The following is a 57,671-nucleotide window of genomic DNA, read 5'->3' on the forward strand; positions in this document are numbered from 1 at the left end:
AAGCTGGCCCGGCCGTGGGTGCCGGGTTCGGACCCGACGGCCTGGCCGTCGCTGGTGGTGCGGGAGAGCGTGCTCGGCGCGGGGATCGACGCGGTGGCGCCGTACGCGAACATGCGGGACGTGTACCCGTGGCAGGAACAGCGCTTCGCGGAGTACCGGAACACGGGCCGGGGCGCGGCGGTCACGGTGCCGGAGAACCGACCGCTGCTGACCGCCGCGCAGGCGGCGACGGCGACCCGGGCGGCGTACCTCGGCGACTGGGATCCGGCCGCCGAGGTGTGTCGCTGAGCTGTAGCGCTGTGCCGCTGAGCCTCTGTGCCGCTGGGCCCGGGGGCTCAGACGAGGAGGTCCACGCAGTCGAGGGCGGTGCCCGCGCTCAGGAAGCCTGTTCCGGTGGAACCGCTGACGACGTTCAGCCGGAGCACGTTGTACTGGGACGGGTCCGCCCTCCACGCGCTCGCGGGGACGCTGTAGGTGAAGGTGTGGTTGTTGCCCCGGTACGAGCCGTTGGTGAGGGAGCGGGTCGACGGCTGGGTGGGCGGTGACGGGATCGCGGAGACCCAGGTGTCGTTGACGGTGACCTGCGGGCGCCCGTTGAGGAAGGCGGTGGTGACGCCGATGCGCAGGGTGTGCGCGGCGGCGGCCTGGGCGGCGGTGAGCCGGAAGTAGACGAGGAAGCCGTCGTTGACGTCCTTCCAGAGGTAGCAGGGGACGGCGGCGGAGGGGTCCGTGCCGTCGACGACGACGTTCCCTGTCCAGGGGGCGGCCCGGACGTCGGCGGGGTGGGCGTACGTCATGAGCTGCGCGTTCTTGAAGCCGGCGGGGGTGCCGTCCCAGTCGCCGAGGCGCCAGACGGCGGGCGCGGTGCTCGGGTCGCCGGTGATCGTGAGCGTGTGCAGGGCGGTGGCGGTACCGGCGGTGACGGTCACCGTGCTGGTGTGGACGGCGAGTTCGCCCTTGAAGACCGTGAGCGTGTACGTGCCGGGGAGCATGTTGCGGCAGGAGTACGCGCCCGTGCCGGCGGCGGCCCGGGTCCAGTACTGGGCGTCGGCGTTGGCGAAGCCGATCGTGTAGGGGTGGGCCGGGTCCATGTTCTTGAGGCCGACGCCGGCGACCCGGCCGCGCCCGGCGGCGCCGACCCAGCCGGGGATGCCGAGGGCGTCGACCCAGCCGGTGTCGTGCTGCGCGGCGGAGAGCGCCGGGTCGGGGGCGCCGCCGTCGGTGAAGGCGAGCAGGTACGGCCCCTGGAGGCCGAAGCGCATGGCCTCGGTCTGGGACTGGTTGTAGTGGAGGATCTCGTAGAGGCCGACGCCCAGTTCGTTGGAGTGGCGGAGCAGCGACCGGTAGAAGGGGCCGCCGGACGCCTTCTCGTGGTTGGAGCGGATCATCCAGAGGCCGACGGTGCCGGTGGTGTAGCCGATGTGGTCGTAGTCCATGACGCGGACGCCGGAGTAGTGCTTGGAGCGGGTGTGCCCGTCGGCGCGCCGCCAGACGTCGCCCGCCTCGATGACGGTGTCGGCGCCCTCGACCCAGGAGTCCGGGCCCGCGTTCGGGAAAATGCCGGGCTTGAGGCGGGCGATGAAGCGGGTGGCGGTGAAGGACGTGTCGGCCTTGTCGGTCCACAGGTAGACGTTGTTGTGGCCGGAGCGGGCCGCGTAGTAGTGGCGCAGGGTGCCGTGGACGACGGTGATCAGGACGGTGGCGCCGGTCTGGGCGAGGGTGACGGTGGAGGCGCCGAGGCCCGACTCGACGTGCGAGTGCTTGCCGCCGTAGCTCTCGTACTCCTTGCCCTTGTAGAGGAGGGAGGTGAGGTCGCCGTTGCCCTTGGAGACCTTGAAGACGAGCCCGGCGCCCGTGTCGACGACGTAGTTCGCCCCGTCGTCGCTCCAGCCGAAGGCGGCTGCGGCGGCGGGCGTGGTGGTGACGGCCAGGGCGCTGGTCGCGGTGGCGGCGACGGCCGCACCGAGGAGGGTGCGGCGGCGGAGGGGGTGGTGCTGCATGGTGCGGCTCCTTCGGTGACGGTGGGGGGTAGCCGTAGGTCGCCGCAGGAAGGGAAAGGGTTGCCCTGTTTCTTCGAAACGTTTCAAGTCCTGCGACGCGCCGTCAGCCGAAGGCGCCCCGGAGGGTGGTGCGGCCGCCGTCCCGGCCGGTGAGGACGACGGTGTACGTGTCGGCCGAGGCGTCCCGCGTGCCCTCGGCGTGGTTGTACTGGGCGGCGAAGGTGTGCGGGCCCGCCGGGACCGCGCGCCCCGCCTTGAGCGTCCAGCGGTAGACGAGGGCGCCGGACTCCTCCGTGACCGTCACGCGGAAGTCGTCGGCGGAGCGGGTCTGCCAGTGCCCGGTGGAGACGATCCCACCCGTGAGGGCGACGCGGACCTCGATGCCGAGGCCGGTGACCTCGGCGTCCGTGGTGACCGCCAGGTCGCTCTGCGCCCACCAGCGGTTGCTGCCGGGGTCGATGGTGCCGGCCGCGCGGGCGACCGGGCCGGGCGCGATACCACCGGCCGGGGGCGCGGGCGGCCGGTCCTGAAGGGTCGTCACGGCCAGGCCGCCGAGGCCGACGACGCCCACGACGGTCGCCGCGACGGCCAGGGTGGCCGTCCACCGGCGGCCGGCCCAGGGCGTGCGGAGGGGCGTCCGCTCCCGGCGGGGCGGCGGCGCGGCCATGCCGCGCTCGACGCGGGCCAGCATCCGGGCCCGGTCCGGGCGGTGCGCGCCCGCCGCCTCCCGCAACTCGCCGCGCAGGCGTGTCTCGTCCATCAGCGCCTCCCCGAGGCGAGTTCGGTGGCGGCCCGTCCGCCGAGCAGCTTCTGGAGCTCGGCCATGCCCTTGGCCGTCTGGCTCTTGACCGTGCCCACCGAGACTCCCAGGGCCAGGGCGGTGTCCCGCTCGGAGAGGTCGAAGGCGTGGCGGAGGACGACGCAGGCCCGCTTGCGGAAGGGCAGGGCACGAAGCGCGGTCCGCACGTCGACGACGGCCGGCACGTCCGGGTCCTCGGTGTGCTCGGGGCGCCGGTCCCAGAAGGCGGCGATCCGGCGGCGCTCGCGGACGGTGCCGCGGATGCGGGTGCGCACGAGGTTGGCGACGACGCCCCGGGCGTAGGCGGCGGGGTGGTCGGCGGCGCGGACCCGGTCCCAGCGGTGCCAGAGGGCGAGCATGGCGTCGGCGGCGAGGTCGTCGGCGGCGTCGGTCTCGCCGGTGAGGAGGTGGGCGAGGCGGGCCAGTTCGGCGTAGTGGCGGTCGAAGAAGTCCCGGAACTCGGCCGCGCTGTCCCGCTCCTCCCCCGGGTCAGTCCCGGCCACGGCCGTCCCCCGGGGCGGTGGGCGCCGGGCCGGTGCTGGCGCGGACGGTGAGGCGCGGGGCGAGGAGTCCGGTGCCGTGGTCGGCGGCGCCGCGCAGCCGGGCGACGAGCCGCTCGACGGCGATCCGCCCCATGTCCTGGGCGGGCACGGCGACGGCGGTGAGCGGTACGGAGGCGTGCGCGGCGACCTGGTCGGGGCAGAGCGCGGCGACGGAGACGTCCTCGGGGACGGCCCGGCCCTGGTGGCGCAGGACGGCGAGGAGCGGCTCGACGGCGGCCTCGTTCTGCACGAGGAGGGCGGTGGTGCCGGGGCGTTCCTCGAAGATCCGGCCGACGGCGGCGGCGACGGCCGCGTAGGTGCCGTCCACGGGCCGGTGGAGCAGGTCGACACCGTGCTCCGCGGCGGCGGCGCGGACGCCCGCGAGGGTGCGCTCGGCGTAGCCCGTACCGCGCGCGTACACGGCGGGGGGTTCGCCGAGGACGGCCAGGCGGCGGTGGCCGAGGCCGGCGAGGTGGTCGACGCAGCGGGCGCCGGCGGCGGCGAAGTCGAGGTCGACGCAGTCGAACCCGGTCGCGTCGGCGGGCAGGCCGATGAGGACGGAGGGCCGCTCGGCCTCCTGGAGGCAGGGCAGGCGGGGGTCGTCGAGCTCGACGTCCATGACGATCATGCCGTCGGCGATGGCGCTGCCCTCGACGCGGCGGACGGCCTCGGGGCCCTCCTCTCCGGTGAGCAGCAGCACGTCGTAGCCGTGGGCGCGGGCCGTGGTGGTGACGGCCATGGCGATCTCCATCATGACCGGCATGTAGAGGCCGGTGCGCAGCGGCATCATCAGGGCGAGGATGCTGGTCTGGCTGCTGGCGAGGGCGCGGGCCCCGGCGTGCGGGCGGTAGCCGAGCTCGTCGATGGAGTGCTGAATGCGCTCGCGGGTGGCGGCGGAGATGGAGCGCTTGCCGCTCAGGACGTAGCTGACGGTGCTGGCCGACACACCGGCGTGACGGGCGACGTCGGCGAGGGTGACCACGTGCGCGCTCCTCGGCTGGTCCGGGGTGGGAGGGGGGTGCCCGTCGACGACAGGGAACCCGACCCTAAGCGGCCGCTCGTCGGACTGTCCAGGCGGGGCGCGAAGAGTCCAAGGGCCGGGGGTCCGTGCGGGGTTGTGCGGGGGCGTGCGGCGCGATGGGATGGAACCCGTCGCGCAAGCGCTTTCTGGCGGGTGAGGGATCCCCGCGTCCCCTCCACTCGGCTCACCGCTGTCTACTCCACTTTTCCCTCCACTCTTCTCGCCTCCGACGGGAGCACCATGACCGATCTGCCCTGGTACACCTCCTTCGCCCCCGAGTGGGGCACGCTGCCGCCGCGTGCCTGGACGGGGGACTCCGACGCCGCGCGTCTGCCGCTGGGCGGGGACTGGGCGTTCCGCCTCTCCCCCGCCGCCGACGCGGCGGACACCGCCTTCGCCGAGCCCGGTTTCGACGCCGGTGCCTGGCGGACCGTCTCCGTGCCGGGGCACTGGGTGCTCCAGGGCAAGGACGGGGAGTTCGGCGGGCCCGCGTACACCAATGTCGTCTACCCCTTCCCGGTCGATCCTCCGCACGTGCCCGACGAGAACCCGACCGGGGACCATCTGCGCCGGTTCGACCTGCCGGACGGCTGGCCCGCGGAGGGCGGGGCGGTGCTCCGCTTCGACGGGGTCGAGTCCTGTGCCCGGGTGTGGCTGAACGGCACGGAGCTGGGCTGGTTCAAGGGCTCCCGGCTCGCCCACGAGTTCGCGGTCGGGCCGCTGCTGCGGGAGCGGGACAACGTGCTCGCGGTCCGCGTCCACCAGTGGTCCTCGGGGTCGTACCTGGAGGACCAGGACCAGTGGTGGCTGCCCGGCATCTTCCGGGAGGTGACGCTGCTGCACCGCCCGGAGGGCGCCCCGGGCGACTTCTTCGTGCACGCCTCGTACGACCACACGGCCGGGACGGGCGAGCTGCGGGTCGACTGCGACGTGCCCGCCCGGGTCCGGGTGCCGGAGCTGGGACTCGACCTGGCAACCGGGGAGTCGGTCACCGTCCCGGTGGAGCCGTGGAGCGCCGAGGTGCCACGGCTGTACGAGGGGGAGCTGACGGCCGGCGGGGAGCGGATCGGGCTGCGGATCGGCTTCCGTTCGGTGTACGTCGAGGACGGCGTCCTCAAGGCGAACGGGCGGCGGATCCTCTTCCGGGGCGTGAACCGGCACGAGTTCCACCCGGAGTCGGGGCGCGCGGTGGACCTGGACACGATGCGCGCGGACGTCGAGCTGATGAAGCGGCACCACATCAACGCCGTCCGGACCTCGCACTACCCGCCGCACCCGGCCTTCCTCGACCTGTGCGACTCCTACGGCCTGTGGGTGATCGACGAGGGCGACCTGGAGACCCACGGCTTCGAGGAGCTGGGCTGGCGCGGCAATCCGGTGGACGACGAGCGGTGGACTCCCGCGCTGCTCGACCGGGCGGCCCGGCTGGTGGAGCGGGACAAGAACCACCCGTCGGTGGTGCTGTGGTCGCTGGGCAACGAGTGCGGGACGGGGGCCGGGCTGAGCGCCATGTCCCGCTGGATCCACGACCGGGACCCGTCGCGGCCGGTGCACTACGAGGGCGACCGATCCTGCCCCGACGTGGACGTCTACTCCCGGATGTACCCGCCGCACGCCGAGGTCGAGGAGATCGGCCGGCGCGAGGACGAGGGCCCGGAGCACCGCCGCACGCTCCCCTTCATCCTCTGCGAGTACGCGCACGCGATGGGCAACGGCCCGGGCGGACTGAGCGAGTACCAGCGCCTCTTCGAGACGTACGAGCGCTGCCAGGGCGGCTTCGTGTGGGAGTGGATCGACCACGGCCTGGTCCACCCGGTCCACGGGTACGGCTACGGCGGCGACTTCGGCGAGGAGTTGCACGACGGGAACTTCGTCTGCGACGGGCTGCTCTTCCCGGACCGCACGCCCTCGCCGGGCCTGATCGAGTACAAGAAGGTGATCGAGCCGGTGCGGATCGCGCCCGGCGAGCGGCCCGGCACGGTCGCGGTCACCAACCTGCACGACGTGGCCGACCTGTCCGCGTACGCCTTCACCTGGGCCTTCCAGGCGGACGGGCGGGTGCTCGCGGAGGGCCCCCTGGAGGTACCGCCCCTCGCGGCCGGGGAGCGGGCCGAGGTGGCACTGCCGGAGCCGCCGGACCATCCGGCGGGTGCGGAGACTATGTGGACGGTGCGGGCGGTGCTCGCCGCCGCCACCCCGTGGGCGGAGGCCGGCCACGAGATGGCCTGGGGCCAGCTGCCGGTCACCGGGCCGCGCCCCCTCGCGCACCCGTCCCCGGCCCGACGCCCCGTCACGGAGGACGGCCTGGTCGTCCTCGGCCCGGCCGCGCTCGACGCGCGCACGGGTGCGCTCGTCTCCCTCGGCGGCCTGGCGGTCTCCGGGTTCGGCCTGGACGTGTGGCGGGCGCCGACGGACAACGACGAGGGCGCGCCCTGGCAGCCCGACCTGCGCTACGGCACGCTCTGGCGGCAGTTGGGCCTGCACCGCATGCGGCACCGCACCGACGGGGTGTCCGTGGACGCGGACGGCGTGACCGTCCGTACCCGGGTGGCACCCGCCGCCCGTGACTTCGGGCTCGCCGTCACGTACCGCTGGACCGCGAGCGGCACGACGGCACGGCTGGACGTGGACGTCGTGCCCGAGGGCGAGTGGACGGTGCCGCTCCCCCGGCTCGGGGTCCGCCTCGGCCTGCCGGCCGCGCTCGACCGGGCGGTCTGGTACGGCGGGGGCCCCGGCGAGGCGTACCCGGACACCCGCGCGGCGGCCCGCCTCGGCCTCTGGGAGTCCACGGTGTCCGGCCTCCAGACCCCCTACATACGCCCCCAGGAGAACGGCGCCCGGATCGACACCCGTTGGCTGGAACTGACGGGCGAGCGTGTGGGCGAGCGTGTGGGCGTGGGTACGGGCGTCGGCGGGTGTGCGGGCGTACGCGTCGAGGGCGAGCCGTCGTTCTGGTTCACCGCCCGGCGCTGGACGCACGCCGAGCTGGACGCCGCCGCGCACCTCCCCGACCTGGTCCCGGGCGACACGCTCTGGCTGAACCTGGACCACGCCCTGCACGGCATCGGCTCCCAGTCCTGCGGCCCCGGCGTGCTGCCCGCCCACCGCCTGGACGCGGCCCCGTCGTCCTTCGCCCTCTCGTTCACGCCGGTCACGCCGGTCACACCGGTCACGGGCTGACCCCGGTCGCTCACGCACGGGGAGCCACCAGCCCGAACTCGTAGGCCAGGATGACCAGGTGGATGCGGTCGCGGGCGGTGAGCCTGGTGAGCAGCCGGGCCACATGGGCCTTGGCGGTGGCCGGGCTGATGAAGAGCTCTCCGGCGATCTCCTGGTTGGACAGGCCACGCCCCACGAGGGTGAGGACCTCCCGCTCGCGGTCGGTGACGGCCGGCGGCAGCGGGCGGGGCGCGGCCGCCTGCGGGGCCGGGTGGGGCCGCTCGGCGAAGGCGGCGATCAGACGTCCTGTCACGGCGGGAGCTATCAGGGCGTCTCCGGAGGCGACCACCCGGACCGCGCCCAGGATGTCGTCGAGGTCCATGTCCTTGACGAGGAAGCCGCTGGCTCCGGCGCGCAGGGCTCCGAAGACGTTCTCGTCGTCGTCGAAGGTGGTGAGGACGAGGACGCGGGCGCCGCTGGGGCCCCCGGTGATGAGCCGGGTCGCCTCGATGCCGTCCATGCCGGGCATCCGTACGTCCATGAGGACGACGTCGGGCCGGGTCTCCTCGGCCAGGGCGACGGCCTGCGCGCCGTCCGCCGCCTCCCCGACGACGTGCAGGTCGGGGGTCTCAGCCGCCAGGAGGCGCAGCGCGGTCCTGATCAGGGGCTGGTCGTCGACGAGGAGCAGCCGGATGGGGGTGGGGTTCATGGTGTCCCTTCCGGGAGGGGCAGGCGGGCGGCGACCCGGAAGCCGCCTTCGGGCCGGGGTCCGGCGGTGAACTGGCCGCGCAACAGGGTGGCCCGCTCCCGCATGCCGGTGATGCCGTATCCGGCGCCGCCGGCCCGGGCGCGGGCTGCGGGGCCGTGGCCCTCGTCGAGAATCTCGACGCTGAGGGCGTCGGGCCGCAGGTCCACGACGACCTGGCAGCGGTCGGTCCCGGCGTGTCGTACCACGTTCGTCAGTCCTTCCTGCACGATCCGGTAGGCCGCGAGCTCGACGTCCAGCGGCAGGGGGCGCGTGTCGCCGCGCCGCTCCAGGCCGACGCGGACGCCCGCGTCGGCGGTGGTGGTCACGAGCCGGTCGAGGTCCGCGAGCCCGGGGGCGGGGTCGCGGGGCGCCGACTCGGGGTCGTCCGCCCGCAGGGCGACGAGCATCCGGCGCAGTCCGGCGAGGGTCTCCTTCCCGCTGCTCTCTATGGCGCCGAGCGCGCGGACCGCCTCGTCGGGGCGGGTGCCGGCGACCCGGCGGCCGACGCCCGCCTGGATGGCGATGACGCCGATGCTGTGGGCGACCATGTCGTGCAGTTCGCGGGCGATGCGGAGCCGTTCGGCGGTGACGGCCTCGGCGGCCGCCCGGGTCCGCAGTTCCTCGGCGTGCTCGCGCCGCTCGCGCAGGAGGTGACCACCGGTGCATGCGAGCGCGATCATCAGCGCGAGGACGACGAGGTTCGATACGTAACCGTCCGAGCCCGTATGGCTGTAGGCGAGGGCCGTGGCCTGGCCGGCGAGGGCCGCGGCGGCGCAGACGAGTGCCGTGCGGAGTCTGCGGGTGGCGGCCACGTACCCGACGGCGAGGTCGGTGACGACGGCCTGGACCTGTCCGAGCTGCCAGCCGGTGTCCGTGCCGGGGCCGTACAGGGCCGCGAGCCGGGAGGCCGCGGTCACCGCCGCCGGGAACGAGCCCGCCAGCAGCACCGCGAGCGCCACCACCGGTCTGCGCAGGAGCAGCGGCAGCAGGAGCACGGAGAGCAGCGCCGGCAGCACGAGCCGACGGCCGCTGGGTTCGGCGGTGTTGAGCACCGCGACGTACAGCAGGACAGGGTGGGCGAGCGCGGCGGCCCAGGTCAGGGCGCCGGACACGGCCGGGTGGACGGTCATGCGGCGATCCTAGGAAGCTCCGGGCCCGCCGCGCATCGGCCCGCGGGCTTACACCCAGGGGTGACATCGCGGGGCCGGGAATTCGCCCGCGGGCCGATGCGGGGCACGTGGCCGGGGCGGCAGCGTGGAAGCGTGATCGAAGCGAACGAACTCACGAAACGCTACGGACCCGTCACCGCGGTCGACCGGCTGAGCTTCACCGTCCGGCCGGGCCGGGTGACCGGATTCCTCGGCCCGAACGGGGCCGGGAAGTCCACGACGCTGCGGATGGTGCTCGGCCTGACGACCCCGACCGCCGGGGTGGTCACGGTCGGCGGGCGCCCGTTCCGCGACCGGCCCCGGGGGCTGCGCCACGTCGGCGCGCTCCTCGACGCCCACGAGGTCCACGGGGGCCGCACGGCCCGGGCCCATCTGACCGCGCTCGCACGGGGGAACGGGCTGCCGGCCCGCCGGGTCGCCGAGGTGCTCGGGGCCGTGGGGCTCGAGAGCGCGGCGGACCGCCGGATAGGCGGCTTCTCCCTCGGCATGAAACAGCGCCTGGGCATCGCCGCCGCGCTGCTCGGCGATCCCCCGGTCCTGCTCTTCGACGAGCCGCTGAACGGCCTGGATCCGGAGGGGGTGCGCTGGGCGCGGGGCCTGTTCCGGAGCCTGGCGGCGGAGGGGCGGGTGGTGCTGTTGTCGAGTCACCTCATGCGGGAGATGGAGCACACCGCGGACGAGCTGATCGTCGTCGGGCGCGGGCGGCTCGTCGCCGACGAGTCCCTGGAGTCCTTCGCGGCCCGCAGCGGACTGCGCGGAGTCACGGTCCGCACCCCGTCGCCGGACGCGCTCGCGGTCGCGCTGCGTGAGGAGGCCGGGGCGGTGGTCCGGGCCGAGGACGACGGGAGCTGGACGGTGACCGGCGCGACCGCCGAGCGGTTGGGCGACCTCGCCTGCGCGCACCGGGTGCCGCTGCACGCCCTGACCCCGCTGGCCGCGTCCCTGGAGGACGCCTTCCTGGAACTGACCGCCGACCGCGTCGAGTTCGGAGCGACCCGATGACCACGTCCCTTCCCGTCCGTCTCCCGCCGGCCGAGGCGCCGCCCCGGTTCCGGCATCCGCTCGCCGCCGAGTGGACCAAGCTGTGGTCCCTGCGGTCGACGCCGCTCGTCCTCGGTGTGGGCGCGCTGGTCGTCACCGGCATCAACGTGAACGCGGCGCGGTCGAACGCCGACCGGCTCTCCGAACTGCCCGAGGTGGCGGGGCTGGCGTACGACCCGCTCGGAGCGGCCTTCGTCGATCCGGCGTGGCAGATACTGATGGTGATCGCCGCCTGCCTCGGCGCGGTCGCGGTCTCCGGCGAGTACACGACGGGGCTGGCCCACACCACGTTCACCGCCGTGCCGGACCGGCGGGCCGTCGTCATGGCGAAGGCGGCGGTGGTGACGGCGGTGACGCTGGTCCTCGGCACGGTCGTCGCGCTCCTGTCCTTCGGGCTGACCCAGGCGCTGCTGAGAGACCACGGCGGTCTCTCCCTGGCCGATCCGGGGGCGCTGCGGGCCGTCGTGGGCTCGGCCCTCCTCGCCCCCGTGTGCGCGCTGACGGGGATGGCGGCGGGCGCGCTCGTCCGGCACGCGGCCGGCTCGATCGTCGCCGTGATCGGGACGCTTCTGCTCCTTCCCGCGCTCTTCCAGGGAGAGACCTATCGATGGGTGAAGGAGACCGGCAATCTCATGCCGCTCAGCGCGTGGTCGGCGCTGGTCCGCAATCCGGCCCGGCCGGTGCTGGAGGCGTACCCGGTGACGGTGCCCGAGGCGTGGGCCGTCCTGGGCGGCTGGGCGGTCGCCGGGTTCCTCATAACCGTGGTGGCGGTCCGTCACCGGGACGTCTGACGCGGGCCCGGCCGGGCCCGGGCTGGACCCGGCCGGGAGCGCCAGGCCGGACTGGAGACCCCGGGCCGGACTCGGCCTAGCGGAAGCTGCGTTGCGGGAGGATGCGCCGGGCCTCCAGTTCGGCGGCGACGAGGGCGGCGTATTCGATGGCGCCGCGGACCGAGGTGTGGGTGTTGTCCCGCTTCTCGGTCGTCAGGTAGAGCGCCTTGGACGCCTCGGGGCCGAGCTGTTCGACCCGGGCCCGGGTCAGGGCGGTGAGGTCGATCAGCGGGGTGCCGAGGGAGGTGGAGAGGGCGCGGATCTCGGCCGGGTGGTCGACGCCGAGGCCGTTGACGAGGAGGGCGGTGCCGTTGTTCAGGGTGCCGTCCGCGTTGAACCAGCGGCGGACGACGGGGGTGACGAGGACGGGTTCGCCGCCCTGGGCGCGTACCCGCTCGACGAGGGTGGTGAGGTTGGCCCGGTAGGTGGCGGCGTCGGTCTGCTTGTCGTTGTGGGCGAGCTGGATGAGGACCGGGTCGCCGGGCCGGATCCGAGCCTCGACGCGTTCGAAGAGGGCGGGGTCGGCGAGGAAGGTGACGGTGCTCTCGCCGGAGTCGGCGTGGTTGGCGACGGAGACGCCCCGCTTCAAGTGGACGGGGAGCTGCTGGCCCCAGCCGGTGTACGGGTCGGCGGCCTGGTCGCAGACGGTGGAGTCGCCGATGAGGAAGAGGCGGGTCGCGGTGGGTGCGGGGGTGACGCGGAGGGAGGTGACGCGCGGGGCGGCGCCGCCGAGCAGGAGGTCGAGGCCGGAGGTTCCGGCGGGACCGGTCGGCTCGCCCTCCGGGTCGCGGACGTCGACGGTGAAGGAGCGGCGGACCCGCTCGCCGGCCCCGGTCGGGGTCTCGGCGAGCAGGGCGCGCCGGGTCTCGCCGCTGATGGCGGTCGCCCCGGCGGTGTCGCCGCCGAGGGTGACGGTGACGTCGTAGGTGCCGGGGGCGATGTCGAAGTGGCAGGCGAGGGTGCCGGTCGCGGTGGCGGCGCAGTGGTCGAGGCCCTGGCCGTGGGAGTGGCTGGGGGAGGTGCCGTGGGAAGGGCCGGCTGGGGAGCGGTCGGCGTGGGCGGTGGGTGCGGTGGCGGCGAGCAGGGCGAGCACGCTCGCCGCGAGGGCGGTGGTCCTCTTCATCGGGGGTCTCCGGAGGTCACGCGGGGAGGTGGTCGCCGACGAGGGCGAGGTTCTGGATGGCCGCGAGGCCGTAGAGGGCGGTGGTGTTGGTGCTGATCCAGAGGTGTTCGTAGCCGGGTTCGAGGGCGGCGGGGCCCTGCACGGGCGTCTTGTCCCAGACCATCGCGGAGGTGTAGCCGTCGCTCTTGTCGAACTTGGCCCAGGCGCGCTGGGCGAGCTTGGTGTCGTTCAGCTGGGCGGCGGCGTAGGCGTCCTGGCGGGAGTGGCCCTGGAAGAGGAGGAGGGTTCCGAAATTCTTGCCGTAGCGGGCGGCCTGTTCGGTCTTGGAGGCGTTGAAGTAACGGCAGTAGTCGAGCCAGGCGGCCTTGAAGGCGGGCTGGTCGATGAGGTCGATGAGTTCGGCGCACATCTCGACGAGGCCGAACATGGCGGAGAGGTGGGAGACGCCGACGGCGGGCTCGGTGGCGACGGCGAAGCGGCCGGTGTCGAGGTCGTAGAGGCCGGTGCCCTGGACGAAGCCGTTGGGCTGGGCGGCGATGGTCTCCATGGTGGAGCGCAGGCGGGCCTCGGCCTTGGCGGCCTTGGGGCCGCCGCGCTCCCACTCGGTGAGCCAGGCGGCGGCGAGTCCGCTCCAGTCGGTGCCGAAGCCGATGGAGAGGGCGTGGCGGTCGGGGGTGTAGGGCTCGGTGCGGATCTTGCGGATGGGGTCGAGGGCGAGGAAGGTCTCGTCGGAGTCGACCAGGTCGTGCATGAGGTCGCCGACGCGTTCGTCGGCGGTGAGGAAGTAGTAGGGGCGGCGGTAGACGGCGGTGGAGATCCGCTGCTGCTTGGCGCTGTCGGCGAAGTGCTGGACGCCGTGGCGGGTGCCGAGGCCGGCCCAGGTGCCGAGGTGGTAGACGTCGACCTCGCCGGTGTGGCGGGTCATGGCCTCGGCGAAGCGGAAGACGTCGGCGCGGCCGGAGCGGAGGTAGGCGTACCAGAGCCACAGGTCGGGCGAGAGCTCGGAGTTGTCCCAGGCGTAGCCGCCGATGTCGTACCGCCACTGGTGCCGGTCCTCGTCGTAGGTGTGCATGATGTCGCCGTAGTCCCAGAAGCCGTACCAGCGGCGCTGCTCGGCCTGGTCCTTGTAGTAGGTGAAGAGGTAGTCGAGGCGGTCCTCGATCCTCGCCCTGGCGGGGGTGGAGCGGTCGACGGGCGAGAACAGTCCGCCGAAGACGCGGGCCCGGACGAGGTCCTCGGGGCTCGCGGCGAGCTGCGGCGGGACGCGGACGGCGGCGGCCTGGGCGACGAGGGCGGCGGTGGTCGGGGTGGAGGCGTTGGCCCAGAACATGAGCTCGCTGGTGCGGGCGATGCCGTAGGGGGTGCCGAAGCCGGGCTCGTAGTCCTCGTAGGTGATGTTGAGGCCCTCGATCTGCTCGGGGAAGGTGTCCTGGCCCATGCCGTCGTGGTAGAAGCGCAGGTCCATGGGCTGGGCCTCGGGGGACCAGAGCCAGAGGGTGACCTCGGCCTCGTCGCCCGCGGCGCCCCTGATGTCGAGCTGGGCGGGGTGCTTCTGCCAGAAGTCCCGCAGGCCGAAGGAGAGTCCGCCGCTCGCGCCGCCGACGTAGCCGAAGCCGTTCGCGCGGCGGCCGCCGCCGGCGGGGATCCAGCCGTGGCCGGGCTTGGTGCGCTTGCGGATGCCGAAGCCGTCGGCGGAGAGCTGGGAGAGGGTGTAGTCGCCCCAGGTGGGGATGTACGCGAGGCGGCTGGTGACGCGCTGGTCCCAGGTGGCCGGGTCGGGCAGCTTCTCGCCCTTGACCTGGGCGGTGCGGACGGCGGCGCCGGGGTCGCGGCGCAGGCCGGTGATGCCCTGGACGGCCTCGGTGAGGAAGCCCGCGTCCTCGCCGGCGAGGCGGATGTGCCGGTCGTGGAAGGCGTCGCGCATCGGGACGGAGAAGCGGACGCCGAGGCCGCGGATGAAGTCCTTGTCCTGGTCGCCGTCGAAGGTGATCGTGTGGATCATGCGGAGGGCCTCGGAGCCGGCGTGGAAGTAGAGCCGGATCGAGAAGGGCAGCCAACTGCGGCTTCCCTTGCGGTGCTTGCCGTCGATCCGGACGACGGCCCGGACGGGTCCGGACTGTTCCACGACGGCGCCGGAGATCTCGCCGTCGAACCGCTCCCACTTGGCGTTGCCGTGGTCGCCGTCGTCGAGGTCGCTCTGCCGGAGCAGCACGAGCCGTCCGTCGGTCGCGATCTTGACGCCGTCGCGGGTCAGGGACTCGACCAGCTTGCCGCCGTCCTTGCGCAGCACCGCCCTGACGACGCCGGTGTCGACGGTGATCCGGCGGCCGGAGTCGGTGACGGTGACGGTCTTCGCGCCCGTCGCGGGCACGCCGGGGGCGAGGGAGTAGCGTTCGGCGCCGGCCGCCTCGGGGCCGACCGCGTGGGCGGTCCACTTGAGGGAGCCGTCGGGCCAGCGGGCGGTGGTCCACGTCTGGACGGGGACGGGGACGCCGTCGGCGGTGGTGAGCGCGAACTCCCGGTCGCCCGGGTGCACGCCCCTGGCCCAGGCGACACCGAAGGTGGACCCCCCGGCGGCCCCGAGCCCCCCGGGCTCCAGCCACCCGATGCTCGCGGGCCGCTCCTCGGCGACCGCCTCGGCGGAGGGCGCCGCCTGCGCCTCGCTCCGGCCGAGCACCCAGCTGAACTGAGCGGCGGCACCGGCGACGGCAGCCGCCTTGAGAAGGGAACGACGAGGTATCGAAGACACGGAGACTCCTTTCGAGGGCATGCCGAAGGCATGCCTGCGGGAGGGGTGGGGAGCGGGGACCGACGCGGCTGGCGCTCGTGCCGGACGGCGGAAGGGTCAGGCGTGCGCGGGAGCGGTGCCCGTGCGGTGTTCGGCGGCCAGGGTGGCGGCCGGGAGGAGGCCCAGGGCGGGGAGGGCCAGGGGGGCGGAGAACCAGGCCGAGGCGGCCACGACGGCCAGGCCGCAGATGATGAGGAGGGAGCCGGGCGGGTCTTGCAGGGAGCGGCGCCCGGCGGCGGGAAGGAGGGTTCGCCAGGAGGCGCCCGGGCGCCAGGCGGTGGCCGCCCGGAGCAGGGTGACGGTCGCCCAGAGCGCCGCGAGGATCGCCAGGGCTCCGGCCGCGCGGCCGCCGGGCACCGGCAGCGCGCGTACGAGGGAGAGGTCGGCCAGGACCACGGCGAGCGTGGCCGCATAGCCCAGGCCCGCCGCCCAGCCGCCGCCGCGCAGGGCAGCGCGCAGGTCGGCCGCGAAGGAGCGTGCCCCCGTCTCCTCGCCCTCGACCGAGCGCCGCAGGTGCCCCGCGCCCGCGGCGAGCGCCGCCGGCAGGGTGACGAGCGGGAGCGCGGCGACGGCGATCCACACCCCCGTCAGGAGGCACTCGGCGAAGACCCCGAACCGGGCGAGGAACCGCGCGCCGCGCACCGGGGCTCCGGCGGCCGTCACTTGAGCCCCGAGGTGGCCATGCCGTCGATGAGGTACCGCTGGAAGGCGAGGAAGAACGCGACCACGGGCAGCAGCGCCACCAGGGACATCGCGATCATGCCGCCGTAGTTGGCGACGCCGTCCTGGTCGACGAACATCTTGAGGCCGAGCGAGACCGTGTACTTCTCGGGTTCGTTGAGGTAGATCAGCGGGCCCATGAAGTCGTTCCACGCGTTGATGAAGGTGAAGATCGCGCTGGTGATGAGCGCGGGCCGGCAGAGCGGCAGCACGATCGACCAGTAGGTCCGCAAGTGCCCGCAACCGTCCAGCCGCGCCGCCTCGTCCAGCTCCTTGGGCAGGGCGCGCATGAACTGGACCATCAGGAAGACGAAGAAGGCGTCCACGGCGAGGTACTTGCCGAGCAACAGCGGCGTGTACGTGTTGATCAGGTCGAGCTTCTGGAAGAGCACGTACTGCGGGATGAGCAGCACGTGGTACGGCAGCAGCAGGGTGCCGATCATCAGCGTGAAGAGCAGGTTGCGGCCCGCGAAGCCGATCTTGGCGAAGGCGTAGGCGGCGAGCGAGCTGGAGATCAGCACGCCGACGACCGAGGCGAGCGCCAGGAAGAGCGAGTTGCCGAAGAAGGTGGAGATGGGGATGTCGGCGATGCCGTCGGCGAGCCGCCGGTAGTTGTCGGTGATGGGGTCCGTCGGGAGGACGTTCACGCTGCCGACGATCTCGTCGTTCGGCTTGAACGAGCCGCCGATCACCCAGATCACCGGGTAGAGGACCACGGCGAGGACGGCGAGCGAGCCGAGGTGCCAGGCGGCGGAGCCGGCGTTCCACCGCCGTGCCCCGGTGCGGACGAGGCTCATCGGCCCCCCTCCTCGTAGTGCACCCAGCGCCGCTGGGACCAGAACAGGACCGCCGTGACCAGGCCGACGGCGAGCAGCAGCATCCAGGCCATCGCGGAGGCGAGGCCCATGCGGCTGTTCTCGAAGCCCTGGACGTAGAGGTAACAGGTGTAGACGAGCGTGCCGTCCGCCGGTCCGCAGGCGTTGCCCTGGCTGCCGATGATGTAGGCGGAGCCGAAGATCTGGAAGGAGTGGATGGTCTCCAGGAGCACGTTGAAGAAGAGCACCGGGGAGATCATCGGCAGGGTGATGCTCCAGAACCGGCGCCAGGGTCCGGCGCCGTCCATCTGCGCGGCCTCGTACAGCTCGCGGGGCACCTGCTTGAGCCCGGCGAGGAAGATGACCATGGGGGCGCCGAACTGCCAGACGGTGAGCGCGATCAGGGCGTAGAGGATCCGGTCGGGGTCGCCGATCCAGCCGCCGGGGTCGAGGCCGATCAGTTGCTGCGCGCGGTCGACGGGGGCGTCGTCGGCGAAGAGGGCGCGCCAGACGATGGCGATGGAGACGCTGGCGCCGATGAGCGAGGGGGCGTAGAACGCGGCCCGGTAGAAGCCCTGTCCGCGCCGGCTCTGGTTGAGGAGGACGGCGACGGCGAGGGCGGCGGCGAGTTTGAGCGGGGTGCCGAGGACCACGTACCAGCCGGTGACCTCGACGGAGGTGCGCCAGCGGGGGTCGCCGAACATCTCGGTGAAGTTGTCGAGCCCGATCCACCGGGGGGCGTCGAAGAGGTTGTAGTCGGTGAAGGCGAAGTAGAGCGAGACGGCCATGGGGCCCGCGGTCAGCAGCAGGAAGCCGGCGATCCACGGGGACATGAAGAGGTAGCCGGCGAGGTTCTCGCGGGCGGTGCGGGACCGGGGGGCGCGGCCCGCCGCCGGGCGGGGGCGCCCGCCGCCGGGGGCGGGGGCCGTTGGCGCGGTCCCCTTCCCCGGCGGTGCCGCTTCCGGGGTGTCCGGGGCGGCGGGGGTCGGTACGGTGCTCACGGGGGCGTCCATCAGGAGGAGAGGGCCGTCTTCGCCTCGGTGAAGTACTGCTTCACCGCGTCGGGGACGCTCCGGGTGCCCAGGGACATCTCCTCGGAGAGGCGCAGGAAGGCCGCCTCGCAGACGTCGGCGCCGGCCGGGTGCGGGGTGATCGGCTCCAGGACGCGGGACTCGACGAGCTGCTTCTCGTACGCGGCGATCTGCTGGCCGACCTCGTCGGTGGGCACGTAGGCCGCGTTCTGGGCCTCGGTGGCGGGGACGCCCCGGTCGTATCCCATGATCGTGCCGACCTCGGGGTCGTGGACCATGAAGTCGATGAACTGGGCGACCTCCTTGGGGTGCTTGGTGCGCTTGGAGGCGCTGAGCATGAGCGAGCCGAGGTACTGGCCGGTGCGCTTGCCGTCGGTGGTGGGGATGGGGGCGAGGCCGTACTGGCTCTTGCCCTCGGCGGTGTAGCGGACGGCGAAGTTGTCCCAGGTGAACTCGCAGCCGGCGAGTTCGGCGGTGACGGCGGACTTCGGTTTGGCCTGGATGGTCTTCTTGGGGTCGGCGTAGACGCCGGACTTCAGCCGCTCGGACGCCTTGGTCCACCAGTCCGTCAGATCGGCCTCGGTGAAGCCGAGTCCGGAGGCGGTGAAGAACGCCTTGCCCTGCTGGCGCAGGTACATGTCGTAGAGGTACATGATGCCGTACGGCCCGGCGTCGCCGGCCCTTCCGGCGGTCTCCTGGATCTTCGCCAGGGCGTCGTGGTACTCGTCCCAGGTCCAGCCGGGCTTCGGGGTGACCTTGGCCCTGTCGAAGACGGCCCGGTCGATGACGAGGGCCATCGAGTTGCTGCCGACGGGGACGCCGAGCAGCTTGCCGTCGACCTCGCCGAAGGTGTCGAGTCCGGCCCGGAAGCCCTCCATGCGGAGGTTCCCGGCCTCGACCTGCCCGCGCAGGTCGAGGAGGACGTTCTTGGCGTCGTACTTGCGCAGGAAGCCGATGGCGTTCTGGAAGACGTCGGGGGTGTTGCCGCCGGACGCCTGGGTGTTGAACTTCTTCCAGAAGTCGGCGTAGGGCTGGAAGTCGGTCTTGACCTTGATCTTCGGGAACTTCTTCTCGAAGAGGGCGATGGACTGGTTGATCCGCTTGGCGCGGTCGTCGGAGCCCCACCAGGTGTACCGGATGGTGACGGTGCCGTCGCCGCCGGCCGAGTCGGAGCCGCTTCCGCAGCCCGCCGCGGTCAGGCCGAGTGCCGCCACCGAGCCACCCGTGATCTTCAGCAGACTCCGACGGTCGACAGTGCCTTGAGTACGCACAGTTCGTCCTCCCGCGCGTGATTAGAACGTTTCAGGAAAGCGCTTGCTGGGTCACCGTAGGGTTGCCCGTCAGCCACGTCAACGCTTCGGACAGGATCTTTCGAAGCGCTTCGAAGAGGCGGTGGACGCCCCCACGATGAAAGGATTCAAAGAGAGGGATGCCGAGAGGGATGCCCAGAGGGGGTCAGGCGAGCCGGACGACGTTCCACGACATCGGCTCCAGGACGGCCCTCAGCACCCCGTCCGCGAGCCGCGCGCCGGCCACCTCGTGGGGCACCACCCGGTCGGGTTCGGCCAGGGTGTTGCACGCCTCCGGATCGGCGTCGGCGAGCGCGCTGTGCTCCACCACCCGCTCCAGTCCGCAGCCCCGCAGGGCCACTTCGAGCGGCAGCGCCCTCTCCCGGTCGCGGTTGACCGCGAAGACCGTCACGCTCCCGTCCTCGGCCCGCACGGCGGTCGCGTGCAGCAGCGGCACCTCGCCGTACTTCTCGGTGCGGTACCCGGGCGAGACCGGGCGCACGTCGAGCACGGTCCCGCGTCCGTACCGCGCGGCCTGGGCGAAGGGGAAGAAGGTGGTCTGCCGCCAGGCGGGACCGCCGGGCTCGGTCATGATCGGCGCGATCACGTTCACCAGCTGGGCGAGGCAGGCCACCGCGATCCGGTCGGCGTGCCGCAGCAGCGTGATGACGAGCGAGCCGAAGACGACGGCGTCGGTGACCGTGTAGACGTCCTCCAGGAGGCGCGGGGCCTCCTGCCAGTCCTCGAAGGGGTGCGGGTTGGGGCGGCGCTGGTACCAGACGTTCCACTCGTCGAAGGAGAGCGTCAGCCGCTTGTCCGACTTCAGCCGGGCGGCCACGTGGTCGCAGGTGGCGACCACCTCCTCGATGAACGCCTCCATGTGGACGGCGGAGGCGAGGAAGGAGTCGCGGTCGCCGTCGGTCTCCTCGTAGTAGGCGTGCAGCGAGACGTGGTCGACGACCTCGTACGTCTCCGCCAGCACCGTCGCCTCCCAGGACGCGAAGGTCGGCAGGTCGCGCGCGGAGCTGCCGCAGGCGACGAGTTCGAGGTCCGGGTCGATCTGGCGCAGCGCGCGGGCGGTCTGGGCGGCGAGCCGTCCGTACTCCTCGGCCGTCTTCTGGCCGGTCTGCCAGGTGCCGTCCATCTCGTTGCCCAGGCACCACAGGCGGATGCCGAACGGGTCCTTGTCGCCGTGGCCCGCCCGCAGGTCGGAGAGGGCGGTGCCGCCGGGATGGTTGGCGTACTCGACGAGGTCCATCGCCTCGGCGACGCCCCGGGTGCCGAGGTTCACCGCCATCATCGGCTCGGCGCCGGGGCCGAGCTTGCGCAGGAAGCCCATGAACTCGCTCAGGCCGAAGCGGTTGGACTCGGTGGTGCGCCAGGCGACGTCGAGCCGGCGCGGGCGGTCCTTGGCCGGGCCGACGCCGTCCTCCCAGCGGTGGCCGGAGACGTAGTTGCCGCCGGGGTAGCGCACGACGGTGACGCCGAGCTCGCGCACGAGGTCGAGGACGTCGGTGCGCAGGCCGTCGGCGTCGGCGGCGGGGTGGCCGGGCTCGTACACGCCGGTGTAGACGCAGCGGCCCAGGTGCTCGATGAAGGAGCCGAAGAGGCGGGGGTCGACGGGGCCGACGGTGAAGTCGGGGTCGAGGGTGAAGCGGGCGGTGCGGGCGGTGCGCTCGGGACGTGACACGCGAATCCCTCTCGTTCGAAATTTCGACCAACGGTCGTATGTCCGAACGAGAACGTAGGAGGGGAGCTCTCGGGCGTCAATGGACCACAGCCCACAGCCCCCACGCCCCCCGGACCGCGGTGAACGCGCGCGGGAAACCCGAAGGCCGGGCGGGCCCCTTGCGGGGTCCACCCGGCCTCGTCGTACGCGGAGCCCCTCGCGCGGGGCGGGCTGTTATTCGAGCAGCTCCGCGTACGAGCCCATGGCCAGGGCGATGTCCGCCTGGGCCCAGAAGCGGTGGTAGGTGAAGACGGGGGCGGCGCCGCCCGCCAGGTACGCCTCGATCTTCGGCCAGGCCGGGTCGTCCTGGTAGAAGGAGCGGATCGAGGCGAAGGTGGAGGTGGAGTCGACCTTGTCGCCGTTCGGCATCACGCCGGTCCAGCCGCTCGGCACGTACACCGGGTCGTCGAAGCGGTTGTAGTCGGCGCGGGTCTCCGCCACGGCGATGCCCAGCGGGTCCTGGTGGTGGTCCCACATGCCGTCGAGGAGGGCCTTGGCGACCCGCTTGGCCTCCGCGTGGCCGGACTTGGCCGCGTAGTAGGTCAGGGTCTTGGCGTAGGCGGCGGCGACGCCGACGTCGTTGGTGTAGTCGGCGACGGTGACGTGCAGGCCGGTGTTGGCGCCGGGGTTCGCCGCGTTCCAGGTGTCCGGGGCGCCGGACCACTGGAGGGTGGACGGGATGCGGAAGGTGCCGTCCGGGTTGACGGTGGTCTTCGACAGCGCCCAGGAGACCCACTTGTCGAGGACGGTCTTCGCCTCGGCGTCACCGGTCTGCTGGTAGTACTCGGCGACCCGCTCCATCGACCACGCCTGGAAGCCGAACCACTGGTTCGACGCCGGGTCGTGGTAGACGGGCTTCTCGTCGTAGTACATGCCGTGGAAGGTCGGGGTGCCGGCCGGCGGGGTGGCGTAGCGCCCCTGCCAGCTGTTGGTGGCACCGCCCGCGATGGCGCCCTCGGACGACTGGAGCCAGCGGTAGAACTCCAGCTGCCGGTCGAGGCTGGTGGCCCAGTCCGTCTGTCCGGTGGCCGACTTGGGCTTGAGCGGGGCGTACTCGCTCAGCGCGTAGGCGGCGAGCGGGTTCTGGTAGCCGCCGTGGGCGTGGCTGGAGCCGATCCGCCAGGACCAGCCCGCCGAGGTGTCGGTGGCGCCGCCCCAGGCGTAGTACCAGGACATCAGGTAGTGGGCGCTGTTCTTGCCGGTGCCGGCCGGGCAGGCCGTCGGGCCGACGCAGTTCCCGACCTTCTTGAAGTACTTGTCGAACATGGCGTACCGCAGGTAGTCGCCCATCTTGGCGGCCTTGCCGATGGTGCCGGCGACCTGGTCGCCCTTGCCCTGCTGCTTGGCCCACAGGTCGGCCCAGTAGGCGGCCTGGACCGCGCGGGCGTCGGCGTCGGGGGCGTTGGTGAACTTCCACTGCTTGGCGTAGGAGGCGTCCCCGGTGAACAGGTCGAGGTAGCCGTTCTTGCCGCCGTAGGAGAAGTTGTCGCAGGTCGGGTGGGTGACGGTCTCCCAGACGGACTCCTGCGGGCCGCGCTGGAAGGTGTTGACGTAGGAGGGGCCGGTCGCCGTCGGTCCGGCGGAGCACTTGCCGGGCTCGTTGCCGAAGCCGTAGACGTTGTCGACGTCCTGGATCCAGTGCATGCCGTAGATGTCGTCGGTGCCGTACGTGCTCTTCAGCTCGCCGGCGATCGGGTCGGAGCCCGAGGTGACGCCGCCGTCCAGCTTGGCCGGGTACTGGGACGGAAGGTCCCACTCGGGGGCGTAGGTGGCGGGCTTGGAGGCGTTGTACGTGCCGGTGGTGGGCGTGTCGGCGTGGGTGGGGATCATGTACTTCTCCATGATCGTCCACGCGCCGTTGAACTTGCTCCAGTCACCGGTGATCTTGCCGTACATGGCTTCCAGCCAGATCAGGTAGCTGTACGCCTCCGAGGTCGTCTGGTGCCCGTGGTCGGGGGCCTCGACGATCAGGGTCTCGACGGAGTGGTACGGGATGCCCTCGGGCGAGAAGTAGCCGTTGGCCGGGTTGGTGATCTTCCCGTACATGTCGAGGAAGCGGGCGTCGTACGTCGAGTTCGCGGCCAGCTGCGTGACCGAGACCTCGGCCTTGGCGTGGCCGGGTGCGGTCGCGCCGAAGACCGCCACGCCGGTGCCGGTGGCGGCGGCGGTGACGGTCACCTTCTGGGCGGTGTTCCAGTTCGCCGGGGTGAAGGTGAGCGTGGCCGGGCTCGCGGTCAAGTTGGTGTTGCCCGAGGTACGGGCGACGGTCACCGTGACGTTGGACGCCGGGGCCTTCGAGAGCTTGAGGTCGAAGGTGCCCGTGGCGCCCTGGCGGACGGTCAGCGCGCCCGGCGTGACGACGAGCGCGGGGCCGGCCGCGACCGTGATGCCGACCGGCGCGGACTCGGCGGAGGCGCCCTGGCTGTCGTACGCCTTGGCGTAGAGCGAGTGGGCGCCGGTGGCGAGACCGGCCGCGCTGTGGATGAAGGGCGCGGTGGTGTCGGTGCCGAGGAGGGTCGTGTCGCTGTAGAACTCGACCTTGTCGACGGTGGCGCCGTCGGCCGCGGCGGCGGTGGCCGCGAGCGGGACGGCGTCGCCCTGGCTGTAGACCGCGCCGGGGGCGGGGCTGGTGAGGACGGCGACCGGCGGCTGGTGGGCGCCGGCGCAGGAGGTGCCGTTGACGGCGAAGTTCGTCGGGGCGGCGTTGGCGCCGCTGTACGTGAACTGGCCGCCGGCCGTGACGGCGGCGCCGGGGGCGACCGTGCCGTTCCAGCCGGCGTTGGTCACCGTCACGTTCTTCCCGGACTGGGACCAGACACCGCTCCAGCCGTTGGTGAGCTTCTGGTCACCGGCGTAGGAGTAGGTGAGGGTCCAGCCGTTCAGGGCGTCGGATCCCCGGTTGGTCAGGGTGAGTTCGGCGGTGAAGCCCGAACCCCAGTCGTTGGTCTTGTAGTCGACGCTGCACTGCACGGCGGCGGCCTGCGCGGTGCCGGTGCCGGCGCCCGCGGCCAGCAGGCCGAGGGGGAGGGCGAGTGCGGCGGTCAGGGCGGTCAGGTGCCTGCGTGGGCGGCGTGGTCTCAGGCGTGGCATGCGGGTGGATCTCCTCGCGGCTCGGGAGGTCGGGTGGTGCGAAGAGCGGACAGTTCGGGGGGTGCGTGAACAAGCCGTGAACCAGTGGGAGCGCTCCCACTGTGCAAGCGTGACGCAACCACGTCAAGACGTGTGAAGAGTCGAAGGCAAACGACGAGCAATTTCCTCAACTCCTCTTTTGCTTGGCTTCGGTAGCCGCTACGGTCTGCCCCGACCAGTGGGAGCGATTCCATCCAGTCGGCACGCCGTAGGGGGCGTGCCCTCGCTGTGAGGACTCGCTCATGCGACAACCCCCACGTCCCACCGCGCTGCTCGCAGGAGCAGCCGTCATGATGGCGAGCACCGCGCTCGCCGTCGTGGGTACGGCCTCAGGAGCCGCGGCCGCACCCGTCTGCACCGTGGAGTACTCGGTCACGAACCAGTGGACCGGAGGCTTCCAGGGTGCCGTCACCGTCACCAACAACAGCACCGCGCTGAACGGCTGGAGCCTCGGCTTCGCCTTCCCGGCCGGCCAGCAGGTCAGCCAGGGCTGGGGCGGCAAGTGGACCCAGTCGGGCGCCGCGGTGACCGTCGCCAACGAGAGCTGGAACGCCCAGCTCGGCTCCGGCGCGAAGGCGACGACGGGCTTCATCGCCTCGTGGACGGGGGCCAACACGGCCCCCACCTCGTTCACGCTCGGCGGTGTGCCCTGCAATGTGGACGGGCCGACCACCCCGCCCACCAGCACGCCTCCGACCACCCCGCCCACGACTCCCCCGACCGATCCCCCGACCACTCCGCCCACGACTCCACCGACCACTCCCCCGACCACCCCGCCCACCTCGCCGCCGCCGACCCCGGTCACCGGCGCGCCCGAACTCACCGTCACCGGAAACAAGTTCACCGACCAGAACGGCGCGGTCCGCCGGCTCCTCGGCGTCAACCGCTCCGGCGGCGAGTTCATGTGCGTCCAGGGCCACGGCATCTGGGACGGTCCGGCCGACGACGCCTCCGTGAAGGCGATCGCCGACTGGAAGGCCAACACGGTCCGCATCCCCCTCAACGAGGAGTGCTGGCTCGGCCTGGACAGCATCAAGCCCGAGTACCGGGGCACCAACTACATCAACGCCGTCAAGGACCTGGTGAACAAGGTCCTGGCCCACGGCATGACCCCGGTCGTCGAACTGCACTGGACGTACGGCCAGTACACCGGCAACTCCTCGGGCTGCGGCGACGTGCACGCCTCCTGCCAGAAGCCGATGCCGAACGCGCAGTACACCCCGGCGTTCTGGACCTCGGTCGCGAACACCTTCAAGAACGACAAGCGCGTCGTCTTCGACCTCTTCAACGAGCCCTATCCGGACCGGGCGACCTCCACCGCGACCCAGGCATGGACCTGCTGGCGCGACGGCGGCACCTGTCCCGGCATCGGGTACGAGGTCGCCGGCATGCAGGACCTGCTGGACGCGGTCCGCGCCACGGGAGCGAAGAACCTCGTCCTCGTGCCCGGCATCGCGTACTCCAACGACCTCAGCCAGTGGCTGACGTACCGCCCCACGGACCCGGCGCAGAATCTCGGCGCCGCCTGGCACGTCTACAACTTCAACACCTGCTCCACCGAGACGTGCTGGAACGACACCCTCGCCCCCGTGGCCGCGCAGGTCCCCCTGCTGGCCGGCGAGATCGGTGAGAACACCTGCGGACACGCGTTCATCGACCGCGTCATGAAGTGGTTCGACGACCGCGGGCTCTCGTACCTGGGCTGGACCTGGAACACCTGGAACTGCAACTCCGGTCCCGCGCTGATCAGTTCGTACGACGGCACACCCACCGCGTTCGGGATCGGGCTGCGCGACCACTTGCGCGCGCTCGCCCCGTGACCCCCGCCAGTCCCCCGCCTCACACGGATCACCCGAAAGGAACACCCACCCCCATGAGCCGCACCAGCCGTACCGCCCTTCTGGCGGCCCTCGGCCTCATCGCCACGACCGGAGCCACCGCCACGGTCTTCGGCGCCACCGCCGGCGCAGCCACCCCGGGCTGCAAGGTCGACTACAGCGTCACCAACCAGTGGAACACCGGCTTCGGCGCCAACGTCGTCGTCACCAACACCGGTGACCCGGTGACCGCGTGGACCCTGGAGTGGTCCTACGGCGGCAACCAGCAGGTCACCCAGGGCTGGAACGCCACCATCACCCAGTCCGGCGCGGCCGTCACCGCGAAGAGCCTGTCCTACAACGGCACGCTCGCCACCGGCGGTTCGACCTCCTTCGGCTTCAACGGCTCGTACAGCGGCACCAACGCGGTGCCCGCGACCTTCAAGCTGAACGGCGTCACCTGCAACACCGCCACGCAGCCGACCGACCCGCCGACCACGCCGCCCACCACCCCGCCCACGACGCCGCCGACCACCCCGCCGGCCGGCCAGAAGGCGGACAACCCGTACGCGGGCGCCAAGGTGTACGTCAACCCCGAGTGGCGCGCCAAGGCCGAGGCGGAGCCGGGCGGCAACCGGATCTCCAACCAGCCGACCGGCGTCTGGCTGGACCGCACCGCCGCGATCGCCGGCGTCAACGGCGGCATGGGCCTGCGCGCCCACCTAGACGAGGCCCTGGTCCAGAAGGGCACCGGCGAGCTGGTCGTCCAGCTGGTCATCTACAACCTGCCCGGCCGTGACTGTGCCGCGCTCGCCTCCAACGGTGAGCTCGGCCCGACGGAGATCGACAAGTACAAGACCCAGTACATCGACCCGATCGCGGCGATCCTGGCCGACCCGAAGTACGCGAGCCTGCGCATCGTCACGACGGTCGAGATCGACTCGCTGCCCAACCTGGTCACCAACGTGGCCGGCCGCCCGACCGAGACCGCCAACTGCAACGTCATGAAGCAGAACGGCAACTACATCAAGGGCGTCGGCTACGCGCTCAACAAGCTCGGCGCGATCTCCAACGTCTACAACTACGTCGACGCGGGCCACCACGGCTGGCTGGGCTGGGACTCCAACTTCGGCCCCTCCGCCGAGCTGTTCAAGCAGGCCGCGACCGCCGAGGGCTCGACCGTCGCCAACGTGCACGGCTTCATCGTGAACACGGCCAACTACAGCGCGCTGAAGGAGGACCACTTCAAGATCACCGACAGCGTCAACGGCGCCTCGGTGCGCACCTCGAAGTGGGTCGACTGGAACTGGTACACGGACGAGCTGTCCTACGCCCAGGCGATGCGCGACAAGCTCGTCTCCCTCGGCTTCGACAGCAAGCTCGGCATGCTGATCGACACCTCCCGCAACGGCTGGGGCGGCACCCAGCGGCCCACCGGCCCGGGCGCGCTGACCAGCGTCGACACCTACGTGAACGGCGGCCGCTACGACCGTCGCATCCACCTCGGCAACTGGTGCAACCAGGCCGGTGCCGGCCTCGGCGAGCGTCCGCAGGCGGCTCCCGCCGCCGGCATCGACGCGTACGTCTGGATGAAGCCCCCGGGCGAGTCCGACGGCGCCTCGAAGGAGATCCCGAACACCGAGGGCAAGGGCTTCGACCGGATGTGCGACCCGACCTACACGGGCAACGCCCGTAACGGCAACAGCATGTCCGGCTCGCTCCCCGACGCCCCGATCTCGGGCCACTGGTTCTCCGCCCAGTTCCAGGAGCTCATGAAGAACGCCCACCCCGCCCTGTAACCCCCGCCCGTGACCCGGCCCGGCGGAGCCGGGTCACGGCCCCCACCCCCGGAAACCAGGCCGGACGGGACCCCAGGGTCCCGTCCGGCCGTCCGTCTGTGCGCACACGCGAGGAAAGCGGCTGGGGTCAGCAGGACCCCCGCACCACCAGTTCCGTCGGCAGAACGCGCTTCGCCGCGTCCCGGGGGGTGCCGGAGACCTCGTCGAGCAGCATGCGGGCCATGGTGCGGCCCATCTCCTCGATGGGCTGGCGCACGCTGGTGAGCGGGGGGTCCATGAGGCGCGCGACCGGGGAGTCGTCGACGCCCACGAGGGCGACGTCCTCGGGGATGCGGCGGCCCGCCTCGCGCAGCGCCGCGCGGGCGCCGGCGGCCATGACGTCGGAGGCGGCGAAGACGGCGTCCAGGTCCGGGCGCCGTTCGAGCAGGCCGCGGGTGGCCGCGTATCCCCCGTCCTCGGTGAAGTCGCCCGCGGCGACCAGGCCCTCGTCGGGGGCGTGCCCCGCCTCCGCCAGTCCGGCACGGTAGCCGCCGAGCCGGGCCCTGGCGACGTACATGTCCAGCGGGCCGGTGACGGTGGCGATGCGCGCGCGGCCCCGGCCCACCAGATGGGCCACGGCGGCGCGGCCGGCGCCGATGTTGTCGGAGTCGACGTACGGGACGGATTCGGCCTCGGAGCGGCGCCCGTTCATGACGACCGGGATGCCGAGCTCGCGGACGCGGTCGGGGAGCGGGTCGTCGCCGTGGACGGAGGCGAGGAGGACGCCGTCGACGCGCTGGGCGGCGAGGTACTGCTCGAAGCGCTGCCGCTCCTGCTCGCTGCGGACCAGGGTCAGCAGGAGCTGTTTGTCCGCCTCCGCCAGTTCCGCGCTGACGCCGCGGATGAGGTCCAGGAAGTAGGGCTCGGCGAAGAGCCGCGCCTCGGCCTCGGGGATGACGAGGGCGACGGCGTCCGTGCGGCTGCCGGCGAGCGCGCGGGCGGCCTGGTTCGGTACGTAGCCCAGCTCGGCGACGGCCCGGGCCACGGCGGCGCGGGTCTGTTCGCTCACCCGGGGGGAGCCGTTGATGACCCGCGAGACGGTGCCCCGGCCGACCCCGGCGCGGGCCGCGACCTGCTCCAGGGTGGGTCTGCTGATCTGCCGTCCGTTCACCGTCGCCGTGCTCCCCTCGTCGGACCTCGTGCCGCTCACCAGGGCCGCGGTGGGGCGGACCGTCCGAACAGACAGAGCGGCCGTGCCGGAGGAAGGGGCCCGTGCGGGCCACACCGGGGATGGGAGCGCTCCCACCCTAGAGCACCGCGCTCCCGCGGCGCCACGCGCGCGTTCAGGAGATGACGTGAAGAACCGCGTGGGGGCGCCGGGAAACCCGCCGAACACCTTCCGGTAACGAATCCGCGTTCATGTCTTGACACCCCCACCCGCCCGGCGGCAACCTTCCGGCAACGACGTGGGAGCGCTCCCATCGGGAGCGGTACAGCCTGCATCAGGTCCCGGCAGGGCCCGCCGAGCCGCGAGCAGCCGGCCGGACCTCTTGGCGCACAACGAGCACCACCTTTGGACGAGGAGAGTGGAATGCGCACTTCCAGCAGCAGACGCGGACGCCGCACGGCCGCCGCGGCGGTCGCCGCAGTGGTGACCGGCACGGTCCTGCTCACGGGTTGCGGAAGCGACAAGGACGACGAGGGCAATGGCGCCTCCGGCGAGAAGATCACGCTCCGGATCGGCACCTTCGGCAACTTCGGCTACGACAACGAGACCGGCGCGAAGCTCTACGCCGAGTACGAGCGGCTCCACCCGAACATCAAGATCGAGGAGACGAACGTCTCCGACGGCCAGAAGTACTGGGACACCCTGAAGCTGCGCCTCGCCCAGAACAGCGGCACCGCGGACATCCAGGCCATCGAGGTCGGCTACATCGCCGAGGCGACCGGCTCCACCCTGGGCGGCAAGTGGGTCGACCTGAGCAAGGAGGGCGGCGCCGACCTGGGCGCGTTCCTCGACTGGAAGGTGAAGCAGGCCACCACCGGCGGCGGCCAGGTCATCGGCCTCGGCACCGACATCGGCCCCATGGCGATCTGCTACAACAAGGACCTCTTCGCCAAGGCCAAGCTGCCGACCGACCGTCAGGCCGTCGGCGAGCTGTGGGCCGGGGACTGGAGCAAGTTCCTCGCCGCCGGGGAGACCTACAAGAAGAACGCGCCCGCGGGCACCGCGTTCCACGACTCCGCGAGCGGCCTCTTCAACGCGGTCATCTCCAGCGACCCGATCCAGTACGCCAACGCCGGCGGCGAGCTCGACTGGGAGAACAGCCCCGGCGTGAAGAAGGCATGGGACATCGCCGTCAAGGCCGCCCAGGGCGGACTCACGGCCAAGCTGCGCCAGTTCGACGAGAAGAAGACCTGGGCCGCCTCGTTCAAGAACTCCAAGTTCGCCACCGTCGCCTGCCCGAGCTGGATGACGGGCATCATCAAGGACGAGGCGGGCCCCGCCAACCAGGGCAAGTGGGACATCGCCGCACCGCCGGTCGCCGGCAACTGGGGCGGCGCCTTCCTCGGTGTCCCGAAGGCGAGCAAGCACGCCAAGGAGGCGGCCGCGCTCGCCGCGTGGCTGACGGCGCCCGAGCAGCACGCCAAGGTCTTCGCCGTGAACGGCAACATCCCCTCCTCCAAGGACACGCTCACCTCGGCCGCGGTGCAGAACGCCAAGATGCCGTACTTCGGTGACACCCCGGTCGGCAAGATCTTCTCGTCGGCCGCCAACGGCATCACGCCCGCGGCCATCAGCCGCTGGGACGGCCAGGTGAAGACCTTCCTCACCGACAACGGCATCCTCGACATCGAGACCCGAGGCACCGACCCGGCCAAGGCGTGGGAGAACGTCAAGAAGCTGGTCGACGACAAGATCAGCCAGTAGCGGGGACCGCGTGCCGGCCCGCCGCCACCGACGGGCGACGGGCCGGCACCGTCCGCACCACCGCACGCATCGACCTGGAAGGACGCCCCCGTGGCCACCTCCGTTCGGACGAAGCCGGGCAGCACGCCGCCGCCGGCTCCGCCCGCCTCCTCGCGCCGCAGAGGCCGCCGCTCCGGCCCCGGCGGCCGGCGCAGCACTCTCTACCGCTGGGACATCAAGGCGATCCCGTACGTCTTCATCGCCCCCTTCTTCCTCACCTTCGCGGCGTTCGGCCTCTTCCCCCTGATCTACACCGGCTGGCTCTCGCTCAACCGGGTGGAACTCGGCGGCACCCCCGAGTGGAAGGGCCTGGAGAACTACACGGACCTGGCGACCAGCGAGTTCTTCTGGAACGCGCTCCTGAACACGTTCACCATCGGCGTGATCTCGACGGTCCCCCAACTCCTCATGGCCCTCGGTCTGGCCCATCTGCTCAACTACAAGCTCCGCGGCCGGGGTTTCTTCCGGATCGCGATCCTGGCGCCCTACGCCACCTCGATCGCGGCGGCGACCCTGGTCTTCACCCAGCTCTTCAACGCCGACTACGGAATGATCAACTCGTTCCTCGACCTGGTCGGCATCGGACCGGTCGACTGGGACACCGAGCGGTGGCCGGCCCAGGTCGCCATCTCCGTCATCGTCACCTGGCGCTGGACCGGGTACAACGCGCTGATCTACCTGGCCGCCATGCAGGCCGTGCCGCAGGACCTCTACGAGGCCGCCTCGCTGGACGGCGCGTCCCGCTGGCGCCAGTTCGTCAGCGTCACCATCCCGTCCATCCGGCCCACGATCCTCTTCACGATCATCGTGTCGACCATCGGCGCCACGCAGCTCTTCGGAGAGCCCATGCTCTTCGGCGGCAGCCTCGGCATCAGCGGCGGCAGCGGCCACCAGTTCCAGACGCTCAGCCTGTTGATGTACGAGAAGGGCTGGGTCACCGGCTCGCTCGGCCAAGCCTCGGCCATCGCCTGGGTCATGCTGCTCCTCCTGCTCCTCATCGGCGGGATCCAGGCGCTCGTCACCCGCCACCACCGCAAGAAGCTGGGGGGCTGATCCCATGGCCCGCACTCTCGACCGGCCCCGCGCGCGCACCGGGCAGACCCCGCCCGCCGGGGAGGCTCCCACGCGCGGACGCCGCTTCCGCCAGGCCGCCGGCAAGCAGCACCACGCCGGCCCGATCACCTACGTCCTGCTGATCCTCGCCACCGCGGTCTCGCTGTTCCCGCTCTACTGGAACGTCGTCGCCGCCTCGCACTCCGGTGACCGCGTCTCGACCGCGCCCGCGCCCCTGCTGCCCGGCCGGCGCCTGCTGACCAACCTCGAAACCGCGTGGGATCAGGTCGACATGGGCGCGGCCCTGATCAACACCACGATCGTGGCGAGCCTGGTGGCACTGTCCACCGTCCTCTTCTCCACGCTCGCCGGCTTCGCCTTCGCCAAACTGCCCTTCAAGGGCCGCGGGATGCTGCTCTCGCTGGTGGTCGCCACGATGACGATCCCACCGCAGCTCAGCGTCATCCCGCTCTACCGGATCATCACCGACCTCGGCTGGTTCGACCAGCTCCAGTCGGTCGTCCTGCCCTCGCTCGTCGCCGCCTTCGGCGTCTTCTTCATGCGCCAGTTCCTCGTCGAGGCACTGCCCGTCGAGCTGGTCGAGGCGGCCCGCATGGACGGCGCGCACAGCCTGCGCATCATCTGGCACGTGGTCTTCCCGGTGGCCCGCCCGGCCATGGCCGTGCTCGGCATGCTCGTCTTCGTCCAGGCGTGGAACGACTTCTTCTGGCCGTTCATCGCGCTCACCCAGGACGGCAACCCCACCCTTCAGGTGGCGCTCGCCGGACTCGGCGCGGGCAACCACACCGTGGACCAGGCGATCGTCCTGACCGGCGCGCTGATATCGACCGTGCCGCTGCTGCTGGTCTTCGCCTTCCTGGGCAAGCACATCGTGGGCGGCATCACCGCCGGCGCGGTCAAGAGCTGACCGGCCCCACCCCACTCCGTATCGCATTCCCGTCGGCCGTACGGGTCCGCCGCAGTCGCCGGACCCGAACGGGCCGCCCCGTACCCCGCGTTGGGAGCGCTCTCCTATGACCGCGTCCGAGACCCGGCCGCTCACCGCCACCCGCTCGTTCCCCTCCGACTTCCTCTGGGGCGCGGCCACCGCCGCCTACCAGATCGAGGGGGCGGCCCGTGAGGACGGCCGCACCCCGTCCATCTGGGACACCTTCTCGCACACCCCCGGCAAGGTCTTCGAGGGCCACACCGGCGACGTGGCCGTCGACCACTACCACCGGTTCCGCGAGGACGTCGCCCTCATGGCCGAACTCGGCCTGAACGCCTACCGGTTCTCCGTCTCCTGGTCCCGGGTCCAGCCCACCGGCCGGGGTCCCGCCGTCCAGAAGGGCCTGGACTTCTACCGGGCGCTCGTGGACGAGCTGCTCGCCGCCGGCATCGAGCCGGCCCTCACCCTCTACCACTGGGACCTGCCCCAGGAGCTGGAGGACGCGGGCGGCTGGCCCGAGCGCGCCACGGCCGAGCGCTTCGCCGAGTACGCGGGGATCGTCGCCGACGCCGTCGGCGACCGCGTCAAGCGGTGGACGACCCTCAACGAGCCGTGGTGCAGCGCCTTCCTCGGGTACGGCTCCGGGGTGCACGCCCCCGGCCGCACCGACCCGGTCGCCGCGCTGCGCGCCGCCCACCACCTCAACCTCGGCCACGGGCTCGCCGTCCAGGCGCTGCGCTCCGCCCTGCCGGCGGACCGCCAGATCGCGGTCTCGCTCAACCTGCACGAGGTGCGCCCGCGCGGCGACTCCCCCGAGGACCGCGACGCGGCCCGCCGCATCGACGCCGTCGGCAACCGCGTCTGGCTCGGCCCGATGCTGGACGGCGCCTACCCCGAGGACCTGATCGCCGACACCCGGCACCTGACCGACTGGTCCTTCGTCCACGAAGGCGACACGGCGACGGCGAACCAGCCGCTCGACCTGCTCGCCATCAACTACTACACGCCCACGCTGGTGGCCGCCGTCGCCGAGGGCGAGGAGAAGCCGCAGGACGACGGGCACGGCGACAGCACCCACTCGCCGTGGCCGGGCGCCGACTCGGTCGCCTTCCACCGCGCGCCCGGCGAGCGGACGGCGATGGGCTGGCCGGTCGACCCGAGCGGCCTCTACGACCTGCTGCGCCGGGTCTCCGACGCGTACCCCGGTCTGCCGCTGGTGATCAGCGAGAACGGCGCCGCGTACGAGGACGTGGTCGGCGACGAGGGCGGGGTCCACGACCCCGAGCGCACCGCCTATGTGCACGCCCACCTGGAGGCGGTGCACCGGGCGATGGACGACGGCGTCGACGTCCGGGGCTACTTCCTGTGGTCGCTCCTCGACAACTTCGAGTGGGCGTACGGCTACGCGAAGCGGTTCGGCATGGTCCGGGTCGACTACGACACCCTGGAGCGCACCCCGAAGACCAGCGCTCTCTGGTACGCGGGCGTGGCGCGCTCGGGCGAGCTGCGCGCGCCCGAGGCGATCTGAGCCCACGGCGCGGGGCCGTGCCGGTTCACCGGCACGGCCCTCACGCGTATGTGACGGTCGATCAGATGTCGACGACGCGGTAGCCGATGACGTAGACGCCGCCGGAGCCCTCGACGCTGCGCCACTGGGTCTCGGCGCCGACCTCGCTGCCGGTGACCAGGGTGGCGCCGAGCTTGTCGTCGCCGCCGAAGGTGTCCTTGTCCCACAGGGTCAGGGTGCGGGCCTGCTCCCGGCCGAGGATGAGCGCGGCGTTGCCGTTGCCGTCCGCCATGGAGCGGACGTAGCCGGAGCCCATCGTCTGGTAGGTGATGCCGTTGCCCGGCCAGACCTTGACGGCGTTGCCGTTGGCGTCGGTGATCTTGAGGTACGCCTCGTCGTGGTCGCCCTCGCTGTTCTTCTGGCAGTGCAGCTCGACGAGTTCGATCCGTACGTAGTCGATCGGCTCGGCGTGCGCGGTGCCGGCGAAGGCGCCGAGGGTGCCGAGTCCGAGGAGGGCGGTGGCGGCGATGCGTACGGCCCGGTTCTTGCGCATGGTGTGTCTCCCCCGAAGGTGTTCGTGTCGCTGTCCGTTCGTGCCGTTCCCCCGGCACGTCCCCTACTGTGCCGCCCCTCCCCCGCCCCGTTCTACGCGCGTTCCGCTCAACGGAACGTCGTCCGGCAGGAGTTGGCGGCGGGGCTCAGGGGGCGAGTGCGGCGGGCGGGATCGCGCGGTGCGGTACGCCCCGGACCAGGGCGCGGCCGAGCGCGCCCCCCGCGTCGGCGACGGCCTCGGCGAGCGCGTCGAGGCGCCGCCCGGCCGGCACCATGGCGGCGAGCGCGGCGACGGTCCGCCCCTCCCGGCCGCGCACCGGGAAGGCGGCGCAGCACACCCCGTCCATCACGTCCTCGCGGTCGAGGACGGCCCCGGCCCTGAGCGGTCCGCGCAGCGCGTACCCGGCGGCGGTGTCGAGCCGGAACGCGGTCCCGTTCCGCACCGGCACCAGCGGCTCCAGCTCGCCGGGGGCCGAGGAGACGATCAGCGCCTGGTCCTCGCGCAGCACGGCGAGGACGACGCTGGCGCCGGTCGCGGCGCGTAGCCGCTGCACCGGCAGCCGGGCGGCGAGCCGCAGCCCCGGGTGCGGCTCCCACCCCTGGCCGAGCCGGTAGAGCTGCGGGCCGACGCGGTAGCGCGCGCCGCGCCGCTCCACCGCGCCGAGGGCGACGAGCTGGTCGAGCAGCCGGTGGGCGCTGCCCTTCGGCACCCCGCAGGCGAGGGCCAGTTCGGTGACTCCCGCCTCGTCGCCGCACCGGCGCAGCGCGTCGAGCAGGGCGAAGGCCCCCTCCAGCACGCCCCGGCCGCGCCCCGGCCGGTCCTGTTCCGCGGTCGCGCGCGGCTCGGCGGTTCTCGGACGTGTCCCGTGGTCCATGGGTCGCGTTCCCCCTGTCTGCTCCGCCCGGCCGTTGTCCCCCTGTGGCACGGCTCCGGGCGCGCTTCCACGATGCCCCGGAACCGGACGCATCACCGAAGGGTTCGGCGCCGGTGCGTCGCGGACATGCCGGGGGCCGGGCCCGTCGCGGTGGACGGACCCGGCCCGGTGACCGGCCGTGCGGGGGATCAGACGCGGTCGGCGGCGATCAGCACGTACTGGAAGGAGCCGTCCTTGTACGACTCGATGAACGCCTCCTCGATGCCGGTGACCAGCGAAGAGGTGGCGCGCAGCTCCCAGTAGGGCAGCGTGTCGGGGGTCAGGTCGATCACGGCCTGGGGCACCAGGCGGTTGTCGGCCATCGCCTTGAGGTACTCGCGGCGCGAGTGGATGTTGCACTCGAAGTGGGCGTTGATCTGGGAGACCCACTTGGAGGGCTGCCCGTACCGGGGGTTCCAGCAGCCGGTGATGGTGACGTAGCGGCCGCCGACCTTGAGGAAGCGGGAGTGCTCGGCCATCAGGTCGTCGAGGTCGACGTACATGCTGGACTCGTTGTTCCAGGAGGCGGTGACGCTGCCCTTCTCGAACGGGGTGTCGAGCATGTTGCAGACCTGGGCGCTGACGTGGTCGTCGATGCCCAGCTCGCGGGCGCGCTGGTTGCCGAACTCGGCCTGCGTGGAGGAGAGGGTGACGCCCCGGACGTGGCAGCCGAAGCGCTGGTGGGCCATGACGCTCGATCCGCCGCGGCCGCAGCCGGCGTCGACGAGGGTGTCGGCCGGGGTGACGGTGCCGAGGTGGTCGAGGAGGACCTCGGCCTGGGCGGACTCCAGGCGGTGAAGCTCGGCGATCAGCTTCTTCTCGTACTCGCTGTCCTCGGGGGTGCCGAGGGAGGCGTGGTCGACGGCGCCGATGCCGTAGTGGTGGTGGTAGAGGCCGTCCACATCACCGAGGCGCAGGTTCACGGGCCGGGCCTCGGCGTTCCAGTAGCGGGCGATGTCGCCCTGGTACGGCGTCGCCGGGCCGGGGATGGTCGCGGAGGCGTCGGTGGAGGTCAGCTCGATGGTCACAGAGGAATCCATTTCTTACCGGGAGGGTGCTTACCAGAAGTCGGGCAGGCTGTAGCGGAACGTGTTGGTCTGGTGCCAGTAGTGGTTGCCGTCGACCCAGGTGGCGACGCCCTTGAGGAAGCGCAGCACGGTGGGGACGGCGAAGGTGGCGGCCACCTCGGCGGCGGCGGTCTCGAAGGCGCGCATGAGGTCGTTGTGGACCTCGATCGCCTTGAGGTAGGCGTCGCGTTCGGAGAGCTTCTCGCGCTCCGCGAGCACCACCGGCAGGTTGAGGTGGACGCCGGGGCTGGAGAGTTCCTTGGTGTAGGAGTACAGGTCGTTGACGATGGTCGTCGCGTTGCCCGCGAGGGCGATGACCCGCTGCATCTCCGGTCTGGCGTGCAGGTCCGCCGGCAGTTCGTAGCCGCCGACGGTGTCGGTGATGGTGGGGCAGGGGCGGAAGTTGTTGAACTGGCGCATGGCCAGGTACTCCCACACCTCGGGCATGTGGCCGGTCTCGGCCCAGGCCGCCTCGGCGAGGTAGCCCATGTGGAGCCGGGCCATGTCGTGGCGGTAGCGGTCCGCCTGGGAGGGCGAGGCCGCGCGGGTGAAGTACTCCATGGCGGAGCGGTACGAGCGGCGCGGGGCGTCCGAGCCGAGCGATTCCGCCCACGCCGGGGCGTACTCCGGTGTGGTGTGGAGGGGGTCGAGCGCGCTGTGCGCCATGAGGAGGCGGCCGCCGAGTCCGATCGGGGAGCCGCCGTGGTCCTCGCAGTAGCAGTCATCGACGGCGTTCTCCGCGACCATGAGCCGGGTGGCGAGCATGAGGTGGTCGACGGTCGGGGCGTCGGGGTGGCAGGCCACCATGTAGCGCCCGACGGAGAAGCCGTCGAACTGCCCCTCCCACTCCTCCGGGTAGAGCTGGACCTCGTCCACGGCCCAGTCCTTGATCCGGCGGCTGACCTCGTCCACGCGGGCGGGGTCGGGATCGGGGATCGGGTGGTAGTAGAGGCCGGGGATGGGCCGGCCCTCCACCGACGGGACGGCGGCGGCGGCCGGGTCGACGACCGGAGCCGGCACGCCGTCCGGCACCAGGTGCGGCACCCCGTCCGGCGCGATGTCCGCCACGATGTCCGGCGCCACGTCCGGCAGCGGGTGCGTCCCCGCGTCCGGCACCGGGACCGGTGCCGGTGCCGGACGGGCGAACGAGACGCTCGCCGTGCCGAGTCCGCTGGGTCCGCCGGGGATCCAGCGGGGCGCGGACCGCGGCGCGGGGGCCTCGGCGAGCGGGCCGGCGAGGGCCTGGGCGAGGACGTCGGCCCCGAGGCGGGCCGCCGCCGCGGGCAGGTGCGCCGGCAGGGGGGAGAGCCCGGGGTCGGGCATCCGTCAGCTCCTTGCTGGGTGGGGTGGTCCGTCCCGGATCCGGGACGGACGGGCCGTCAGTCGCGGCGGCGGGCGATCTGCACGTTCTCCATCACGCCGAGGGCGTCGGGGACGAGGACGGCGGCGGAGTAGTAGGTCGTGACGAGGTACGACATGATCGCCTGCTCGCTGACGCCCATGAAGCGGACCGAGAGGCCGGGCTCGTACTCCTCCGGGAGGCCGGTCTGGCGCAGGCCGACGACGCCCTGGTTCTCCTCGCCCGTACGCATGGCGATGATGGAGCTGGTCTGCTCCTTGGTGATCGGGATCTTGTTGCAGGGCAGGATCGGGACGCCGCGCCACGCCGGGACGGACTGGCCGCCGAGGTCGACGTGGTCCGGGTAGAGGCCGCGGGCGTTGAACTCGCGCCCGATGGCGGCGATGGTGCGCGGGTGGGCGAGGAAGAGCTTGGTGCCCCGGCGGCGGCTGAGCAGCTCGTCCATGTCGTCCGGGGTGGGCGGGCCGGAGTGGGTCTGGATGCGCTGCTTGAAGTCGGCGTTGTGGAGGAGGCCGAACTCGCGGTTGTTCACGAGCTCGTGCTCCTGGCGCTCGCGCAGGGCCTCGATGGTCAGGCGGAGCTGCTCCTCCGTCTGGTTGTGCGGGCCGTTGTAGAGGTCGGCGACGCGGGTGTGGACCTTGAGGACGGTCTGCGCGACGGAGAGCTCGTACTCGCGCGGCTTGAGCTCGTAGTCCACGAAGGCGCCGGGGAGGACGGCCTCGCCGACGTGCCCGGAGGACATGGCGATCTCGGCCTCGCCGTGCTTGTTCTGCCGCTGGTCGGGGAGGGTGCTGAACTCCTCGATGTGGGCCTGGAGCGCCGGGGAGTTGGCCATGACCGCGGCGAAGTCGGCGCGGGAGAGAGTGAGGAGGGTGCCCGCGGTCTCGGCGGTCGCGGTGTAGTCCCAGGTGGCGTCGGCGTCGAGCAGCGCGTTCTCGCCGAAGTGGTCCCCGTCGCCGAGCACGGCGACGGCGATGTCGTCGCCGTAGGGGCCCTCGGAGATCTGGCTGATGCGGCCGTGCGCGAGGAGGTGGATCTCGCCTGCCGGGTTGCCCCGGGTGACGATGACGTCGCCCACGGCGAAGTCGCGCTGGACGCAGCGGGCGGCGAGCGCGCTGAGCACCTCGTCGTCGTCGAAGCCGCGCAGCAGGGCCAGTTCGCCCAGCTCGCGGGGGATCACGCGGACGGTGGCGCCGTCCTGGACGAACTCCACGCGGCCGTCGCCGACGGTGTAGCTGAGCCGGCGGTTGACCCGGTAGGCGCCGCCCTTGGTCTCCACCCAGGGAAGCATCCGCAGCAGCCAGCGGGAGGTGATCTCCTGCATCTGCGGGGCGGACTTGGTGGTGGTGGCGAGGTTCCGGGCGGCGTGGGTGCTGAGGGACTGCTGCGGGGGTGCCGCCTGGGCTTCCGGGCTGGTGTCGACGGTCATCGGACCGGGCTCTCCTTAGCGAGGGTGGTGACCGGGCACGACGGCACGCCGAACCGGTCGAAAGGGGAGGAATGGAGGGTGGTGGTCTGGCCATCCGTCCAGATCCCGGGGAACAGTAACGGTCCGTCAGCGCGCCCTGCCCGGAGAGACGAGGGGCATTACCTCGATGCAGTGATCTTGTTTCGGCCCCGGTTTACGGGCGGATGCGACGGCTTTCCGCCACGCGCTCCGGGAAGCGGCGGCAAGCGGGCCGGTCGGGGGTCCCGGGGCGGGGCGGCGCCCCGATCGGACCGCACGCATTCCGGCCACGTGGACCACAGCGGCCCCTGCTTGACAACCCGCCCCTGCCGTCACACAAGTCAACCGGCGGCGTCAACGCGGCCCCCTCGCGATCCCCCGGGGCGCCGGGAGTCCCGTCCGTCCCGGCCTCCCATGCCTTCAACTCACCTCTTTCGTCAGTGTGTTCATGGGACGATGCCCTGCGCACGACCAGTCATGAGGTGCCGGGGGGTACCGGCGGTGTCGGGGTTACCGGGGGGACGCATGGGGAAGTGGCATGCCCGCGCGCGGGGCGGCGGCGACGGTTCGGGGCGGTCCGCGTGGTGAGCGGGGTCCCGCATCCGTACGCGGAGGGGGCGCCGGACCGGCGGTACGCCAACGCGGACCTGCTGCCCAACGGGACGGGCGAGTTCCGGTGGCGCTGGTGGGACTTCGCGGCCATCTGGATCTGCGTGTCCTGGAGCCTGGCCTATCTGATGCTCTCCGGGATGCCGGGACAGGACCGTTTCACATGGCCGCAGACGCTGCTGATCTGCGGGGTCGCCCAGCTCGCCGTCCTGCTGCCGTCGCTCCTGGTGGAGCACGCGGGCGACCGGTGGGGCGTGCCGTTCGCGGTCTTCGCGCGCAGCGCGTTCGGGGTCCGGGGGGCCGCGCTGCCGGCGCTGCTGCGGTTCGCCTCGGCGTGCGTCTTCTTCGGCTTCCAGGCCGATCTCGGGGTCCAGGGCATCACGCTGCTGTTCGGGGACGATCTGGGCGGTTTCGGCTCGGGCGACTTCCTCAGCCCCGCCTATCTGGTCTTCCTGGGACTCCAGCTGTGGATCATCACGAAGGGTCCGAACGGGCTGCGCCGGTTCGCGGACCTCGCCGCGCCCGTGCTGATCGCGGGACTCGTGGTGGCCTTCCTCTGGGCGTCCGCGCACGGGGAGGGCCCGGTGCTGCCCGAGCCCGCGGACCCGATCGGCTGGGGGTCGGAGTTCTGGCCCGCGGCCGCCCCGGCGCTGGCCTCCGCGACGGCGCTCTTCGCCGCGGTCGGGCTGACCGTGCCCGACCTGGTGCATCTGGGCTCGCCCGGCCGGCGGGCGGAGGGCTCCCGGAGGCGGATGGGGGTGGGGCTGCTGCTCCCGCTGCTGATGACGGGGATCCTGCTGTACACGATGGCGCTGATGTCCCTGTCCTCGTACGGGACGGACGGGTACACCGGTTCGCTCACCGCGCACGTCCTGGACGGGATGCCCGGCGGGACCCTCGTCGCCGCGACGATGCTGATCGTCGCGACGCTCTGCGCCAACCTCGGCCTCAACCTGGTGTCGGCGGGTTACGACCTCTCCAGTACGGCCCCGTCTCTGATCGGCTTCCGGGGCGCGGCGGTGCTCGCGGCGCTCGCGGGCACGGCGGTGGCGTGGTGGGCGCGGAGCAGCAGCGACTACGAGGTGCTGGGCTGGGCGAACCTGGCCGAGGGCTTCTTCGGCACGGTGTCCGGGATCCTCGTCGTGGAGTACTGGATCGTGCGCGGGACCCGGTTGCGGCCGGACGACCTGTACCGGGCCGGGGGGCCGTACTGGTACGCGGGCGGCTGGAACTGGCGGGCCGTCGTGGCGTTCCTGGTGGGCGGGGTGCTGGCGGTGGGCGGTTCGCCGGAGGGCGCCGGGGCCGGGTCGGACGGTCCGCTGCTGCCGTTCCTCGCGCCGCTGGACGACTTCGGCTGGCTCGTGGGACTGGTCGTCGCCGGCGCGCTGTACGCGGCGCTGACGCTGCGCGCGCGGGCCGCCCCGGCGAGCGACTGACCGGGCCCGACTGGGCAGTTGCACAGGCGGGCCGGCGCAGGACTGGGCCCCCGCGCACAGACACCCGGGTCCGGCCGCTCCACGATGTCCCTGGCCACGGTCGCGAGGACGCGCGACCGTACGGAACCACAGAGGAGTTCCCATGCCAGGGAGAACGAGGCGCCGCCTGTTCGGCGGTCTGCTGCTCGCCGTGCTGATGACGCTCGGCATGACACCCGCCGCCACGGCGGAGCCCGACCCGGCGGCGACCGGCGGGATCCCGTCGGTCGGCACCGCCTGGGGCCAGCCGGGCCCGTACGAGGTGGACGTGGACATCGAGGCGGTGCACACCTTCTACCACCCGAAGACGATGGGCGCGTCCGGCGAGCGCCACCCCGTGGTGATCTGGGGCAACGGCACAGGGGCCGTACCCGGGATCTACAGCTCGCTGCTGCGCCACTGGGCGAGCCACGGCTTCATCGTCGCCGCCGCCAACACCCCCACCTCCAACTTCGCGATCAGCATGCGGGCCGGTATCGACGTCCTGGAGCGGCGGAACGCCGACCCCGGCAGCGAGTACTTCGGCAGGGTGGACCTGGAGCACATCGGCTCGGCGGGGCACTCGCAGGGCGGGGCGGCGGCGGTGAACGCGGCGATCGACGCGCGCGTGGACACGGCCGTGCCGATCCAGCCGGGCCCGCTGACCGACCCCGACCTCACCGACGTGCCGCTCTTCTACCTGGCCGGGCAGCGCGACCTGACGGTCTGGCCGGCGCTGGTGAAGGCGCTCTACCGCGACTCGGGCCACCTGCCCGCCGTGTACGGCGAGGTGCGCGGCGCCGGTCACCTGTCGTCCATCGGGGACGGCGGCGACTTCCGCGCCCCGACCACCGCGTGGCTGCGCTTCTGGCTGATGGGCGACGAGAACGCGCGCGGGGTCTTCTTCGGTCCGGGCTGCGGCTACTGCGGCGACGACGACCTGTGGTCCGGATGGGACCGCAACGGGCGGGCGGAGCAGATCGCGGGACCTGGCGGGGTCTGAGCCCGCACAGTCTGAGCCTCCGCTCCAGGTGGTGATACCCCTGAGGGGTATTGAATTCGGGCACGTGAATCCTTGCCCGCGCGCTGCGCGGCGGGGTATACATAGACCCGAAGGAGATACCCCCTAGGGGTATTCAGCGCTCAGGCTCGACACGGAGGTTCCCATGTCCGCGCACTCCACCACCTACCAGGTCGCCGGCGTCAACAGCGGCCACTGCAAGGCGATCGTGAGCGGCGCCCTCCGGGAGCTCGCCGCCGTCGACACCGTCCACGTCGAGATCTCCACCGGCCTCGTCACCGTCAACAGCTCCGCGCCGCTCGACGACGCCACGGTCGCCGAGACCGTCGAGGAGGCCGGCTACGACTACCTCGGCCGCGCCTGAACCGCCCCGCCCGGGCGCCGCGACCGGCCCGACTACCATGAGGCCGGTCGCGGGATCAGGGACCGGACCCCGCGAGCGGGGCCGGGATCGGCGGAGAGGACGGGGACGGATGCGTCGGCTCGGGGAGCTGGAAGCGGAGATCATGGACCGCTTCTGGCGGTGGCGGCGCCCCGCCACCGTGCGCGAGATCGTCGACGACATCAACCGCCACCGCGACATCGCGTACACCACCGTCACCACGGTGACCAGCATCCTCTTCCACAAGGGCCACCTCACCCGCACCCGCGAGGGCCGGATCTGGCTCTACCGCGCCGCCGCCACCCGCGAGGCGTACGCCGCCGCGCTCATGGAGGACGGCCTCGGCGCCAGCGAGGACCGGACGGCCGCGCTCGCCCGGTTCGTGGAGAACCTCGACGCCGACGAACTCGACGCGCTGCGCACCGCGCTCCGCGAGGCCGAGCGCCGGACCGACGGGTGAACGCCGCCCCCGCGCTCCTCGGCTACGCCGCCCTCGTGGGCATCACCGCCCCGCGCGTCCTGCTGCGCAGCGCCTGGCCGCACCGGGCGCCCGCGCTGGGCGTGACCGTATGGCTCGCCCTCACCGTCACCTTCGTCCTGGCGGTGGCGCTCGCCGCCGCGCAGACCGGCACCCCCACCGAGCACCTGCACGCGGGCCTCGTCGGCCTGCTGCACGCCTGCGGGGTCGGCTCCGGACCGGCCGCGCCGGACCCCGGCACGGCCGACCGCCTCGCCGTCGCCCTGCCGTCCGCCGTCCTCGGCGCCTGGGCCGGGGCGGTCGCCCACCGGCTCGTCCGGGCCGGGCTGCACCGCGCCCGCCACCGCGACCGGCTCGACAAGGTGGGCGTCCGCTGTTCCCGGCTGCGGATCACCGTCCTCCCGCACGCCACCCCAGGCGCGTACTGCCTGCCCGGACTGCGCGCCCGCGTCGTCGTCAGCGACGCGGCCGTACGGCTCCTGAGCCCCCGCCAGCTCGACGCGGTCGTCGAGCACGAGCGGGCCCACGTCGCCGGCCGCCACCACCTGCCGCTCGCCGCGGCCGAGGGCTTCGCCGCGCTGTTCCCCCGGCTGCCGCTCGCCCGTCACGTCCGCGACCAGGTAGCCCTCCTCCTGGAGATGAGCGCCGACGACCGGGCGCTGCGCCGCCACCCGGACAGCGTCCTCGCCACCGCGATGTACGAACTGGCCGCGAGCCGGGCCCCGGAGGGCGCCTTCGGCGCGGCGGGGCCGTCACCGGCGGTGCTCCGGATGAAACGGATCCTCGGCCCCCGCCCGGCCCCGCACCCCGCCCTGCGCGGCACCCTCGCCTCGGCGGCCCTCACCGCCCCCTTCCTCCCCCTGCTCGTCGCCTGCCCGCCCGGCGTATAGAGAGCGGCACTCCCTACCCGCCCGGCGCATGGAGAGCCGCACTCCCTACCCGCCCGGCGTATGGACAGCGGCACTCCCTACTCACCCTCCGCCGCGCGCCGGAGCGTACGGATCGCCGGGATGGCGAGGAGAGCCGCCGTGGCCGCGACGCACGTCAGGGCCGAGAGGAGCAGGAAGCGGTCGGGGGTGGTCAGGGTGGTGGCCGGGCCGGCCAGGATCTGACCCAGGGCGATGCCGGAGACGGAGCCCGCCAACTCGTAGGCGGTGACGCGGTTGAGGACCTCCGGCGGGGTGTGGGTCTGGACGCTGGTGGCCCACATGACGGACCAGAAGGCGAGGGCGCCGCCCGCCGTGGCGTGAGCGGCCAGGAGGACCGGAAGGTCGGCGTCGAGGGCCACGCTCAGAGGGAGCGCGGTGTAGAGGGCGAGGGCCGTCGCGCCCGCCGCCAGGGGGCGGGCTGGGCGCAGTCGGAGGGCCACGAGGCCGCCGAGGACGGTGCCCGCGCCGAGGGCGGAGACGGCGAGACCGTACGCGTCCGGGCCCAGGCGGGCGCCGATCAGCGCCGAGGCGAGGGGAACGAGCGGGCCGAAGACCAGGATGCCGTAGACGATCCAGATGAGGATCACCGACCACATCCAGGTCCGCGCGCGGAACTCCCGCCAGCCCTGGCGCAGATCGCGGCGGAGCGAGCCGCCGGTGCGCCGCTCCGGACCGGGCGCCTTGCGGGGCAGGCGGAGGAGGGCCAGGCACAGGGCGCTCAGGAGGAAGGTCCCGGCGTCGATCGCGTAGACCGTACCGGCGTTCGTCATCGCGATCAGCAGACCGGCCAGCGCCGGGCCCAGGAGGTGGGCGAGGGCGTCGGCCACCTTGAGCGTCGCGTTGGCCCGCTGGGGGTCGCGGGCGACGAGCGGCACCATGCCGTTCACCCCGGGGAGGAACATCGCGACCGCCGCGCCGGCCAGCGCCGCCATGGTCACCAGCAGCCAGAACGGCGGGCGTCCGGCGAAGAACGCCACCGCCAGCACGCCCTGCGTGCCCACCCGGACGAGGTCCGCGCCCACCATCATCCGGCGGGCGCCGAACCGGTCGGCAAAAACCCCGCCGAAGAGGACCAGGAGGACGAACGTCCCGGTCCAGACGCCGAGAACGAGCCCGACGCCGGAGACTCCGTACAGCGCGCCGACGGCGAGCGCGGCGGCCACGGGCATCATCGCGTCGCCGAGGAGGGAGACCGAGCGGGCGGTGAAGTAGAGCGCGAAGCGGCGGTCCCACAACGGGGGCGCCCCGGAGGGCACGCCCGGGGAGACGCCCGCAGGTACGCCCGCCGGTACGCCCGGGGGCGCGTCCGTCGGCGGCGGGGAGAGGGCGGTCGTCGGTCGTCGCGTCTGCGGCTGTTCGGTGGTCACGCCGTCGATGCTGGACCGGCCCCTTCGGCCACCCCAGTGTCCTGAACGACATGATGGGGTACTTTCCCGCCATGACGCTCCGTCCGCCGCCGACGTCCCCTCCCCCGCACCGGGTCGTGGCCCTGGTCCAGGCTCCGCAGCCGGCGTTCCCGCTGGCCTGCGCGAGCGAGGTGTTCGGCGACCACGGCCCGGTGGTGCCGCCCCGGTACGCGTTCGAGGTCTGCTCCGAGGTACCCGGGCCGGTCCGTACCGAGGCCGGCTACGACATGCTCGTCGCCTCGGGCCTCGAAGCGCTGGAGCGGGCCGACACCGTCCTGGTGCCCGGCCTCCAGCGGCCGCCGGGCACCGAGGTGTCCCCTGCCGTGGTCGAGGCCGTTCGCCGGGCGCACGCGCGCGGGGCGCGGGTCGTGGGCATCTGCGCGGGCGCGTTCGTGCTCGCGGCGGCCGGGCTGCTGGACGGGCGGCGGGCCGCCACCCACTGGGCGCGGGCCGCCGAACTGGCCTCGCGTTTCCCCCGGGTCCGGGTCGATCCGGCGGTGCTGTACGTGGACCACGGCGACGTCGCGACGAGCGCGGGCTCGGCGGCGGGCGTCGACCTGTGCCTGCATCTGGTGAGCGCCGATCACGGCGCCGCGTACGCGATGCGCATCGCCCGTCAGATGGTGACGTCGCCGCACCGGGAGGGCTGCCAGTTGCAGTACGCCGAGCTGCCGACGTCCGGGCCGGTCACCGACTCGCTGGCGCCGCTCCTGGAGTGGCTGGGCGAGCGGCTCGACGAACCGGTCAGCGTCGCCGACATGGCGGCCCGTTCGCGGGTGTCGGCGCGGACGCTGACCCGGCGGTTCACCGAACAGCTCGGCATCAGCCCGGGACGCTGGCTGCTGGACCGGCGGATCGCCGCGACCCGGGCGCTCCTGGAGGAGACGGACCTCCCGGTGGAGACGATCGCCCACCGCGTCGGCCTCTCCTCGGCCGTCAACCTCCGCCGCCGCTTCCACGAGGCGCTGCGCACCACACCGGCCGCCTACCGGCGCGCCTTCCGCGCGGAGAAGGCGGCCGGATAGCGAGGCGGCCGGATAGCGGAGGCGGCCGGATTGGTGGAGGAGGCCGGATAGGGGGAGGCAGGCCGGGCGGGGCTCAGTCCTGGTCGGCGACGAAGGACGCCATCCAGGTCAGGGCGGAGTTCCAGTTGATGGTGAGCTCGTTGGTGGACCAGGACTGGATGTCGTCGATGTAGCAGAACTGGCCGGTGCAGCCCTGGAGCTTCGCCTGCGCGAGCGGGTCCTGGATGCTGGAGTTCGGGCCGCCGGAGAGCGAACCGGCGGGCGGGCGGGGCAGCTTGGGGTCGAGCTGGTGGGCGTACCAGCGGCTGTGCTGGTTCTGGGCGCTGACCTCGCCGTAGCCGGTGACGTAGGAGAGGTTCAGGGCGTTGCGGCCGAGGACGTAGTCCATGCTCTGGGCGGCGCCGTCGCGGTACTTGGCGCTGCCCGTGAGGTCGTACGCGGTGGCCAGGACGACGGCGTTGTTGAGGATCTGGTGGGTGGAGCCCCAGTCGTATTTCTGTCCCGCGGGGGCGTACGGCATGCCGTAGGGGTGGGCCTTGAGCGTGGCCAGGTAGCGGTCGGCTCCGGCGCGGACCGAGCGGCGGACCTGGTCGCGGCCGGGGAGGCGGCTGGGGACGGTGGCGAGGTCGAGGCGGGCGGGGACGGCCGTGCTCGCCCAGTCGAAGCTGACGGGTCCGAAGAGGTCGGCGGTGTGGACGGGCGAGGCGAGGACGTGGTCCTTGAACTCCCGTTCGCCGGTGGTGAGGTAGAGCTCGGCGGCGGCCCAGTAGAACTCGTCGGCGACGTTCCGGTCGGCGTAGGTGCCGCCGCCGACGCCGTCGCTCTCGGAGGCGAGGACGTCGGGGTGGGCGAGGGCGGCGGCCCATGCCGTGCGGGCGGCGGCGAGCGCGGTGGCCGCGAACCGGGGGTCGTACTCCTCGTACAGGCGCGCCGCCTGGGCGGCGGTGGCGGCGAGGTTGAGGGTGGCGGCGGTGGTCGGCGGGTGGAGTTCGCGCTTCTGCGGGTCGTCGGCGGGCATCAGCGGCAGGCCGGTCCACTGCTCGTCGTGGATCTTGTGGTGGGCCATGCCGGCGAGCGGTTCGCCGTCCGGGACCTGCATCTTGAGGAGGAAGTCCAGCTCCCAGCGGGCCTCGTCGAGGAGGTCGGGGATGCCGTTGCCGCTCTCGGGGATGGCCAGGGCGCCGTCGCCGAGCTCCTCGGGGCTGCCGGTGCGGGCGTGCAGGGCGCGTTCGTAGGTGCTGAGGAGCTGCCAGACGGAGATGCCGCCGTTGACGACGTACTTGCCGTGGTCGCCGGCGTCGTACCAGCCGCCGGTCACGTCGAGCGCGTAGTCGCACTCGCCCGGCCGGCACGGGACCCGTACGTCGCCCTGGTTGGGGGCGGCGCCGGCGTGTCCGGCCGCGCGGCCGTACCCGGGACGCAGGTCGTCGCGGATGGCGACGCCGCTGCGCTGGGTGTAGTAGAACTTCGCGGCGTCCCGCCGCAGCCGGTCGTAGGCGGCGGTGCCGACGTCGAAGGGCCGGCTGGTCTCGCCGTCGGCGACGAGGGTGAAGCCCGTGCCGGGCGCGCGGTGTTGGCCGAAGTCGATCGAGTGGACGTTCTGCCCGGAGGAGGGGTCCACGCCGCGCGGGACGCTCCAGCCGTGCGCGACGACGGCGCCGGCCGCGTCCTTGAGCTGCCAGGGGAGCCTGGCGGTCGCCTCGGTCACGAGGGTCGCGTTCTTGGGGCCGCGGGGCAGGTAGGCGACCTGGTTGACGCGGACGCGGGGCCCGGTGTCCGGCTCGTACCTCTCCGGGGGCACCCCGCCGAGCAGCGAGACGTCGTCGAGGCAGAAGCGCCAGGGCTCGGCGGCGCCGCCGAGCTGGAAGGCGACCTGCCCCTGGGTGGTGTCGACCGGGGAGGCGAAGGTGTACGTGTAGGTGTCGCCGGAGACGCTGAGCTGCGGGACGACCTCGTGGTACGCGTCGTACGGGGCGACCTGGAGACCGACGACGGCGCGGACCGAGTGGCCCGCCGGGGTGCCGGTCGCCCGGAAGGCGATGCGGTACGTCTCCCCCGCGGCGAGCGTGAGGTCGTTCTGGCCCACCGCCGCGTCCCAGCGGTTCACGGTGCCGCCGGGCACGTCGGCGCAGAGTCCGCCGTCGGCCGGTCCGGCGGTGACACCGCTCGTCCACCAGGACTCGGTGCCCGCGTCGAAGGTGCCGTTCCTGACCTGCTCGACCTCGTCCGCCCCGGCCGGCCCCGCGGGCACCGCGGTCAGGCCCGCCGCCAGCAGGGCCGTCAGGGACAGGAGGGCGGTTCTGCGTCGGTTCACGTCCGGGCTCCTCATGGGTCCTCGGGGGGTTGGGCGCGCGAGCGATGGGAGCGCTCCCAAGCGGGCGGTGGACATCCTTGTAGCCGGAGCGCGGGGTCGTCAACGGCCTGGACAGGACCAGGCTCCCGCGGCGCGGTTACGGCCAATCGGAGAGAGGCGCTCCGGTCACGGGGTCGGCGGCGCCGCAAATGCCCGCGCCGACTGGGGTTTTGGAGCGCCGGCGGGCCGCGCTGTCGCACAGGCATCGCACGGGTGTCACACCCTCGTCACACCACTGTCGTCGCCCCATCGAACTCGCGTCCCCCGGCGTGGCCGGAATGCATGCGCTCCAACCCCGCGCGCCCGGACGGGCGTTGATCACACCCCTGTGACCTCACATACTGCGCTGACCGACCGCGGGCGCCTCTCGCGCCGCTGGCCGGAATCGACCACTCGACCTCATCCCAAGCTCCTGGGGGAGACTTGCGCGCACACGTGCACAGAGCACGCGCCCTCACGATCGCGACGGCCACCTCGGTGGCCCTGGTGGCGGGCATGACCGGCCCGGCCACGGCGATCGCGGCGAACACCCAGAACACACAGCAGTCCCAGAACACACAGCACTCCCAGAACTCACAGCACTCCCAGAACTCACAGAAGGCGCAGAAGGCGCAGCAGACGCAGAGGGGGATGCGAAGCCTCGGCGTCGACCAGCGGATCCCGCTCGTCACCGGTGACCACGTCGTGGTGGACGCCGGGGGACGGATGGTCCGCTTCGAGGCCGCGGCGGGCCGCGAGCGGATACCCGTCGAGGTCCGGCGCACCGGGGACCGCACCCTGGTGGTGCCGGGCGACGCCCAGCGCCTGATCGCCGAGGGCCGGCTCGACCAGCGCCTCTTCGACCTCGGCGTCCTCACCGACCCGCGGCTGCGGGCCCGCCACGGCTCGGCGCTCAAGCTGATCGTGCGGTACGAGGGCGGGGCCGCCGCCGCGCGGGCCCAGGTCCGTACGGCCGGGGGGACCGAGGTGCTGCGGACGTTCCCGTCCCTCGGCGCCGACGCGCTCCGCGCCGACCAGGACGACCTGGCCCGGGTGTGGGAGGCGCTGACCGACCGGCGGCAGAGCGGCGCGCGGGCCACCGCCGCCGGTGTCGCGAAGGTGTGGCTGGACGGGGTGCGCGGGGCGCGCCTGGACCGCAGCGTCCGGCAGATCGGCGCCGACAAGGTGTGGGAGGCGGGCTACGACGGCACCGGCGTGAAGATCGCCGTCCTCGACACCGGCGTCGACCGCACCCACGAGGACCTGAGGACGCGGGTCGTCGCGGAGCGGAACTTCTCCTCCTCCCCCGACGCGCTGGACCGCGTCGGCCACGGCACGCACGTCGCGTCCATCGCCGCCGGTACGGGCGCCGCCTCGGGCGGCCGGTACAAGGGGGTGGCGCCCGGCGCCGAGGTGATCAGCGGGAAGGTCCTCGACGACGAGGGGTACGGCGACGACTCCGCCGTCCTCGCGGGCATCGAGTGGGCGGCGGCCGAGGGCGCCGACGTCGTCAACCTCAGCCTCGGCAGCCCCGACAGCCCCGGCGTCGACCCGCTGGAGGCGGCGATCGACCGGCTCTCGGCCGAGAAGGGGATCCTGTTCGCGGTCGCCGCGGGCAACGAGGGCGAGGCCGGGGCCTCGACGGTCGGCTCGCCCGGCAGCGCGGACGCCGCGCTGACCGTCGGCGCCGTCGACCACGAGGACCGGCTCGCGCCCTTCTCCAGCACCGGCCCGCGGGTCGGCGACGGCGCCGTCAAGCCGGACGTGACCGCTCCCGGCGTCGCCATCACGGCGGCCGCCGCGCCCGGCAGCACCCTCGACACGCGCCCCGGCACCCCGCACCCGGCGCCGGGCTACCTCCAGATCGACGGCACCTCCATGGCCACCCCGCACGTGGCGGGCGCCGCCGCGCTCCTGAAGCAGCGGCACCCGCTGTGGAAGGCCGCCGAGCTGAAGGGCGCGCTGACCGGATCCGCGAAGGGCGGCGACGGCCTCACCGCGTACCAGCAGGGCACGGGCCGCGTGCGGGCCGACCGCGCGCTCGGCCAGACCGTCGTCGCCGCGTCCGGTGCGCTGAACTTCGGCACGGCCCTGTGGCCGCACGCCGACGACCGGCCGGTCACGCGGCAGGTCGTCTACCGCAACCTCGGGACGGCCGACGTCACCCTCGACCTGTCGGTGTCCACGCTTGACCCGGCGGGCAAGCCGGCCCCGGAGGGCTTCTTCACGCTCGGCTCCCCGAGGGTGACGGTGCCCGCGGGCGGGACGGCGGCGGTCGACCTCGTCGCCGACACCAGGATCGGCGACGCCGACGGCGCGTACTCCGGTTACGTCACCGCCACCGCCACCGCCACCGCCACCGCAGGAGAGGGTGGGGCCGGTGGGGTCGTCCGTTCCGCCGCCGTGGCCGTGCGGGAGGCGGAGTCGTACGACCTGACGGTCAGGACGCTCGGCCGGGACGGCGCGGACGCCGAGCACTTCGCCAACACGCTGGTCGGCACCGGCGGACCGGCGGCCGGATTCCAGGCGCGCGTCGACGACGAGCCGGGGAGCCACACGCTCCGCGTCCCCAAGGGGTCGTACTCGCTCAGCACGGCCGTCTACGAGGACCCCTCGGACTACACCAAGGGCACCGACTGGATCGCGCAGCCGAAGCTGGACGTCTCCGCCGACACCACCGTCACCGTCGACGCGCGCACGACGCGGCCCGTGGACCTGACCGTGCCGGGGATCGACCGGGCGGACTACGCGGGCACGTACTACGAGCTCGACACCGAGATCGGGCGGGTCGGCAACGGCTGGGTGCTGCGCGGCTTCACCGGCTTCCGCACCGCCCACCTCGGTCCGGCCGTCACCGACGGCTCGATGCTCCAGACCTGGGACGCGCACTTCCTCAAGGACGCCACCAGCCAGTACGCGGTGGCCTTCGGCGGGCGCACCGACACCCTCGCGACCGGCTACACCCGGCACGTGCGGGCCGGGGAGCTGGCCACCCTGAAGGTCGGCCTCGGGGCCTCCGCCGCGGGCAAGACCGCGCTGGCCTCCCCGTACGCCCACCTCCCCGGCGCCCCGGAGGGCAACGGCTTCTCCGCTCCGCAGCCGACGCCGGGCACCCGTACCTTCCACGTCTCGACCGCCGACGGCGTCTCGTGGCTGACCCGGTTCAACCAGCTCGGCGCGCTCGACGCGTGGGGCTACCCGGCCTTCGAGGGCAGCTACGAGATGGTTCGGCCGAAGCGGTACGAGGCGGGCCGGACGTACGGGGAGCGGTTCAACGCCGGCGTCTTCGGCCCGCTCCTGGGCGAGGGCATGGGCGTCTTCCGCACCGCGCCCGATCCGGCGACGGGCGAGCAGCGGCTCGTCGGCGCCGTGCCGCTCCTGGCCGACGCCAAGGGCCACGTCGGGAGCTCGCTGTTCTCGTCGGCGAGGTCGACGCTGTACCGCGACGGCGTGCGGGTCGCGGAGAACGACGATCCGCTGAGCGGTTCGGAGCCCTTCGCTGTCGACGGCGCCGACGCCCAGTACCGTCTGGTGACCTCGGCGGAGCGGCCTGCGGAGGTCGCCGGGGCGTCGACCCGGATCGACACGTCCTTCTCCTTCCGGTCGGGGGCGGTCACCGCCACCACGGCGCTGCCGGTGTCCACGGTCCGCTTCGCGCCGCCCGTCGACCTCGCCACGCGCGCCCCGGGGCGGACGTGGGTCTCGGTGCCCGTCACCGTGCAGGGCTCGGCGGCCGGTCGGAACCTCAAGTCACTGACGGTGAAGGCCAGTTACGACGAGGGGAAGACCTGGCAGACCGTGCAGGTCGCCGGCGGCCGGATGACCGTGAAGAACCCGGCGAAGGGCAGCGGCATCTCGCTCTCCGCCGAGGTCACGGACAAGCAGGGCAACACGTCGACGCTGTCGATCCGCGACGCGTGGTTCGGGAAGTGATGCCGATCCACTGAGGTCGTACCGATCTGTACCGGCGTCGCCATGTGGGGTGGTGGCGCCGGTTTTCGCGGCGTTCGGTGGTGTGGGTGACCTGGCGGCGGCCGCGGTGGGGCGGGCCGTCTGGGGACGGGGGCCCTCGGCGGGGACAGGGCGGGGGGCTAGAGTGGCGGCCCCATGAGCAGCGCGGCGCACAGAGACAACGATGTCCCCGGAGGGGGCCGGACCACGGCCCCACCTGTGGTCCGGCTGCGCCTGTTCGGGGGGTTCCGGGCGGAGCGGGACGGTGGGCCGCCGTTGCCGCCGCGCTGGTCGCGGCCGGGGGCGCAGATTCTGGTGAAGCTGCTCGCCGTCGCCCCGGGGCACCGGCTGCACCGGGAGCAGATTCAGGAGATGTGCTGGCCCGACGCGGCCGCCGGGGCCGCGACCAACAATCTGCGGGTGGCGCTGCACGCGGCCCGGCGCGCGCTGGAGCCGGAGCTCGCGCCGCGCGCCGCCTCGTCGTACCTGCTGTCGGAGGGGGCGCTGCTGAGCCTGCATCCCGAGCGGGTGGTGGTGGACGCCGACGAGGCGGAGGCGCGGTCGCTGGCGGCGCTCGCGGAGGGTGCGGAGGGGGCGCTGGAGTCGGCGCTGGCCGCGCACGCGGGCGAGTTCCTGCCCGAGGACCGGTACACGGAGTGGGCGGCGCCGAGGCGGGACCTGCTCGCGGGACTGCGGCTGCGGCTGCTGGTGGACCTGGCCGGGCTGCGGCTGGGGCGCGACGAGTTCGACGCGGCGGCGGACACCGCGCGGCTGGCGCTGGCGGTGTCGCCCGCCGAGGAGCGCGTCCACCAGCTGCTGATGTCGGCGCATCTGGGCCGGGGGCTGCGCGCGCAGGCCGTGCGGCAGTACGAGCTCTGCCGGGACGCGCTCGCGAAGGAGCTGAGCGTCGCGCCCTCGGCCGAGACGGAACGGCTCCGGGGGCTCGCGGTCGGTCCGCCCGCGCCCGTGGCACCCGTGGCAGCCGGTGGGCCGCCCCGGGCGCCCCATCTCCCGGCCGCCGCGCTCGCCGCCGCCCGTGAACCCCTTTACGGGCGCGACGCGTTGCTCGCGGAGCTGGTCGGCGAGGGCGGGCATCCGGTCGTCCTGGTCGGCGGCGAGGCCGGTCTCGGCAAGACGCGGCTCGTGGGGCACGCGGCCCGGCGGCTGGCCGAGCGGGGCGCGGTCGTGCTGTGGGGGGCGACGCACGACGCGGAGGGGCCGACGCCGTACGGGCCGTTCGTGGAGGCGCTGGACGACTGGCTCGCCGGGCGCCCGGCCGCCGAGCGGGCGCACTGGGCGGCCACCTGTCCCGAACTGGCGCCGCTGCTCTCGGCGTTGCGGACCTCGGCCCCCGCGCTGGTGCCCGCCCCGCGTCCCGCCGGGCCGCTCGGAGCGGGCGGCGCGGAGGGGGCGTACGCCGAGCGGCTGCGGCTCTTCCAGGGCGTGGAGCGGTTGCTGGGCGCGCTCGGCCGGGGCGACGGGGAAGGCGGGGACGGCGGTGGGGCCGGGGCGCTCGGGGAGGACGGCGGCGGGGTCGTCGTGGTCCTCGATGATCTGCACGCCGCCGACCCGGGCACCTTCCACCTCCTTGCGCGGCTCGCCCGGCGGGCGGCCGGTTCCGACCGCCTCCGCTGCCGCTTCCTGGTGACCTGGCGCGACGACGAGCCGTTCCCCGAGGACCACGCGGCCCGGCTCGACGACCTGGTCGGCGCCGGTCTGGCCCGCCGGGTCCCCGTCCCCCGCCTCTCCCGGGAGGACTCCGACGCCCTGGTCCTGGCCACCCTGGCCGCTCTCGGCCGCGCCCCCGCCGGGACGGCCCGGCTCGACGCCGTGTGGCGCCTGTCGCTCGGCAACCCCCTGTTCGCGGTGGAGCTGGCGAGCGCCCCGGAGCGGGCGGCGGACTCGGAGGCGTACCGGGAAGGGGATACGTACGCGGAAGGGGATACCTACGGGGAGGGGGGTCCGGACCCGGACGGCGGTACGTACCCGGGCGGGGAGCCGTACGCGGACGGCGAGGCGTATCCGGACGGCGAGGGGCCCGTCGTTCCGCCCGCCGGGGTGCGGCATCTGGTGGCGCGTCGGCTCGGCCGGATCGGGGCCGACGCGCGGCGGATGGCGGAGGTGGTGTCGGCGGCGGCCGGTACGGCTCCGCTGACGGAGGTGCTCGCCGTCGCCCGCGAGGGCCTGCATCCGCCGCTGTCGGACGCGGCGGCGAGCGCCGCGCTGGAGGAGGCCGTCGCCGCCGCGCTCCTGGCCGAGCAGCGGATCGTCGTCGGCGGGCGTGCCACGACCGGGCTCGCCTTCCGGCACCCGCTGATCCGGCGGACCTGTTACGGCCTGCTCGGCGGGCTGCGGGCGCGCCGCCTCCACGCCGCGTGGAGCGAGGCGCTGCTGCGCCACCGGCCCGACGACGTCGACGCGCTCGCCGGGCACCTGTGGCGGGCCGAGGACCCTCGGGCGGCGGGGCAGTTGCGGCGGGCGGCGGAGCGGGCGGCCGAGCTGTACGCGAACGAGGCGGCCGACGCGTACTACCGGCGGCTGCTCCCGCTGCTCGCCGGCTCCCCCGCCGAGGCGGCGGAGGCGGGCCTGGACCACGGGACGGTGCTGCACCGGATGTCCCGGTACCCGGAGGCGGCCGTGGTGCTGCGGGCGGCGCTCGCCGCGGCCCGCGCGGCGGACGCGCCGGACACGGTGGTGTCGACGGCCGCGCGGCTGGCCGAGGCGCTGATCCGGGCGGGCGGGGCCGCGGAGGCCGGACGGGTCCTCGACGCCTGCTCCCCCGGCGCCGGTACGGCCCCGGCGGCGGAGGCGGCGCACTGGCTGGCCCGGTCGGTGCTGCTCTTCGTGGAGGGCCGGCCGGCCGACGCGGTGGCGCCCGCGGCCGCGTCGGCGCGGGCCGCCGCCGGGCTGCCGGGACGGACCGGGGTACGGGCGCTGGCCCGCGCCCTGGTGCAGCAGGCGGCCTCGCTGGGCCTGGCCGACCGGCTCGCCGAGTCCGACGCGATCGCGCGGAAGGCGCTGGCTTACGCCTCCGAGGGCGATGCGCCGGGCGTGGAGGCGGTGGTCCTGTCGGTGCTGCGGGAGAACGCCCGCCGGTCGGGCCGGCTGGCCGAGGCGCTCGGCTTCGGGGAGGCGGCGGCGCGCCTGGCCGACCGGACGGGAAGCCCCGAGGCGCAGGCGTTCGAGCGGACCAACCTGGCGGAGCTCCACCTCCTGCTTGGCCGGCCCGCCGAGGCGGAGGAGCTGGCCCGGGCGGCCGAGCGGCTGGCCCGCGAACAGGCCGAGCGCACCCAGCCGTACGCGTGCGCCGTCCTGGCCCGGCTCCGCGCGGACGACGACCCGGGCGAGGCGCGGGAGCTGCTGGCGCGCGGCGAGGCGGTGGCGCTGCGGACCGGGGACCGGCAGGCGCTCGACGAGGTCCTGCTGGCCCGCGCCGAGCTGACCGCGCGCTCCGGCGCCCCCCACGCGGCCCTCGCCGACGTCGACCGAACGGCCCCCTCGTCACGCGCCGCGTGCCTGCGCGCCTGGGTCCTCGTCCTCGCGGGCCGCGCACCGGAGGCCGTCCCCCTGATGGAGCGAGAGGCCGCACGCGCGGAGGAGGCGGGCCGGCGCCTGGTCGCCGTGGAAGCGACGACGGTCCTCGCACTGGCCCTCGGCGCGACGGGCGCGACACCTCGCTCGGAGGCAGCCTTCGCCTCCGCCCACCGCGCGGCGAAAGCCCTCCCCTACCCCCTGGGCCTCCACCGCATCGCGGCGGCCCGAGCGGACCTGACCGCCGCGGCTGCGGCCGCCCGGCCCGGTCCGGGCGGGGTGCGCTAGCTACGGCCGCTCAGGGGCGGCGTACGCCTCCGCCCACCGGGCGGCGACAGCCCACCCCTACCTCCTCGGCCTGCACCGCATCGCGGCGGCCCGGGGCGGACCTGGCCACGGCGGCGGCCGGCCGGCCCGGTCCCAACGGCGCGCCCTAGCTACGACCCGCTCGGAGGCCGCCTTCGCCTCAGCCCACCAGGCTGCAACGGCCTTCCCGCACCCCCTGGGCCTCCACCGCATCGCGGCGGCGCGGGCGGACCCGGCCGCGGCGGCTGCGGCCGCCCGGCCCGGTCCGGATGGGGCGCCCTAGCTACGGCCGCTCGGGGGCGGCGTGCGCCTCCGCCCACCGGGCGGCAACGGCCCTCTCGTACCCCCTGGGCCTCCGGCCCGGGCGGACTTGGCCGCCGCTTCGGCGGCCCCCCGGCCCGCTCCTGACGGCGCGCCCTAGCTACGGCCGCTCGGGGGCGGCCTTCGCCTCCCCCCGTACCCTCTCGGCCTCCACCGCATCGCGGCGGCCCGGTCCGGGTGGGGTGTGCTAGCTCTCGCGGCGGCGGACCATTTCGGTGATCCAGGTGGGGGCGTAGGGGGAGGTGCAGCCTTTGGGGGTGGGGTAGTCCTTGAGGACCTCCAGGCGTTCGCCGATGGCTAGGGACCGGGCGCGGTGGGCGGGGTGTTCGATGCCGATCTGGGCGAGGCAGTGGTTCATCGCCCACTGGAGCCGGTCGGGGGCGTCCTTCATCTCCGCCTCCACCGTGTCGAGGAGGGCGTCGAGGGCGAGGCCGTCGGGCCGCTTCGCGACGCGCTCGGTGGTGAGCGCCCAGCCGGCGCTCGCCACGACCGGGTCGGGGTCGGCGAGCCAGAGAAGGCGCAGCTCCTCGGCGTGGGGGTTCTTCTTCACCACGTAGTTCACGAGCCAGTCGTGGACC

41 protein-coding genes (2 of these 41 running past the window's edge) are annotated in these 57,671 nt (G+C 73.3%); 18 read left to right on the forward strand and 23 right to left on the reverse strand.

Features of this window, described 5'->3' with window-relative positions; translation table 11 throughout:
• Positions 1–288 carry the end of a pectinesterase family protein gene (locus tag ACFXMG_RS28635; protein ID WP_383828860.1) on the forward strand. Its footprint begins 852 nt before the window's first position, so the window shows 288 of its 1,140 coding nt (coding positions 853–1,140); the start codon falls outside the window, past its left edge; it ends in the stop codon at positions 286–288.
• A gap of 47 nt (positions 289–335) precedes the next feature.
• Here the strand turns inward: ACFXMG_RS28635 and ACFXMG_RS28640 are convergent, their stop codons facing one another.
• The 4 genes from ACFXMG_RS28640 to ACFXMG_RS28655 form a co-directional block, all read right to left on the reverse strand.
• On the reverse strand, positions 336–2,000 hold the full coding sequence (locus ACFXMG_RS28640) for a rhamnogalacturonan lyase B N-terminal domain-containing protein (protein ID WP_383828862.1): 1,665 nt from the start codon (positions 1,998–2,000) through the stop codon (positions 336–338).
• Between the two features lie 103 nt (positions 2,001–2,103).
• Positions 2,104–2,760, reverse strand: a complete 657-nt coding sequence (locus ACFXMG_RS28645) for a hypothetical protein (protein WP_383828864.1) — start codon at positions 2,758–2,760, stop codon at positions 2,104–2,106.
• Positions 2,760–3,302: a SigE family RNA polymerase sigma factor gene (locus ACFXMG_RS28650; RefSeq protein ID WP_383828866.1), complete on the reverse strand. Its 543-nt coding sequence runs from the start codon at positions 3,300–3,302 to the stop codon at positions 2,760–2,762. Before ACFXMG_RS28650 ends, ACFXMG_RS28645 begins: the two co-directional genes overlap by 1 nt.
• The gene (locus ACFXMG_RS28655; RefSeq protein ID WP_383828868.1) at positions 3,289–4,323 is read right to left on the reverse strand and encodes a LacI family DNA-binding transcriptional regulator; all 1,035 of its coding nucleotides are present in this window, start codon (positions 4,321–4,323) and stop codon (positions 3,289–3,291) included. Before ACFXMG_RS28655 ends, ACFXMG_RS28650 begins: the two co-directional genes overlap by 14 nt.
• A 279-nt stretch (positions 4,324–4,602) precedes the next feature.
• Between ACFXMG_RS28655 and ACFXMG_RS28660 the strand changes: the two genes are divergently transcribed.
• Entirely contained in the window at positions 4,603–7,542 is a 2,940-nt protein-coding gene (locus ACFXMG_RS28660; protein WP_383828870.1) for a glycoside hydrolase family 2 TIM barrel-domain containing protein, read from the forward strand.
• 10 nt (positions 7,543–7,552) lie between these two features.
• Here ACFXMG_RS28660 and ACFXMG_RS28665 read toward each other — a convergent pair whose 3' ends face one another.
• Positions 7,553–8,230, reverse strand: coding sequence for a response regulator (locus tag ACFXMG_RS28665; RefSeq protein WP_383828872.1), 678 nt, complete (start codon positions 8,228–8,230; stop codon positions 7,553–7,555).
• Complete coding sequence (locus ACFXMG_RS28670) at positions 8,227–9,399, reverse strand: sensor histidine kinase (RefSeq protein WP_383828874.1); 1,173 nt, start codon at positions 9,397–9,399, stop codon at positions 8,227–8,229. Before ACFXMG_RS28670 ends, ACFXMG_RS28665 begins: the two co-directional genes overlap by 4 nt.
• Positions 9,400–9,531: 132 nt before the next feature.
• On the opposite strand from ACFXMG_RS28670, the gene ACFXMG_RS28675 reads away from it, so the two are divergent.
• Together ACFXMG_RS28675 and ACFXMG_RS28680 are read left to right on the forward strand one after the other, a co-directional pair.
• Positions 9,532–10,440, forward strand: coding sequence for an ABC transporter ATP-binding protein (locus ACFXMG_RS28675; protein WP_383828876.1), 909 nt, complete (start codon positions 9,532–9,534; stop codon positions 10,438–10,440).
• The gene (locus ACFXMG_RS28680) at positions 10,437–11,270 is read left to right on the forward strand and encodes an ABC transporter permease (RefSeq protein ID WP_383828878.1); all 834 of its coding nucleotides are present in this window, start codon (positions 10,437–10,439) and stop codon (positions 11,268–11,270) included. Before ACFXMG_RS28675 ends, ACFXMG_RS28680 begins: the two co-directional genes overlap by 4 nt.
• Before the next feature lie 76 nt (positions 11,271–11,346).
• Here ACFXMG_RS28680 and ACFXMG_RS28685 read toward each other — a convergent pair whose 3' ends face one another.
• From ACFXMG_RS28685 to ACFXMG_RS28720, 8 genes are all read right to left on the reverse strand, one after another.
• Entirely contained in the window at positions 11,347–12,432 is a 1,086-nt protein-coding gene (locus tag ACFXMG_RS28685) for a rhamnogalacturonan acetylesterase (protein ID WP_383828880.1), read from the reverse strand.
• A gap of 16 nt (positions 12,433–12,448) precedes the next feature.
• Positions 12,449–15,181, reverse strand: coding sequence for a Tat pathway signal sequence domain protein (locus tag ACFXMG_RS28690; protein ID WP_383828882.1), 2,733 nt, complete (start codon positions 15,179–15,181; stop codon positions 12,449–12,451).
• A 96-nt stretch (positions 15,182–15,277) separates the two neighbouring features.
• On the reverse strand, positions 15,278–15,883 hold the full coding sequence (locus ACFXMG_RS28695; RefSeq protein ID WP_383828884.1) for a hypothetical protein: 606 nt from the start codon (positions 15,881–15,883) through the stop codon (positions 15,278–15,280).
• Positions 15,880–16,737, reverse strand: a complete 858-nt coding sequence (locus ACFXMG_RS28700) for a carbohydrate ABC transporter permease (RefSeq protein WP_383828886.1) — start codon at positions 16,735–16,737, stop codon at positions 15,880–15,882. Before ACFXMG_RS28700 ends, ACFXMG_RS28695 begins: the two co-directional genes overlap by 4 nt.
• Positions 16,734–17,768, reverse strand: coding sequence for an ABC transporter permease subunit (locus ACFXMG_RS28705; protein WP_383828888.1), 1,035 nt, complete (start codon positions 17,766–17,768; stop codon positions 16,734–16,736). The genes ACFXMG_RS28700 and ACFXMG_RS28705 overlap by 4 nt, the downstream gene beginning before the upstream one ends.
• The gene (locus tag ACFXMG_RS28710; protein WP_383828890.1) at positions 17,768–19,057 is read right to left on the reverse strand and encodes an ABC transporter substrate-binding protein; all 1,290 of its coding nucleotides are present in this window, start codon (positions 19,055–19,057) and stop codon (positions 17,768–17,770) included. Before ACFXMG_RS28710 ends, ACFXMG_RS28705 begins: the two co-directional genes overlap by 1 nt.
• Before the next feature lie 184 nt (positions 19,058–19,241).
• Entirely contained in the window at positions 19,242–20,765 is a 1,524-nt protein-coding gene (locus ACFXMG_RS28715; RefSeq protein ID WP_383828892.1) for an alpha-N-arabinofuranosidase, read from the reverse strand.
• A 213-nt stretch (positions 20,766–20,978) separates the two neighbouring features.
• Positions 20,979–23,894, reverse strand: coding sequence for a glycoside hydrolase family 48 protein (locus ACFXMG_RS28720; protein ID WP_383828894.1), 2,916 nt, complete (start codon positions 23,892–23,894; stop codon positions 20,979–20,981).
• 281 nt (positions 23,895–24,175) lie between these two features.
• Here ACFXMG_RS28720 and ACFXMG_RS28725 point away from each other — a divergent pair, with 281 nt between their 5' ends.
• Together ACFXMG_RS28725 and ACFXMG_RS28730 are read left to right on the forward strand one after the other, a co-directional pair.
• Positions 24,176–25,753, forward strand: coding sequence for a cellulase family glycosylhydrolase (locus tag ACFXMG_RS28725; protein WP_383828896.1), 1,578 nt, complete (start codon positions 24,176–24,178; stop codon positions 25,751–25,753).
• 53 nt (positions 25,754–25,806) lie between these two features.
• Entirely contained in the window at positions 25,807–27,549 is a 1,743-nt protein-coding gene (locus ACFXMG_RS28730; protein ID WP_383828898.1) for a glycoside hydrolase family 6 protein, read from the forward strand.
• 127 nt (positions 27,550–27,676) lie between these two features.
• Here the strand turns inward: ACFXMG_RS28730 and ACFXMG_RS28735 are convergent, their stop codons facing one another.
• On the reverse strand, positions 27,677–28,738 hold the full coding sequence (locus tag ACFXMG_RS28735; RefSeq protein ID WP_383824810.1) for a LacI family DNA-binding transcriptional regulator: 1,062 nt from the start codon (positions 28,736–28,738) through the stop codon (positions 27,677–27,679).
• A 381-nt stretch (positions 28,739–29,119) separates the two neighbouring features.
• On the opposite strand from ACFXMG_RS28735, the gene ACFXMG_RS28740 reads away from it, so the two are divergent.
• The 4 genes from ACFXMG_RS28740 to ACFXMG_RS28755 all read left to right on the forward strand — a co-directional run bounded on the left by ACFXMG_RS28740 (position 29,120) and on the right by ACFXMG_RS28755 (position 34,029).
• Positions 29,120–30,460, forward strand: a complete 1,341-nt coding sequence (locus ACFXMG_RS28740; RefSeq protein WP_383824812.1) for an ABC transporter substrate-binding protein — start codon at positions 29,120–29,122, stop codon at positions 30,458–30,460.
• A gap of 90 nt (positions 30,461–30,550) precedes the next feature.
• Positions 30,551–31,552, forward strand: coding sequence for a carbohydrate ABC transporter permease (locus ACFXMG_RS28745; RefSeq protein ID WP_383824815.1), 1,002 nt, complete (start codon positions 30,551–30,553; stop codon positions 31,550–31,552).
• 4 nt (positions 31,553–31,556) lie between these two features.
• Positions 31,557–32,480 (forward strand): carbohydrate ABC transporter permease, encoded by a 924-nt coding sequence (locus tag ACFXMG_RS28750; RefSeq protein WP_383824818.1) that lies wholly within the window; start codon positions 31,557–31,559, stop codon positions 32,478–32,480.
• Positions 32,481–32,586: 106 nt separating this feature from the next.
• Positions 32,587–34,029: a GH1 family beta-glucosidase gene (locus tag ACFXMG_RS28755; protein WP_383824822.1), complete on the forward strand. Its 1,443-nt coding sequence runs from the start codon at positions 32,587–32,589 to the stop codon at positions 34,027–34,029.
• 61 nt (positions 34,030–34,090) lie between these two features.
• On the opposite strand, the gene ACFXMG_RS28760 is transcribed toward ACFXMG_RS28755, so the two are convergent.
• The 5 genes from ACFXMG_RS28760 to ACFXMG_RS28780 form a co-directional block, all read right to left on the reverse strand.
• A complete protein-coding gene (locus tag ACFXMG_RS28760; protein ID WP_383824824.1) occupies positions 34,091–34,561 on the reverse strand; it encodes a hypothetical protein in 471 nt (156 codons plus the stop codon).
• Between the two features lie 145 nt (positions 34,562–34,706).
• The gene (locus ACFXMG_RS28765) at positions 34,707–35,435 is read right to left on the reverse strand and encodes an IclR family transcriptional regulator (RefSeq protein WP_383824827.1); all 729 of its coding nucleotides are present in this window, start codon (positions 35,433–35,435) and stop codon (positions 34,707–34,709) included.
• Positions 35,436–35,623: 188 nt separating this feature from the next.
• Positions 35,624–36,514: a geranyl diphosphate 2-C-methyltransferase gene (locus ACFXMG_RS28770; protein WP_383824830.1), complete on the reverse strand. Its 891-nt coding sequence runs from the start codon at positions 36,512–36,514 to the stop codon at positions 35,624–35,626.
• A gap of 18 nt (positions 36,515–36,532) precedes the next feature.
• Positions 36,533–37,864, reverse strand: a complete 1,332-nt coding sequence (locus tag ACFXMG_RS28775) for a family 2 encapsulin nanocompartment cargo protein terpene cyclase (protein WP_383824833.1) — start codon at positions 37,862–37,864, stop codon at positions 36,533–36,535.
• 56 nt (positions 37,865–37,920) lie between these two features.
• A complete protein-coding gene (locus ACFXMG_RS28780; RefSeq protein WP_383824836.1) occupies positions 37,921–39,330 on the reverse strand; it encodes a family 2B encapsulin nanocompartment shell protein in 1,410 nt (469 codons plus the stop codon).
• Positions 39,331–39,932: 602 nt separating this feature from the next.
• Here ACFXMG_RS28780 and ACFXMG_RS28785 point away from each other — a divergent pair.
• From ACFXMG_RS28785 to ACFXMG_RS28805, 5 genes are all read left to right on the forward strand, one after another.
• The gene (locus ACFXMG_RS28785) at positions 39,933–41,393 is read left to right on the forward strand and encodes a cytosine permease (protein WP_383824839.1); all 1,461 of its coding nucleotides are present in this window, start codon (positions 39,933–39,935) and stop codon (positions 41,391–41,393) included.
• Between the two features lie 142 nt (positions 41,394–41,535).
• Positions 41,536–42,414: an acetylxylan esterase gene (locus ACFXMG_RS28790; RefSeq protein ID WP_383824841.1), complete on the forward strand. Its 879-nt coding sequence runs from the start codon at positions 41,536–41,538 to the stop codon at positions 42,412–42,414.
• A gap of 163 nt (positions 42,415–42,577) precedes the next feature.
• The gene (locus ACFXMG_RS28795; RefSeq protein ID WP_383824845.1) at positions 42,578–42,796 is read left to right on the forward strand and encodes a heavy-metal-associated domain-containing protein; all 219 of its coding nucleotides are present in this window, start codon (positions 42,578–42,580) and stop codon (positions 42,794–42,796) included.
• Positions 42,797–42,905: 109 nt separating this feature from the next.
• Positions 42,906–43,274 carry a BlaI/MecI/CopY family transcriptional regulator gene (locus ACFXMG_RS28800; RefSeq protein WP_383824848.1) on the forward strand — a complete coding sequence of 123 codons (369 nt, stop codon included), beginning with the start codon at positions 42,906–42,908 and terminating at the stop codon, positions 43,272–43,274.
• A complete protein-coding gene (locus ACFXMG_RS28805; RefSeq protein ID WP_383824851.1) occupies positions 43,271–44,182 on the forward strand; it encodes a M56 family metallopeptidase in 912 nt (303 codons plus the stop codon). Before ACFXMG_RS28800 ends, ACFXMG_RS28805 begins: the two co-directional genes overlap by 4 nt.
• Before the next feature lie 77 nt (positions 44,183–44,259).
• Here the strand turns inward: ACFXMG_RS28805 and ACFXMG_RS28810 are convergent, their stop codons facing one another.
• Positions 44,260–45,588 carry an MFS transporter gene (locus ACFXMG_RS28810; RefSeq protein WP_383824853.1) on the reverse strand — a complete coding sequence of 443 codons (1,329 nt, stop codon included), beginning with the start codon at positions 45,586–45,588 and terminating at the stop codon, positions 44,260–44,262.
• Positions 45,589–45,659: 71 nt separating this feature from the next.
• Between ACFXMG_RS28810 and ACFXMG_RS28815 the strand changes: the two genes are divergently transcribed.
• Positions 45,660–46,652, forward strand: coding sequence for a GlxA family transcriptional regulator (locus tag ACFXMG_RS28815; RefSeq protein ID WP_383824855.1), 993 nt, complete (start codon positions 45,660–45,662; stop codon positions 46,650–46,652).
• A 73-nt stretch (positions 46,653–46,725) separates the two neighbouring features.
• Here the strand turns inward: ACFXMG_RS28815 and ACFXMG_RS28820 are convergent, their stop codons facing one another.
• Complete coding sequence (locus ACFXMG_RS28820; protein WP_383824858.1) at positions 46,726–48,966, reverse strand: glycoside hydrolase family 9 protein; 2,241 nt, start codon at positions 48,964–48,966, stop codon at positions 46,726–46,728.
• A 474-nt stretch (positions 48,967–49,440) separates the two neighbouring features.
• Between ACFXMG_RS28820 and ACFXMG_RS28825 the strand changes: the two genes are divergently transcribed.
• The gene (locus tag ACFXMG_RS28825; protein WP_383824861.1) at positions 49,441–52,917 is read left to right on the forward strand and encodes a S8 family serine peptidase; all 3,477 of its coding nucleotides are present in this window, start codon (positions 49,441–49,443) and stop codon (positions 52,915–52,917) included.
• Between the two features lie 333 nt (positions 52,918–53,250).
• Positions 53,251–56,754, forward strand: coding sequence for an AAA family ATPase (locus ACFXMG_RS28830; RefSeq protein WP_383824864.1), 3,504 nt, complete (start codon positions 53,251–53,253; stop codon positions 56,752–56,754).
• A 526-nt stretch (positions 56,755–57,280) separates the two neighbouring features.
• Here ACFXMG_RS28830 and ACFXMG_RS28835 read toward each other — a convergent pair.
• Positions 57,281–57,671: the 3' portion of a DNA alkylation repair protein gene (locus tag ACFXMG_RS28835; RefSeq protein WP_383824868.1), read on the reverse strand. The gene runs 317 nt beyond the window's last position; 391 of the gene's 708 nt are visible here — the last part of the coding sequence; its start codon lies beyond the right edge, outside the window — the gene reads right to left on this strand; it ends in the stop codon at positions 57,281–57,283.

This window comes from Streptomyces sp. NPDC059201, from assembly GCF_042754585.1.
GTDB lineage: Bacteria > Actinomycetota > Actinomycetes > Streptomycetales > Streptomycetaceae > Streptomyces.

Coding starts and splice junctions, on each gene's coding strand:
- ACFXMG_RS28685 (WP_383828880.1), bottom strand. CDS start 12,432: ATGAAGAGGACCACCGCCCTCGCGGCGAGCGTGCTCGCCCTGCTCGCC.
- ACFXMG_RS28750 (WP_383824818.1), top strand. CDS start 31,557: ATGGCCCGCACTCTCGACCGGCCCCGCGCGCGCACCGGGCAGACCCCG.
- ACFXMG_RS28775 (WP_383824833.1), bottom strand. CDS start 37,864: ATGCCCGACCCCGGGCTCTCCCCCCTGCCGGCGCACCTGCCCGCGGCG.
- ACFXMG_RS28755 (WP_383824822.1), top strand. CDS start 32,587: ATGACCGCGTCCGAGACCCGGCCGCTCACCGCCACCCGCTCGTTCCCC.
- ACFXMG_RS28795 (WP_383824845.1), top strand. CDS start 42,578: ATGTCCGCGCACTCCACCACCTACCAGGTCGCCGGCGTCAACAGCGGC.
- ACFXMG_RS28700 (WP_383828886.1), bottom strand. CDS start 16,737: ATGAGCCTCGTCCGCACCGGGGCACGGCGGTGGAACGCCGGCTCCGCC.
- ACFXMG_RS28705 (WP_383828888.1), bottom strand. CDS start 17,768: ATGGACGCCCCCGTGAGCACCGTACCGACCCCCGCCGCCCCGGACACC.
- ACFXMG_RS28640 (WP_383828862.1), bottom strand. CDS start 2,000: ATGCAGCACCACCCCCTCCGCCGCCGCACCCTCCTCGGTGCGGCCGTC.
- ACFXMG_RS28740 (WP_383824812.1), top strand. CDS start 29,120: ATGCGCACTTCCAGCAGCAGACGCGGACGCCGCACGGCCGCCGCGGCG.
- ACFXMG_RS28780 (WP_383824836.1), bottom strand. CDS start 39,330: ATGACCGTCGACACCAGCCCGGAAGCCCAGGCGGCACCCCCGCAGCAG.
- ACFXMG_RS28770 (WP_383824830.1), bottom strand. CDS start 36,514: ATGGATTCCTCTGTGACCATCGAGCTGACCTCCACCGACGCCTCCGCG.
- ACFXMG_RS28720 (WP_383828894.1), bottom strand. CDS start 23,894: ATGCCACGCCTGAGACCACGCCGCCCACGCAGGCACCTGACCGCCCTG.
- ACFXMG_RS28790 (WP_383824841.1), top strand. CDS start 41,536: ATGCCAGGGAGAACGAGGCGCCGCCTGTTCGGCGGTCTGCTGCTCGCC.
- ACFXMG_RS28680 (WP_383828878.1), top strand. CDS start 10,437: ATGACCACGTCCCTTCCCGTCCGTCTCCCGCCGGCCGAGGCGCCGCCC.
- ACFXMG_RS28660 (WP_383828870.1), top strand. CDS start 4,603: ATGACCGATCTGCCCTGGTACACCTCCTTCGCCCCCGAGTGGGGCACG.
- ACFXMG_RS28815 (WP_383824855.1), top strand. CDS start 45,660: ATGACGCTCCGTCCGCCGCCGACGTCCCCTCCCCCGCACCGGGTCGTG.
- ACFXMG_RS28730 (WP_383828898.1), top strand. CDS start 25,807: ATGAGCCGCACCAGCCGTACCGCCCTTCTGGCGGCCCTCGGCCTCATC.
- ACFXMG_RS28645 (WP_383828864.1), bottom strand. CDS start 2,760: ATGGACGAGACACGCCTGCGCGGCGAGTTGCGGGAGGCGGCGGGCGCG.
- ACFXMG_RS28760 (WP_383824824.1), bottom strand. CDS start 34,561: ATGCGCAAGAACCGGGCCGTACGCATCGCCGCCACCGCCCTCCTCGGA.
- ACFXMG_RS28725 (WP_383828896.1), top strand. CDS start 24,176: ATGCGACAACCCCCACGTCCCACCGCGCTGCTCGCAGGAGCAGCCGTC.
- ACFXMG_RS28800 (WP_383824848.1), top strand. CDS start 42,906: ATGCGTCGGCTCGGGGAGCTGGAAGCGGAGATCATGGACCGCTTCTGG.
- ACFXMG_RS28665 (WP_383828872.1), bottom strand. CDS start 8,230: ATGAACCCCACCCCCATCCGGCTGCTCCTCGTCGACGACCAGCCCCTG.
- ACFXMG_RS28765 (WP_383824827.1), bottom strand. CDS start 35,435: ATGGACCACGGGACACGTCCGAGAACCGCCGAGCCGCGCGCGACCGCG.
- ACFXMG_RS28670 (WP_383828874.1), bottom strand. CDS start 9,399: ATGACCGTCCACCCGGCCGTGTCCGGCGCCCTGACCTGGGCCGCCGCG.